Genomic DNA, 57,190 nt, shown 5'->3' with positions numbered 1-57,190 from the left:
CGCCCAGCTTCATTGAAGACGATTCTCGTCCGCTGTCAGCCTCCCAGTGTCTCTGACTACTGGCATTTCGTTGTATGTGGCTCGAATCTGATTTAAGACCTCAGATGAGGCCACCGTTGACATGGAGTGATTGACCCGTGATGTAGCTCGCATCGCGAGACAGGAGGAATTCGATAGCCGCGGCAATGTCAGTCGGCTGACCCAGCCGCCGTAGCGGAATCCGTGCAGCGGTCTCGGCCATCTGCTCCTCTGTGAGCCTGTGATCCGTGCCAGCATCCTTGTGCACAAACCCCGGCACGACACAGTTGACAGTGATACCCTTGCCGCCAAAATACAGGGCGAGACTGCGCACAGCCGTTTCAAGGGCACCTTTTGATGCTGCCGACAAAGGAGCCTGGAAAAGATCGGTACGAAAGACGTGTGCATTGATGCTTCCAACTGCAACCATGCGGCCGGCCGGTGATTCCGCAAGCAGCGGTGCGGCGGTTCGCGCCAGGGCGAAGAAGCTGTACACATTTCCCTTGAATGCGTAGTCGAGGTCAGCAAAGCTCCCCTCGTCGAAGCTCTTCATCACTGGAAATCCCGCGTTAGCAACGATCGCGTCGAGCCGGCCGAATTCCTTCCGTGCGGCACCGATCAACCTGCCGGGAAGTTCTTCGTCAGTCAGATCACCCAGAACTGTAACAACCCTGGTTCCCTTCGAAGCCAGGACAGCCGCGACTTTCTCCAACTGATCACGCGATTTCCGAGCGTGCAGCACAAGGCCCTGGTATGCGCCCGCAAGTCGTATTGCAGTAGCAGCACCTATGCCGGTCGACGCGCCGGTGATTAACACAGTTCTTTCGTCCATTCATCCCGCCCTAAGCAAGGTTTATCCATTGCCTGCGACAAAAAAGTGGACGCCCAGGCGGACGAGCCATTCTGGCGCGAACTCGTAGAAATCATTCAAGTCGACTAACGGCGCTCAATGAGGGTGAAAGTGCCAATCTGAAGCCTTGGCCATTCAACATGTTGCTTTCGTCTCACGATTTCCAATCGCCGGAGCTGATGACGCCAACTCTGTTGTTATTGGGCGCGCCGCCGCCTTATCCGCGCGCTCGCGGCATTGGCGTTAGAACGGGCGTCGCGCCGGCGCAGCGTTACCGCTGCTTCCCACGAGAAAGTCAAAGTCGAGTCCCTTGTCCGCCTGCAGAACGTGCTCAACGAAAAGCCTCTCGTAACCGCGGGTACTGGATGCCTGCGATAGTCGGAGTTCGCTGCGGCGGCGCTCGAGTTCCCCATGAGGCACCTGCAGCTCCAGAACACCTTGTTCGACGTCGAGGGAAATCGTGTCGCCTTCCTGGACGAGCGCAAGCGGTCCGCCGACAGACGATTCTGGTGAAACGTGCAGCACCACGGTCCCATAAGCGGTCCCACTCATTCGCCCGTCCGAAATACGAACCATATCCGTGACACCCGCAGCCAGCAATTTCGCGGGAAGACGGATGTTGCCCAGTTCGGGCATGCCGGGATAGCCACGCGGTCCGATGCCCTTCAGCACGAGGACGCTGTCGGCGTCGACATCGAGATTCGGATCATCGATCCGCGCATCGAGGTCCTCGACGCTATCGAAGACAACCGCCCGGCCAGTGTGCCTGAGTAGCCGCGGGCTGGCCGCGGACGGTTTGATCACCGCGCCGTTCGGCGCGAGATTGCCACGCAGAATGCGCAAGGCATTTTGCGGCTTGACGGGCTCATCGATGCGCGAGATCACCGCCGTATCCGTGGACTGGATGCCTTCAAGGTTTTCGCCAACGGTCGTTCCTGAGACGGTTAGCGCGTCAAGGTGCAGTTTGCTTCGCAGTTCACCCATCAGCGCACGCACGCCACCGGCGCCGTAGAATTCCTCGGCTAGAAACTTTCCGTTGGGCAGCACGTTTGCCATCAAATGAATGCCGTCGCAGTTCTTTTCAAAATCGTCGAGCGTCAGTTCGATGTCGAGGCGTCCGGCGAGCGCGATCAGGTGGATGATCGCGTTTGTGCTCCCGCCAAGCGCGGCGTTAACGCGGATCGCGTTTTCGAGTGCGCGACGGTCGACAACCTTCGAAAAGGTCAAATCCTCGCGGACCATCTCGACAATCCGGCGGCCAGCCAGCTGCGAAGAGCTATAGCGCCGACCATCTACAGCCGGAATAGCTGCGGTACCGGTCAGACTGAGACCAAGGGCTTCGGCAATCGAACCCATCGTCGACGCCGTACCCATCGTGTTGCAGTGGCCATTGCTGCGCGACATGCCGTATTCGGCGTCGAGAAACGCTGCCTTCGACATTCTGCCGCCGCGATAGTCGGCGTGCATTCTGAAGATATCGGTACCGGAACCCACAGTCCGGTCTCCGACGCGACCGCTAATCATCGCGCCGCCATGGACGAGAATCGTAGGCAGGTCGACGCTTGCCGCGCCCATCATGTAGGCGGGCGCGGTGTTGTCGCATCCGGACAGTAACACCACTGCGTCGAGCGGATTGGCGCGAAGTGTTGCCTCGAGTTCCATGCTCATCAGATTGCGGAAGAGCATGCCGCTTGGCCGCATCAGCATGTCACCGATGGACATGGTCGGAAACACCAACGGATAGCCTCCCGCCTCGAGCACGCCTTTGACGATTGCATCGGCGATACCCGTGAGATGTGCGTTGCACGGAACGAGGTCCGACGCAGAATTGGCGATCCCAATCACGGGACGCCCCTCGAACATGTCGGGGAGTGCGCCGCGGGCCTTCAAATGAGTCCTGTGTTCGAAGCCCGTGTTATCGATGCGTTTGAACCATGCTTCACTGCGGAGCGACCGCTCTACGTTAGCCATGCTGACCTCATTAAATATCGAAAACGACGGGACGATCAGCCCCAGCGCTAAAGAGGATTTCGACCCTGCGATTCTCTCCAGGTAACCTGACCTCTGTCGTCGAGAAATTCGAGGTCCGTGAAGGTGCCGCCGATATCGACGCGATGCGTGCGCTTGCCATAGTTTCATCCGTCCGATACCGAATTGATGCCTGTGGTGACCGGTGCCGGCGCCCGGAGGGCCGAGATGATATGCCCCTGAACGCGTCTTCGACCACCTCCGCGTTTCGCTACTACCTTGCGTAAGTCACTGCCACGTACGTCTGCGCGATACGAGACCGCGGTGCCTTGCCGTGTGTCGTCATGACAAACCGGTAGCCGGGCGTGTAGGGCGGGGCGAATTCGTCTGGGTGGCCCTCATCAGCAAGCGCTGCGGCAAGTGAGGTAAGAATCCACTTAAGAACCTTCACGACGGTCCTCCATGCGTTAGTCATCCTGTGAGCATATTGTCGATCAAAGGACGACAATGTCAACATGGAAAAGTTGGAGAGCTTGACTTCGTGGGCCGAAAAGCCCGTGTGACAATGGATTCAAGGCGTAATAGTGGAAAACACCAAGGCCTGTTGTGCGCTAATTCACCATATCGTTACCTGGCACTCTATGGTCGAGGTGAAAGTATTGTCGACATGTAGTCGACGAAAAATCGTCGAGGATTTTTAGACAGAAACGGCCGTTACGCTCTGGATCAGAGGCGTCGATGGCGGCCTTCAATGCGGCCGTTCGACAGGGGCGGCAACCACTAGCGGAGGTTCAAGATATGGCAACCACTTCAAAGCTGGTCGTTGTAACGGGTGGGGCGAGTGGGATCGGTGAGGCTACGGCGCGCCGCTTTACAGGTTCGGGTGCGATGGTCGTCATAGGCGATCTGAACCCGGAGCGCGGAAAGAAGGTCGTCGCAGATCTGTGCGAGTCGGGCCTGAAGACCTGTCTTTTACCCATTGGATCTCGGCTTGGACAAATCGATCGAGTTGTTTGCTGAGAACGTTCTCAGAACACATGGCGTTCCTGATGTGCTGTTTAACTCGGGCGGCATTCTTCAAAACGCGGTGCGTCGTGCTCCGCGACGAACAAACGACGTCGAAGTCGCGTAAGTACACTCACTCACGTTTCCTGGCGACGTCGCGGGTTCAGATTCTTCAGGCGCCCCGTCGATCCAGGGTGTTCCGTATCAGGCAGTTGAGATTCAAGGGACAGCAGATGCGCTGTCAGCTTCTTTCCTTCAATCAGGTTGTGCTCCTCGGACAGCCTTCCCGCCTTGTCGACGTCCTTGGCGAGCAGTGCCTGAACGATGGGTCGATGCTGTTCGATCAGATCCTGCCCGTCACTCGCGAGTTCGTCGCTCGACCGGATGAAGATACGGATTTGCCGCTCGACGATCTCGTATTGCATTCGAAGCCGCTCGTGATCTGACAGGTCGATGATCGTCTTGTGGAGCGCGAAATCCGCTTCGGCAATCGCCTCTGCATCGGCGCGTGCGCAACACTTTTCGAGTATCGCGAAACGGGAGCTGATCGTCTTGTGCTTGTGTCGATCGAGTTTCGATGCAACCAGTTGGGCCGCGAGCCTCTCCAGGCTCGACCTCAACGTGTACAGTTCCCACGCGTCCCTGGAAGTCAGCGCCACAACCGTCCAGCCGGTGTACGGCACCAGCTTCGTCAATCCCTCCCGGGCCAGTTGATGCAACGCCGCTCTTACAGTGGCGCGAGAGAGACCCAGATGCTCGGATAGCTGCAATTCGGTGATGCGGGAGCCTGCGGGTATGTCGCCGCAGGTGATGGCTTGTCGAAGTACATCGACCGCCTGCGCTCCCATTGATTGCTTGATGATTTTCGGAATGGCAAGGGCAGACGACATTATCTGGGCGGACCGGAAAGGATGAGGTTGGGCTGTGCCCGAAAGTGCGAAAGCCGCCGCATTCAGGACACAAATAATTGTAGCTAATAAACTTTCTGGGGCGAAGCGAGCGTCGCCTTCGGGTCAACCATACCCCGTCAAGTGCACATGAATGTGCGGGAAAGTAGTAGAATTGTCGGCAAGATGTCGACAATGTTTCGGCCCCGGAGTCACTTCGACCCGCAACCAGGATTTGTTATGGCAAAGTCAGCAGAGCAACCCGTCGACGCAGCAAAAGAGACGGGCACGTCACGCGTCTATCTGACGCTGCGCAACGAAATTTTGACCATGAAGATCGCCCCAGGCACCCATCTCGATGAGTTGGGCGTGGGGGAGCGGTTTTCTGTGTCCCGCTCGCCGGTTCGTGAGGCGCTCGTTCGACTCTCGGCCGAAGGTCTGGTGACGATTCTCCCGAATCGGGGAAACGTCGTCACGCCCATCGATTTCCAGCGAGTCCCCGAGTTCCTCGATGCACTGGACCTTCTTCAGCGCGTCACGCATCGCCTGGCTGCCGTACATCGGACGGCAGACGACATACGCGCCATCAATGCTGCACACAAGGCGTATCTGAAGGGGGTTGCTGAGAGCATCAAGACCGGCGACAGCCTGCCAATGATCGAGCGCAATTACGAGTTCCACATGGCAATCGCGAAAGCGGGGCGCAACGCTTATTTCGCGGATCTGTACCGGCGCTTGCTCGACGAAGGGCGGCGAATGCTGCATTTGCATTTGAAGTACAAGGCGCTGGATCCGACCATCACGCCCGAAGGGATGGCTGCGCACCATACCGAGATGCTGCAGGCTATCGAGGAAGGTGACGCCGATCGCGCAGAGGCCTGGGCCCATGAGCACGCGACCCAGTTCAAGGGACGCTTCATGGAGTATCTGGATCGCAATCTCACCGCACAGATTCCGGTCAAGTTCGCCTCCAAAAGCTCGTCGCGCAGAGCTACGTCGACCGATGAGCGGCAGGAAAAGAGACGTTCCAGTCAGACCAAGGCGGAGAAGGAAACGAGCTCGTCACCCAACTGAGCGTCACTCAACTGAGCTCTGGCGCAATGCGCCAGAGCGTTGCGGCAAATTCATCGGTTTGACCGGTCGCAAGCTCAGTCGACCGGCATTCACCCTCTAGCTCTCGCTGCCGGGAGCTTCTTTCCTCGACGCCAGCTTGCCGCCTACCGCCCAACTGGAGCGCGGCACTTCGCTGAAGACGATCTGCACATCCTGAAGCGCGCATTTTGCGATGCGAGCTGTTTCGCGGGTGAGTACGTCTGCGAGTTCGATCTTCTGTTCTTCCGTCCTGCCGGACAGCATTTCCAATGTGAGGATGGGCATTTCAGATCCTTTCTGAGGGTTATGCGGGTTGTGATGCATACGCCTGATACGCCGTGCTGACGAGCCAGCCGCAGTCAATAGGCAGGGTGACGCCCGTGATGGCCGCCGCCTCAGGCGAGCAGAGGAAATAGATGGCGTCCGCCACCTCGGAAGGCTTGACGAATCGACGCAGCGCCGACTTGCTGATGACCGCATCGGGATCGCGTTGACCCGCGTCGATGCGTGCCTGCATCGCCTGAGTCAGCGTGTAGCCCGGTGCCACGGCATTCACGCGGATACCCTTGGGGCCCCATTCCGCCGCGATGGTTTCGGTCAGCAGCTTGAGGCCCGATTTGCCAACCGCGTATCCAATCTGCGCCGAAGGGCGAAACGTCGTCATCGAACAAAGATTGACGATAGACCCTTGCCCCGCTTCGCACATGAACTTCCCAAACGCGCGTGACGCGACGAGCGTGCCTCGCACATTGATCTGAAACAGTCGATCGAATTCCGCCAGTTCGAGGTCGAGCAGGCGGACCGCGTTCTGCAGGATCCCGCCTGCGTTCACCAGTGCGGCCGGGACGCCTTGTTCGCGAACGACTGCATCAGCGAAGCGCGTGACGGAGACCTCATCGGCCAGATCCACCTGATAGAACCGGGCATCGGCGCCCGCCTTGCGCAGCGATGCGACCACCTTTTCCCCACCTTCTGCGTTGACGTCCGCCACCGCCAGACGCCAGCCGGCTCGTGCGAAGCGCTGCACGGTTGCTTCGCCAATCCCACTCGCGCCACCGGTCACAACGATCAGGTTGGATTCGTCTTTCATAAGTGCCTCTCTATCTAGATGTAAAACGACTGCACCGAGCAGGTTTGTCGGTTTTAAGTCGATCTTATGTCGACAATATTTTCATGGTCATCGACCGATGTCAAGGCCACGTTGTTCGGGTTTCTTCCGATTAGGTTAACCACCTATTAGGCGCTCTAATCCATACCCAGTATGTGTTTGCCGCGACAGAGCCAGCGCGATATTTTTTTTATCTTTGACTTTGTCGTCATTTGATCGACAATGCAGCACATGGAACGGCGACGAATTTTTACCGCGAAGCAGCACTTTTCGCGAACCAGATAATTGGCGCCAATGATCCATAACTCCCTGAAGTTCGATTCGTATGTGACGAGCTGTCGTGGGATTCGCTGTGGTCTTTCAACTAGGTAACGAGCGCCTCGTCCGGAACCCGGCACGAGGACTCGAGAACATCGGGAATCGATATGGCAAGCGCGAGAATCGGCGTCGACATCGGCGGTACTTTCACGGACCTTGTTTTGCTCGACGATAAGGGCAACGTTCACTTCACCAAGGTCTCGTCCACACCCAAGGCGCCGGAAGAGGCGGTGCTGACAGGTGTCGAGCGCATCCTTGAGCAGTCCGGTCTGGCAACGGCCGACGTGAAGGAAGTGCTTCACGGCACGACGGTCGGATCCAACACGATGTTGCAGAAGGTGGGCGCGAAGTGCGGTCTGATCACGACTAAGGGCTTCCGTGACGTGCTTGAGATCGGTCGCGTGCGTACGCCCACGATGTTCGATCTGTCCTGGGACAAACCCGTGCCGCTCGCGGAGCGCCGCTACCGCCTGGAGATCAACGAGCGTGTTCTGGCATCGGGTGAGGTCCTGCGCCCGACACCCGTCGATGAGGTCATCAAGGCGGGCGAATTCTTCCAGAAGGAAGGTATCGAGTCCGTCGCGATCTGCTTCATCAACTCGTACAAGAACGGTGCGAACGAAGCTGCCGCGCTCGAAGCGTTTCAGCGTGCCTTCCCGGACATCAGCGTGACCGCTTCGATTTCCGTGCTGCCGGAACTTCGCGAGTACGAGCGCACGTCGACGACGGTCGTGAACGCCTATGTCCTGCCTGCTCTTCGCACCTATCTCCAACGTCTGGAGTCGGGCCTCAAACAAATCGGCGTGAAGGCGCCTTTGCTCGTGAGCAATTCGAACGGCGGTCTGTCCAGCGCCCGGGTCGCGCAGGACACGCCGGTGTTCTTTATTTCGTCGGGACGTTCCGCAGGCGTGGTCGGCGCGGGCCGTCTCGGCGATGCACGCAAGGACAAGGATCTCGTCGTGTTCGACATGGGTGGCACGACTGCGTCGGCATCGCTCATTCACGACGGACAACTGGCACGCACCAACGAGTATGAGTTCCGCGCCGGCATCTCGACGCCGAGCCGCTTCATCAAGGCGGGCGGCTACATGATGCGGGTGCCGACGATTGACGTCGCTGAAGTGGGAAGCGGAGCGGGTTCGATCGCCTGGATCGATGCGGGTGGTCTCCTGAACGTAGGTCCTGTGTCCGCAGGCGCCTTTCCCGGGCCGGTCTGCTACGGCATCGGCGGCGAGAAGCCGACCGTGACCGACGCCAACGCCATCCTCGGCTTCCTCCCGCAGCGTCTGGCAGGCGGCACGATGGAACTCAAGATCGCCGCCGCGCGCGACGCCGTCGATACGCTGCTCGCCAAACCGCTCGGCATCAAGGTCGAAGAGGCAGCCGTCGGCATTCGCGAAGTGGTGAACGTCAACATGGCGCGCACGATCAAGGCCGTGACGGTTGAACGCGGCGTCGATCCGCGTGACTTCACGCTCGTCGCCTTCGGTGGCTCAGGGCCGGTTCACGCCTGCGATCTGGCGCGCGCGCTCGACATGAAGAAGGTGGTCTTTCCGGCAGCTCCTGGCGTCTTCACTGCGATGGGCATGCTCGCGGGCGCGGTCGAACGCTACTTCGTGAGGCCATCGCTCAATCTGCTGGATTCGCTCGACATCGATGCGCTGGCAGAAAGCATCGCGCAAATGCGCGAAGACGCTCGCCGCGCGCTGGCTGACGAAGGCTATTCGGCGGACCGGATTCAATACGTTTTCGATCTGGACATGCGCTTCAAAGGCCAGGACTACGAGATTCCGGTCCCATTGCCGGAGCAACTGAACGGATCGACACGCGAGACATTGCGCAAGGCGTTCCGCGATGCTTATACAGGCATCTACGGATACGCATCGAACGACGCGATCGAGTGCGCGAACGTGCGTCTGCTCGCACGCGGCATCGCGGCCAGCACGCTCGATTTCAACGATATCCGCAGCTCGAAAGCGGCCAATGTCGAGCAATCGGCGTCCACGCGACGCGTCTACTTTGACCGCCAGACCGGCTGGATCGATACACCGATCCTGCCGCGCTCGAAGCTCGACAAGACCATCACTGGTCCGGTCATCCTCGAAAGTTCCGACACCACCATCGTCATTCCGCCGGGCTGGCGCGTGAGCACCGACAAGGTGGGCAGTGTCATCGCGTCGATCGAATGAATTGAATGGAGCCATCATGACCCAACGAAACGTTGACCCTATTACCTTTGCCGTCGTCAAGAACGCACTGGACACGATCGTGGACGACATGGCATTCGCCGTGATGCGCACGGCGCGTTCGCCCATCATCCGCGACGTGCTCGACTACTCGGTCACGATGTGTGACGCGGCCGGCCGCATTCTCGCGCAGGCGAAGACCGTCGCGCTGCATCTCGGCGCAGTGCCGGACGCAGTGGACGTGATCATCAAGAAGTTCGCCGCCACGGTGGAGCCGGGTGATGTGATCGTCCTGAACGATCCGTACGAGGGTGGGATGCATCTGCCGGACATCTTCATGTTCAAGCCGATCTTCCACGAGAAGCGCTTACAGGGCTTTTCCGTCGTCATCGCGCATCACTGCGACGTGGGTGGACGCGTGCCGGGTTCGAACGCGGCGGACTCGACCGAGATCTTCCAGGAAGGCCTGCGCATTCCGCCGATGAAGCTGTACACCCGTGGCGAGCCGAACGAAACGCTCATCGACATCATCAGGAAGAACGTGCGTCTTCCGGACCTCGTGCTGGGTGACCTCGACGCACAACTCGCGACCTGCAACATCGGCGAGCGAGAACTGCTTCGTCTGATCAATCGTTATGGCGAAGAAAACCTTCGGGCCTATTTCGATGAACTGCTCGACTACGGCGAAAGGCTGACGCGTCGTGCGATCGAAGCGTGGCCGGACGGCGTCTATGAGTTCACCGATTACATCGACAACGACGGTTTCACGGACGACGCCATTCCCATCAAATGCGCGATCACGGTGGAGGGCTCGAAAGTGAAGGTCGACTTCGCGGGCTCCTCCCCACAGGTGCGCGGTGCGATCAATTCGACCCTGTCGTTCGTGAAGTCGGCCACCTACCTGAGCGTGCGATGCGCGCTCGATGCGGACGTTCCCAACAACGCTGGCGTCTATCGTTGCATCGACATCACCGCGCCTGAGGGATCGATCCTGAATCCGCGCATGCCGGCGCCTGTTGCTGCGCGCGCGCTGACAGGCTATCGCGTGGTCGACTGCGTGTTCGGTGCGCTCGCAAAGATTGCGCCGAAGAAAGTGATGGCGGCGGGCGAGGGTGGCAACACGGTCATCGCGCTGAGTGGTTACGACAAGGAAGCAAGCGAGCCGTTCATCCTCGTCGACATGATCAACGGTGCGTGGGGCGGCCGCTTCAACAAGGACGGCATCGAAGGCGTGACGAACCCGTCGCAGAACATGTCGAACATGCCGATCGAAACGCTTGAGGCGCGCTATCCGATCGTCATGGAAGAGTACGGATTCGCGGCCGACTCGGGCGGCGCGGGCGAGTATCGCGGCGGCCTTGGCCTCGTTCGCGAGTACCGGATCGAAGCGGAGGAAGTGGTCGCACAGATTCGTTCCGACCGTGCATCGCATGCACCGTACGGCTTGTTCGGCGGTGCGCCGGGCGCGCACTCGGCCAACTATCTGCGCTCAGACGAAGGGTTGTCACCGTTGCCCAGCAAGTTCACGCGAACGCTTCATCGCGGCGCGATCATTCGCCACGAGCAGGCCGGCGGCGGCGGTTATGGGGACCCCGCGGCGAGAACGCTTGATCGTATCGAAGCTGATCTCGCCAACGGAAAGATCACGCGCGAGTACGCGGAACGTCACCACAAGGTCGTGTTCGATGGTGAGCGCATCGATCACGACCGCTCGAAAGCCGGCCGTCGCGCGGATTAACCGGGAGAAGCCAGATGAGTCAAAGCCTGAAAGAGCGCCTGGGCGAGTTGGGCATCGATCTGCCTCAAGCCGCACCCAAGCCCGGCGCGAATTTCCTGCCGGCCAAGCGGGTTGGAAATCTTCTTTACGTGTCAGGGCAGGTGCCGGTGCGTGATGGCGTGGATCAATACGTCGGCAAGCTCGGGCGAGACGTATCGATCGAGGACGGGCAGGCGGCCGCCCGTCTTTGCGCGGTGAACCTGCTCGCTCAGGTCGATAGGGCGCTGGAGGGAGACCTGAGCCGACTGGCCGGATGCGTGCGGCTGGGAGGCTTCGTCAATGCAACCGAGGATTTCACGGAGCATCCCAAAGTGATCAACGGAGCGTCTGATCTTGTCGTCGCCGTGCTAGGTGATAGCGGCCGACATACCCGCGCCGCAGTCGGCTGCATCTCGCTGCCGAGAAACGTCGCCGTCGAGCTCGAAGGAGTCTTCGAGATTAAATAAGCCGCAAACAGCCAATGGTTTGAATGTCCGCTTCATCTTCTTTTCTTCTCTGTCAGAGGTCGATCATGTTCCAGATGTCCCGCTTGTTTGGTCGCGCATTGGTCTGTGCGACTGCATTGGGTGCTATTGCAATGAGTCCGGTCGCTCACGCACAGGACGCTGCGACGTGGCAAAACGTTCGTAAGGCCGGAGTACTTCGTTGCGGTGCAGCGACGTCGCCCCCGTACACGATGAAGGATCCGAAGACGGGGACGTATAGCGGGGTTTTTTCGGATCTGTGTCGCGACTTCGGGGAAAAAGTCCTGAAGGTCAAGGTGGAGTATGTGGACACTACCTGGGACAATATCGTCGCGGGTCTGCAGTCCGAGAAGTGGGACGTTTCGCTCTCGCTAAACGATACGCCCGAACGTAGAAAGGCGATTTCGTTTACTGAGCCGGTGATCGATTACAGCGTGGATTTCACCTACAACAAGAACAACCCGAAAGTCCCGAAGCCGGTCAAATCCATCGCCGATATCGACAAGCCCGGCGTGACTGTCACCGTGATGTCGGGTACGGCTCAGGACAAGGCCATCTCGGCCGTGCTCAAGCAGGCGACCATCATGCGCCTGCCGGGATTCGACGAAACCCGCCTCGCGCTGATGTCCAAACGCGCCGATCTGCTGGCGGACGACAGCATGACGAACCTGTTGCTCGCGCGTGCCCATCCGGACTGGGCTGAGACGTTCAAACCGAATCCGGTCCTCGCACCGCAGGGGATCTGCTTCGGCATTCCCAAGGACACCCCGGCGGCGGATATTGCCGTGTTCAACCAGTTCATCGAGCAGCAGAAGAAAAACGGGACCGTGAACGCCTACGTCGACAAGTCTGTAAAAGAGACGATAGCCGATACGAAGTAAGCCACGTTCAGTCGACGGAGCGGCGAATCCGTAGCTCCGTCAGCGGATTCGCAGGGCGATGCGTGGAGTAACGGCACGGTCGGCCATTTGAATGAAGTCGCGAGCGCCAGCGTTGCGCTCTGCTGGAGAAAGTCCTCATGTTCCTATCTCAGACACAAGCACCCAGGGTGGCGCACCCGACCGGCCCTGCGAACGTCTCGTCCCTGTCGGCGGTGTCGGGCGACTTCGTACAGTTGAAGGATGTGTACAAGTCCTATGGCGAGAACCTCGTCGTCATGGACCGCATGAGCCTCGATATGCGCGCCGACGACCGGCTCGTCGTGATCGGGCCAAGTGGTAGTGGTAAAAGCTCGCTACTCCGTGTGCTCATGGGACTCGAAGGCATTCAGGGCGGCGAGATTTCGTTTCAGGGCAAACCGTACATTCGCGGTGCCGACATGGGTGGCTCGAAGCGAATCGATCCGAAGTTGCAAAAGCAGATCGGCATGGTGTTCCAGCACTACACACTGTTCCCGCACCTGTCGGTCCTAGGGAATCTGATACTGGCACCCGTCAGGGTGTGCGGTCTGTCGAAGGCGGAGGCATCGGAACGCGCGCGCCTGTATCTCGCGCGGCTCGGCCTCGAAAGCAAGCTCAACGCCTATCCGAGCCAGCTCTCTGGCGGCCAGAAGCAGCGCGTCGCGATTGCGCGTGCGCTGATGCTGGAGCCGAAGCTCATGCTTTTCGACGAAGTCACTTCCGCGCTCGATCCCGAAATGGTGATCGAAGTCCAGAACGTGATGCTGCAGCTTGCGGAACAGAAAATGGCGATGATCATCGTGACGCACGACATGCACTTCGCGCGCGACATCGCAACGAGAGTGGTGTTCTGCGCGAGTGGCAAGGTGGTCGAGCAGGGCGCACCGTCAGAGATCTTCAAATGCCCGAAGGAACCTCGCACGCGCGAATTCCTCGAGAAAGTGCTTCATCTGGATTGAGAGGTCGACATGGGCTATCAGTTTGATTTCGGGTTTCTTCACGGAAGCTTCGGCGCGTTGTTCAAGGGCCTCGAGGTCACCATCGAGCTTGCGTTGGCGGCGAACATCATGGGGCTCGTGCTGGGCTTCTTCCTCTGTCTGATGGTGATGAGCCGTTGGCAGATCATCCGCTGGCCGGCCCAGCTCTTCATCGAATTCTTCCGGTGCACGCCTGCGCTGCTGCAGATCGTATGGTTCTTCTACTGCATTCCCATGATGGTCGACGTCTTCATCGATCCGGTTGCGATGGGAGTTCTCGCGCTGGGGCTGAATTTGACCGCATTCAACGCCGAGGCGTATCGCGCGGGCGTCCAGGCCGTTCCAAAGGAACATCTCGATGCCTGTGTCGCTCTTGGCCTCAGGCCATGGCAGCGCACCTTCTTCGTCGTGTTGCCGCAGGCACTGCGTAGTGCCCTGCCGGTGCTCATGACCAACGGGATCGGCACCTTGCAGCAGAGCGCGCTGGTTGCGATCGTCGCGGTGGCTGACCTGATGTACGTTGCGAAGAGCCTCGCGACAGAGGCGTACCGTCCGCTCGAAACTTATTCAGTCGTGGCGCTCATCTACTTCGCGCTGTCCTTGCCGATCTCGCGTCTGGTCCATGTGATCGAGCGCCGGCAAGATGCGGCGGTCCAGCGTTGAGGAGAATGGAATGACCATCGATCTCTCTATTGTCGCGTCGTACTGGCTGGTGCTGCTCAAAGGCCTCGCGCTCACGGTCGCTTTTACGAGTGGTTGCGCGTTGCTGGGAAGTCTGCTCGGCTTCGTGCTGAGTCTGCTCAGGATGTCGCCCTCCCGCGTGGTCAAGACGTTGACGACCCTGTACGTGGAGTTCTTCCGGGGTACGCCTCTGCTGATTCAGCTATTCTGGGTTTTCTTCTGCTTTCCGGTGGTGTTTCGGTTGCCGATTCCGCCGTACATCTCGGTGATCATCTCGTTGACGCTCTACATGACGGCGATCACCAGCGAGACGTTTCGCGGCGCACTCAAATCGATCTCGTCGGAGCAGCATGACGCGTGCATCGCGCTGGGGCTGACGCCCAAGGTGAAAATCGTGCACGTGATTTTTCCACAAGCTTTGCTGCGCGCGATACCGCCGCTTCTCTCGAACATCATCAGCCTGTTCAAGGAGAGTGCGCTCATCTCGTCCGTGGGTGTGGCCGATCTGATGTTCGTCGGTCAGAGCGCTTCCAATGCCACGGCACGACCGCTCGAATTCTTGACTACAGTGGGAATCATCTACTTCGTAGTCGCTTTTCCCTTGACCCGGCTGGTTGGAGTCGTGGAATCGCGATTCCTGCGGCGTTTCGCGTATTGAGTATGTACAGAAATGAGTTCTACCTGAATCACGGACGACAACAAAGATGAATTCGGTACCTCGCGAGCAATACTTCACCCCGAATGCCGCTGTTGGCCTTTCGCAGCGAGCGGTGGTCATCGGCGGCGGCATCGTTGGCATCTGCTGCGCGCTGTATCTTCAGCGAAGCGGCTTCAAGGTCACGCTCGTCGATCCCGCACCGCCGGGCGACAGCACCGCGAAGTGGAGTTGCGGCCAGATCTCCGTTGGCGAAATCATTCCCCTTTCCAAACCAGGCATTCTCCTCAAGGTGCCGGGATGGCTGCTCGACCAGACAGGGCCGCTCGCGCTGCGGCCCAGCGCGCTGCCGGGAATCGTGCCGTGGTTCCTGCGGTTCCTGTCTTGTGCGCGACATTCGAAGATCGTGGACATCGCAACGGCAATGGCTTCACTCACGAGCAATGTATTCGAGGACTACGCGAGCCTGCTGGACCCCATCGATGACGATGCGCTGATCGGCCAGCGCCCGATTCTCGAAGTGTTTGATAGCGCGGCAGGAATCGAACACGAACGCCCACACATCGAACTGAGGAAGTCATTGGGGTTTGACACCCAGATCATCGGCCGCGCGGAAATCGACGATCTGGAACCCGCGCTGAAGGGGCGCTTCTCACATGGTCTGCTGCTTCCGCAATGGCGGTTCGTCAGCGATACGGAGAGATTTCTGAAGGCGCTCACCGATCACTTCCTGGCTAACGGCGGCCGTCGCGTACAGAGCGCCGCGGCGCGTATCAACGAAGACGCGGGCCGGGCGACCGGCGTGACGCTCGAGAGCGGCGAGAGCCTGCAGGCGGAACATGTCGTCGTTGCGGCGGGGGCGGGCTCCCGGCGCTTCTTTTCCCAACTCGGCGTGAGCGCGCCGCTGGAAGGCGTCGCCGGATATCAGGTCCTGCTGCCGGAGCCGGAGGTCGAGTTCAAGCATTCCGTCATCTACGCGGACGGCGGGTTCTGCTTCACGCCGATGCTCCGTGGACTTCAGATCGGCGGAACCATCGAATTTGCAGGACGCAACGCACAGCCGAATTTCAAGCGTGCGGAAATCATCCTGGCCAAGGCAAAGAAAGTCCTGCCTGAACTGAACAGGACCAGACACGAGTTCGGTGTGGGCTATCGGCCGTTCCTTCCGGACACCAAACCGATTATCGACCGCTCGAAACGTCTTCCGAATGTGCTGCTCGCGCTCGGTCACGGGCAGCTTGGTCTGACGCTGGGTGCGACCACCGGGCGGCTCATTGCGGATCTCGCATCCGGGCGAACACCGAAACAGGACCTGGCTCCCTTCAGCGCGCAACGATTCGGATGAGCGAGCGGCGCATTGCTGCGGAATTCTCGTGGTCAGGCAATCAACAGGAATGGGAAGCTAAATCATGCGTTGGAAGAAAAGTCTGCAACTGGTCGGTGTCCATTGCGAGGGCGAAATCGGCAAGGTCATTTCGGGAGGTGTGGTCGACATTCCCGGCAAAACCATGCTGGACAAGATGAACTACATCAACGAGGTCGACGACAGCATTCGAAGGCTGGTCGTGTTCGAACCGCGCGGATGTCTGCAGATGTCGGTGAACCTGCTTCTGCCGCCGACGCGTCCGGAGGCGCATGCGGGCTTCATCGTCCTTCAGTCGGACAAGGCGCATCCGATGTCGGGGAGCAATTCCATCTGCGTGGTGACGGCATTGCTCGAACTGGGCATGGTTGAAATGCAGGAGCCGGAGACGAAGGTCGTGCTGGACACGCCAGCGGGACTCGTCACCGCACGCGCGACGTGCAAGGACGGCCGATGCATCGGTGTATCACTGGACATGGTTCCCGCGTTCGTGGAACACCTTGACCTGCCGGTCGAGACGGAAGCGTTCGGAACGATTTCCGTCGACGTGGCCTTCGGTGGTGTGTACTACGCGCTCGTCGATGTCGAACAGGTCGGCCTCACGATTGCGCCGCAGAATGCGCGTCAGCTCGCCGATCTCGGAGTCAGACTCCGCGCGGTCATCAACGAGCAGGTGAAGCTTCAACATCCCCTGTATCCGCAGATCAACCAGCTCGCCTACGTGATGTTCCGCAACCGTGTGTCGGACACGGATTATCAGACGTGCACGACCTTGCCACCGGGACGTATCGACCGGTCGCCGTGCGGAACGGGAAGCTCCGCCAACCTTGCGACGCTCGCGGCGCGCGGCAAGGTCGACGTTGGCTCGCAATTGAAGTCGATATCGACCATCGGCAGCGAGTTCAAAGTCGAGATGCTCGGACGCACCGAGGTAGGAGGGCGGCCTGCCGTTCTGCCGCGTATTCAGGGGCGCGCCTGGATCTACAGCATCGAACAGATTGGTGTGGATCCGGACGATCCGCTGAGCGCAGGCTTCATGTTGAGCGACACGTGGGGCGAAGGATTCTGAAACTTCAGCGCGTGGTCCACGAGACCTCGTATTCAGGGAATGGACTCGTCTTGAACTTCCCGACAAGCAGATCAGGAGTGGGAATTGAAGCAGAACTTGATTACTGGAAAGACGAATGTTCTTTTCATGGTAGCGGATCCGATCGAGCAGGTCAGAACCCCGGAAATCTTCAACAAGGTGTTTCCCTTGTGCGACCTCGATGCGGTGATGGTTCCGCTGCACGTCGAGCCGGCCAACCTTGAAAGCACCATCCGGTCGCTGTTCAAGTCGAAGACGACGCGCGGCATGGTGCTGTCGATTCCGCACAAAAATGCTGCAGCGGGCATCGTCGACCGTCGCTCGAACGGAGCGATGACCTCCAATGCCGTGAATGCGATCAGAAGGGGTGACGACGGCCAACTGGAAGGTGACATATTCGACGGCACCGGCTTCGCGAAGTCGATGGACCGTTACGCCATGGAATACCGTGGCAAATCGGTGCTGTTGATCGGCGCAGGCGGCGCGGCCAGCGCGATAGCCGCGGCGCTCGCGGAGGGCAACGCGGCGCGCATCGCGATTTACGATGTCGACGAGGCGAAAGCGCAAAGCCTGGCGCGCTCGGTCGGCGAGCGCTATGGCATTTCGACTTCGGCGCAGCGGACGAACGATGCGGCTGGTTTCGAAGTCGTCATCAACGCAACGCCGCTCGGTCTGAAGGCCGATGATCCGCTGCCCACGGCGCCGGAGCGGATCGAAAGCTCCGCGATCGTGTGCGACATCCTCATGAAGAATCAGCCCACTCCGTTCCTGCGGGCGGCCATGTCGAAGGGAAACACCGTGCTTCCGGGCTTCGACATGCTGATCCTGCAATCGCCGTTGTTTCTCGAGTTTTTCGGCTTGCACAAGGCGGCGGAATTCTTGCGACGCGATGATTCGATTGCTCGCGATATGCTTTTTCCGCCCGAATTACGGGACCTGGTCCCGCGTTATGCCTGAGCCAGGTCACAGAATGTGATCCAGGGAGGTATTCGCCCGTGCTTCTGCACGGGTTCTTTTTTAGCAGTGAATCCTGGGCGGGTAACGACGAGAAGGTCGATCGTAGTGAATCCGCGGATTCACGGTTCCACTGTTTGGTTTTCCAGGAAACGTCAATGACAAAGCATACCTTTTCATGCATTGAAGGCCATACCGAAGGCATGCCGGTGCGCATGGTGGTGAGCGGCGGGCCGGAGTTGCAGGGCGCAACGATGAATCATCGTCGACTGTATTTCGTCGAGAAGTACGACTGGATCCGCCGTGCGTTGATGCTGGAGCCGCGCGGACATGGGCAAATGTCGGGCACCATTTTCTATCCGCCATTGAGCGCCAATGCCGATTTCAGTCTTCTGTACATCGAGACGTCGGGCTGCTTGCCGATGTGTGGCCATGCGACGATCGGGTCGGTCACGTTCGCGCTCGAAACAGGTCTGATCAAACCGAAGACGCCGGGTCAGGTGGTGGTCGACGTTCCCGCCGGTCAGGTGATAGCAAAGTATGTGATGAACGGCGACAAGGTCGAATCGGTCCGCTTCACGAATGTGCCGAGCTTCCTGCTTCACAAGGACGTCGAGATCGAAGTGTCGAAGCTCGGCAAACTTAAGGTCGATATCGCGTACGGCGGCAACTTCTATCCCATCGTCGAGGTGCAGGAGAATTTCCCCGGTTGCGAACACTTCACGCCCGAGCAACTACTGGAAATGGGTCGGGAGGTTCAGCAACGCGTAAACCAGGCACTCGACGTGGTTCATCCGGACAATCCACAGATTCGTGGCGTCAAGCACTGCATGTGGACGGGGCAGCCCGTCGCGAGCGACTCACATGCACGCGCAGTGGTGATCGCGGGTAACCTGATCATCGACCGATCGCCGTGCGGCACGGGCACCTCCGCGCGAGTCGCACAGCGGTTCGCACGTGGGCTGCTGTCGGAAGGCGAGGAATACCGTCATGAGAGCCTGATCCTCAGTCGCTTCATCGGTCGTGTGGAGTCGCAGACGCGACTGGAGAGCGGTCTCGATGCGGTGTATCCGAGCGTGGAAGGGCGCGCGTATATTACCGGCCGTGGCGAGCATTATGTCGATGACACGCAGCCGTATGCGCAGGGTTTTGAACTGTCTGAGTTTGCCCGAGCTGGCTTGTGATCCACCCGTCACCCGATACGTCGGGTGACTTCGGGCAAAAGAAAACGTGTCGCCCCATGACCGAATCGTTTAGTCATGGGGCGATAGCTTTTAGACCCCGGCGGCGCCGAGATTGAGAGCGACTCAGATATCGAAGTCCAGCTGACTTCTCCCACGGATTCAAGGATTGACCAATACCTCGATTGCTCGCATTTCAACCATCTCGAAGCCACAACTGATGTCCCATCTCAACTGAGGCAATGGTGTCCGCGCATATGCTTCTGGCAAAGCGTCTCATGCAGACAATCTTGCAGTGTGCTATGCCAACAGCTTGAACGCATTTTCCCATAGAGGCTCTCCGGTAAAAGCTAAAGCGCTGACAACGTGCTGGCCTAAGCGATGTATCGCGTGAGTGCAACTAGACGCGTTTAGGGAATTTCGCCTTCGAAAATAAGAAGCGCTCGATTGGACGCCTTGAGCGCGTACTGCTTCGCTTCCTCGTACAATGGGTCCGTGTAGCAAGCTTTCGCCTGCTGCAGGGACGGGAACTCCACGACTGATACTCGCTTTGCCGAACCGGCTTCGGGCAGGATGGTCGCGACGTCCACCGACCTCAGCCTTGCCTCATATTTCTCAGCAATGGGCGCCCAAAGCTTACCGTACTGAGCTTGCGAGTCGGGCTCAGTGATGTCCGAACCTAAAACAATCCAGTATCCCTTCACTTGTTGCTTGCTCCCTTGTGGTCAATGTTAGTTTAGAAAAAGGTTTGCTTAAGGCACCCGTCCTCGCCAACAGTTGCTGTGAACCTCGGAACAAGAGTCACTCATGCCTACCCCCGCACGCGAGCTAATACCCGATCAAGCGCTCTACCGTAGTGATCGTAGGCCCCAGCAGACGCAAGTTCAGCATGAAGCTGCTGATTCAGCCCTCCGGGCGTCATCAGATAGTCGATCATCTCCGTGAACGAATGAGATGTTCCGGTCGTTTCGAGTGCCAGGCCAACCGAATATCCCGAGAGGAATGTGCGAGCCGCGTCGTACGAGAGACCTTGCTTCATCAGCCAGGCGGCCTGTGCTTCCAGGACGGCGTAGAAACTCGCCATGGTCGCGGTAACTGCGTGTAACGCGTCGAACTGGTTCTCGCTCGTGACTTCGATGGCTTCTCCCAGCGCAGAAAATATGGAACGGGCGATACCGTCAGGCGGAAATATCGCGGTTCCTCCTCTCCGATCCGCGACCGCAGGCAAAGGGATTGCGCGAGCAAGCGTGGCTGCAGGGTGAACGAGCCGACGCAGCTTTTCAATCGACGTTCCGGGAACGAACGTAATCACGTTATGCCGCACTTCGAAGCGCAGTGCCCGGAGAACGTCTTCGACAATCTCCGGAACAACGGCCACGCATATCACGTCGCTAGTATCAAGGACATCCTGATTGGAAACGCAAACTCTGATGCGCGCGTCGAGCGTAGCAAGTTCCGCCGCAACGGCCGCATTGCGCGGTGACAACGCGATGCTCTCAAAATTTATTTGAGAGCGGACAAGTCCGATCACGATGGCTCTTGTGATCACGCCGGTTCCAACAAAACCGATGCGCATCTCTATCCTCTCGTAAAGGTAGCTACTTATCCCACCTTAGTCGCAACGGGCGGATCATCGATCAACATCACTAGTCTCGATGCTAAAAACAATGCGCCGTTTAGTTCTCTGCGTTACGGACGGAACAATTTATCCTGTCCTGTCCCTCGTCTCACGCTCGCAGATGAACGTCCTACGCGCCCAAAGCTAGATGGCGTGGACGTGGAAATGTCAACCCCGTCTCGCCAGCCCTTCAAAGCCCGTTTTCTCGGATGTGCGCCTATGATCGGCTTCGACGTTAATGATGAGGTGACGCACATCCATTACACCGCAATGAGCGAAGGCTTCGCCTGGCAGGGCCTACTGTGTCCACTTTGGCACCATGGGTCTCGACGGTGAGGGGGCAACGAATATCCCCTCCCGCGGGAAGCTGGTGAATGATGCGTCACAACACAAGATGAAAAGCCTCCAAACATCCTGGAGGCTTCGGTCAGAGCGGATCACGCCTGGCTCGGCTTCTCCCACAAATTCAGCGACTGTCCAATGCCTTTGTCGAGCGCATTCTTGTACAGCTCGAAGCCCCAGCTGATATCGAACACCGCCATGCCGCAGGCGATGAAGATGACTCGGTCTTTCGCGCTTTCCCGGCCCGGCTTCACGCCGTTGACGACATCGCCGAGACCGGTCGAATCAGCGAGCGACGGCAGCTTGCCGGCGTCGATGAGTCGATAGAACGGACCGCCGATCACGCCGCTGTAATACGCATCCTTATTGCCCGATGCGAGCGCATCTTCGACATAGGCCTCCTGCAACGGCGTGTGATCGAAGACGATCTTGCAGTTCGTGAGGAACGATTCGTCAGTATTGAACGGGCCGGAGACAAGCAGCGCCGCGCCATCCTTGATCCACTCGTCCTTGAAATACAGTGGCTTCAGGCGCGAGGCAGCGACCGTGATGACATCGGCATCGCGGAAGCCTCTCTCGGCTTCATCCACGCCGATCGCGTTGACGTGATACGTCGCCTCGACCCAACTCGCGAACTCATTTGCCTTGTCGAGAAACACGTCGAAACAGATGACTCTTTCGATACCGGAGAGCTGCGTCATGATCGCAGCAAAACACGCCTTGTTGATCGGCCCGCAACCGATCACCGACGCGGTCTTCGCATCCTTGTTCACGAGATACTTCGCCGCCACGCCTGGCACGGCGCCGGTGCGCGCCGCGCTCAACAGGTTGGCCGACATGAGGGACAGCGGCGCACCGGTGTCCTTGTCGTTGAGCATCATCGTGAGGATCGAGCGCGGCAGGCCTTTTTGCGCATTGGCGTGATTGGAGCCGTACCACTTGTTGCCGCACACGTCGAAGCGGCCGCCGAGATAACCGGGCATCGCGGCGAAACGGCGGTCCGGGCCTGCAACGGGCATGTTCGGGAACTTAGTCTCCTTTGGGAAAACGATGTTCATGCCGTGGTTGTTGTGATTGGCGCCACCCATCAGGTAGTCGCCCTTGCCTAGCAGGCTGAACGTCTCTTCGCAGACGGACACGCAACGTGCGGCATCGAGAACGCCGGCCTCGATCATGTCGGGTTCGGAAAGATAAAGGAAATCGATCTTCGGATACATGGGAATACCTTTGTTGGCAGGAAACGTTCTTGTGGACGGGGCGTATCAGAACCGCAGCAGCGGAGCGATGTCGTAGAGACGGCAAGCGGAGCTTCGGGCATTGGCGCGCATCAGGAAGTTCAGCTTCTCGATGCGTTCGCCTGAGCGCGGTGCGCCGTTCTTCTGGAACGGGACCTCGAGGCCGACGGAGAAATCCATGACCACGTCGTCGACGACGCCACCGGAGCGGCCCGACGGCACCGCGATCATCCCGTGCTCGTGAGCGAAGCGGTAGGCGTCCATTGCTTCGGTGATGGTGCCGACCTGATTGGGCTTGAGGACGAAGCCATCCACGGCATGCGTGTCATGCGCTTTGCGCAGCAGTTCGAGATTGGTCACCGTGAGGTCGTCGCCGAGTACGATGGTCCGCTTGAGTTCGCGCACCGCCTTGCTGTAGCCGGTCCAGTCGTTCTCGTCTAGCAGGTCTTCGATAAAGACCAGATTGAAGCGCTCAGTCAGGTACTTTGCGTAGGCAATCAGCTCGTCGGCAGACACGCGCTCGCCCTTGAGAAGATAGCGGCCCGTCTGCTTGTCGTACATTTCGCTCGATGCACAATCCAGCGCGAACGCGATGCGACCCGTGTAACCGCATTCGTCGATGGCTTTTTGCATCAGCGTGAGGATCACTTCAGGATCATCGGATGGCGCCGCATAGCCATAGGAACTTGCGACCTGAGGCTTATGCCGGAGATATCCGGTCAATACATCCGCAAGTTTCTGGAAGACCGCGACCGCCATTTCGATCGAATAGTCGATGCTGTCCGTGCCATAGGGCACGATGAGGAACTCGTTGAACGCCTGAGTGAATCCTTCGTAGCGGCCGCCGTTGATCACGTTGAAGCACGGCACGGGAACGGTCCGGATGTCACGTCCTGCAATGTGCTCATAGAGCGGAATGGAGCGAGCAGCAGCGGCCGCGCGGAACGCCGCGATGGAAACCGAATAGATCGTATTGCCGCCGAGGCGATGTTTGTCCGGCGTGCCGTCGAGCGCGATCATTTTCTCGTCGATGGCGCGTTGGTCGAATACGTTCATGCCCATCAGCGCCGGGCCAATGATGTTCACCGCATGATCAACGGCCTTGTGCACACTGAGCCCTCTGTAAGTCGAGGGATCACCGTCGCGCAGGACGAACGATTCATGCATGCCGACCGACGTGCCGGTCGGCGCCGCGCCTTGCCCGCTGGCGCCGCTTTCGGTTCGAATTTCCACTTCGACGGCGGGGCGGCATTTGCAGTCGATGATCTGTTGCGCGCGAACGGAGGTGATCTTGTCTTCCATCACACCCCCTCCTTCAGAGCCGGGACGTAGAGAATGTTCAGGTCACACAGATTGGTCCCTGTGTTGCCCGTAAAGACGGCTGAATCGATCGAGGAGAGCGCTTCAAAGCAGCTGTGCTCGCGCAAGGCCTGATAAAGGCTGATGCCCTTTTGCGCGGCCGCCTTGAAACTGCTTGAATCCGTGATGCCGCCGGCGACCTTCGCGGTGCCGTCGGTGCCTTCGCTGTCGATCGAGAGCAGGCACGCGCCCTGAGTCTTTTCCGCCGTGATGGCGAAGCTGACCGTCATCTCCTGGCCAGGGCCGCCGTGTCCTTTGATGACGCTGTTATCGCCGATATGCGTCGTGACTTCGCCGGAGCTGAGCAGCACGCAAGGCGGCTTGACCGGATTGCCGTAGGTCTGGATTTCGCGCGCCATCGAGGCGAAGAACGTTCCGGCATCGCGGCTTTCGCCTTCCAGGAAGGACGAGACGATCATCGCCGGGAGGCCCATTTCCTCGCACACTTCCTTGGCATAGATGCAGGAATCCGGCAGCGTATTGAGCAGGAAATACGTGTTGTCGGGAAACGCCTTGGGAGTCTCGGCTTCGGGGCCGGCGTTCATCAGATAGTCGACGACGCTCTTCGGCAGACGCTCTGCGACGTTGCGATTGACGATGGTCGCTCGCGCATCGTCGAGCGTGGTCATGTCGGGGCCAATCGGCGTGCTTTTGTACGCGGCATACGGGACGGCAATGTCGCCTGTCGCGGGTGAACCGACCGCATCGCTGATGCCGAAACCGATCAGCTCGGCGCCGACCGCCTGAATGCGTTTGGCGAGCATGCCGCCGTTCAACGCTGAGATATGACGGCGCACGGCATTGATCTCGTAGATGCCCGCGCCGGACTTGAGCAGTACGTCGGTGGTGTCGATCTCGTCCTGGAGTGTGATGCCGTCGATCGGACACGACATCAGCGCCGAGCTGCCGCCGCTGATAACGGCGATGAAGAGGTCATCCGGGCCGGCCTGATCGACGAGCTCGATGATCGCTCTGGACGCACGATGCCCTTCTTCGTTCGGCAACGGATGACCGCCGACGAACACTTCGGTCCTGTTGAAGCGGTCCGATTCCTCGCGAATCTTGACGATGGCGATGCCCCGCGTCAGCCGGTCGCCCAGCACGTGGTCGACTGCCATTGCCATGTGATTGCAGGCCTTGCCCGCGCCGATCAGGTAGACGTTGCGTTTCTTCGACAAGTCCCACGTGCGGGTACCTATATGGAGCGTATCGCCTTCGAGACGCATGATGCTCTGAATGCGCCGGTAGCTGTCCAGACGAGCGAGCGTGCGGTCGGCGATCTCCAGCACCACGCGCCGTGAAGTCACATCACCCCTTGAAAGGAGCGCTTCGGAATTGCGTATCTTCTTCATGCGAGGAATCCATGAGGGTGGCCACGCCACCGGCAAGAGCCAGCGACGAACTAGCTTGAAATTTAGGCAAACACCCTGCACAGATACATGTACACTTGGTTAGGTCGCCGGATCGCTGTACAGGTGTTCTGGCCTGCACACATCGCACTGTGTTTTCTGTCATCGCGCCCCGTTATGAAACCCGTTCTCTCGCTAGATGCCGGTTCGGAGACATCGCTCACCATGCAGATCGTGGCGGGCGTCATTCAGGAAGTCGAAGAGAAACGCTGGCGGGCTGGGGCGCGCGTGCCGAGCATCCGCGCATTTGCTGGCGCGCACGACGTGTCCACCTTCACGGTGGTGGAGGCCTACGACCGGCTGGTTGCGCAAGGCGTGCTGGTCGCGCGGCGTGGATCGGGCTTTTATGTGTCGGACCGGCGAACAGGATCGCCACAGAGGGCCGCAGAAAAACTCGACGAAAAGGTCACGAACGGCTGGCTAGTTCGCAACTTTCTGGGCGCCAACGAAGGCGCGATACACGCTGGGGCAGGGTGGTTGCCTGAAACGTGGCTCGACAGCGAAGGTATTGCACGCTCGCTGAGACAACTGGCCTTACACCCGGAACACCTTCTGGGTTACGGGCAGGCGAGCGGCTTCGACCCGCTGCGCGTGCAGATCGTGCGGCAACTGGCCGAATACGAAATCGAAACTGACGTCGCCGGTGTCATGACGACTCTGGGCGCGAATCAGGCACTCGACCTGGTGATCCGGCACTTCACCCAGCCGGGCGACATCGTGATGGTCGATGAGCCTTGCTACAGCGATCTCCTGGTCGCGCTTCGCATGCGTGATGTCGAAACCATCGGCATACCGATGACGCCCACCGGCCCGGACATCGCCGCGATGGAGGCCGCGCTCGAAGCGAACCGTCCGAAGCTCTACTTCACGAACAGCCGCCTGCACAATCCGACGGGAGCCAGTTACAGTTCGGCGGCGGCCTATAAGGTGCTGAAGGTAGCCGAACGCTACGAGTGCCTGATCGTTGAAGATGACGTTTCCGCTGATCTGGTGCAAGGCTCGCACTTCACCTTGGCATCCATGGATCAGCTTCGGAATGTCATCTACGTAGGCAGTTTTTCGAAGACGATCGGCGCCGGATTGCGTGTCGGATATGTCGTAGCCGATCGCAACGTCATCGAAGGACTGCTTTATCAGAAACTCGTATCGGGCATGTCGACGCCGACTGTCACCGAGCGGCTGGTCAGCACGATCCTGGCCGAAGGGCATTACCGCAAGCACACCGAGCAACTGAGGGACAAACTCGCGGCCGCACAGGAGAAGACGTGTCGCCGGCTGGAGGCGATCGGCTTTGAGATCTTTTGCGAGCCTCAATCCGGCATGTTCGTTTGGGCGAAGGCCGCCGGCATCGACGGTGATTCGTCACAATTGGCCGCGTTGGGTTTGAAAGAAAAGATTCTGCTTGCGCCTGGCCATCTCTTCTTCGCAGGCCGAATCAGGACAGGATGGCTTCGATTCAACGTAGCGCATTGCAATTTCGACCGCCTCTTTAACTTTCTCGAAGACTTCATCGGCCGCTAAAGCCTTCGATGCGCGCTCTTTCCAAGTGTGCAGTTCTGCCCGCCTGTACAGGTATCGTGTCGTGTATATGTCGCGCGCTATTTCGGCGGGTGAGCATGGCCTGACACGACGATGCCGCAAGCGCCTTCGCACGATAGGCTGAATACAAGGAGAGACGCAGAATGAGTCACGACCTTTCCAGGTTCGCGATCAATCAGATCACCACGCCCAAGTGGACCATGCCTGAAGCACTCGACGGCTACAGGCGGCAGGGAGTTAGCGGCATTGCGGTCTGGAGGAATTTTCTCGAGGAATACGGCGTTGCGCGAACGCGGAAGCATCTTGCAGAACTGGAGATGTGGGTGCCGTCGCTGTGCACAAGCGAATGGCTCAACGTCAGCGTTGACAGGAGCATGGAGGCGGCGATCGACACGAATCGACGTTTGCTCGATGCTGCCGCAGAGATTGGCGCTGCCTGTCTGATGATGGTGGTCGGCGGCATGCCGCCAGACAGCAAGGACATTCAAGGTCAGCGAGCGCGTGTGCGCGATGCGCTGTTTGCGCTGCTTCCTCATGCGCGAGAAGTCGGCGTCAAACTGGGTCTGGAGCCTTTGCATCCGATGTATGCGGGAGACCGCAGTGTGCTGAATTCGATCAAGGTCGCGAATGATCTTTGCGATGAGCTCGGAGAGGGCGCGGGTCTGGTTCCCGATGTGTACCACTGCTGGTGGGACCCGGCCTTCGAAACGGAGCTTCGTCGCGCGGGCCCGGACCGCATCATCACCTTCCACTACTGCGACTGGCTCGTGCCGACGCGCAACCTGCGCGACCGTGGGATGGTCGGCGACGGCGTCATCGATATACCCCGCATCAAGGATTGGCTCGATGAAATCGGCTACGCAGGGCCATTCGAGCTGGAAATCTTCTCTGAGCTGGACTGGTGGGAACGACCGCCGGAAGAGACCGTGCGCGTGGCCATCGAGCGGTGTGGTCCCCATGTCGGCACGGCTGTATCATCCACCCGTGAATAGGGCCCGCTTTATTTGATGGAACACGATGAATCGCTTGCCGATCGCGGAGGGCGATCCGCCCTTTCGCCTGGCTCGGCCTAACCCTTCACACAAACCACCTGCCGTAGCGTATGTACGACCTCGACCAGGCTCCGCTGCGCGGCCATTACCGCGTCGATGTCCTTATAGGCCATCGGAATTTCATCAATGACCCCGGCATCCTTGCGGCATTCGACATGCGCCGTCGCACAGATTTGATCCTTGACCGTGAAGCGCCGTTTGGCCTCCGTGCGGCTCATCGCGCGCCCGGCGCCGTGGCTGCATGAGCAGAAGCTCTCTTCATTGCCGAGGCCGCGAACGATAAAGCTCTTCGCGCCCATCGAACCGGGAATGATGCCGAACTCGCCCGCTCGCGCCGACAACGCCCCTTTACGCGTGACGAACAGCTCGGCGCCAAAGTGCCGTTCCTTCTGCACGTAATTGTGGTGACAGTTCACCGCGTGCTCGTCGATGGTGAAGGGTTTGCCGATAGTCGCGCGCACCGCGTCGATCACGGCATTCATCATGACCTCACGGTTGCAGCGCGCGTACCGCTGGGCCCAGCCGACCGCCTCCACGTAGTCATCGAAGTGCCGGCTGCCTTCCTTGAAGTAGGCGAGATCCTTGTCTGGAAGATTTGCGAGGTGTTGACGCATGTCGGCCTGAGCCAGCGAGATGAAGAGGCTCCCGATCGCGTTGCCTACGCCACGCGATCCGCTGTGCAGCATGAACCAGACGCGGTCATGTTCGTCGAGACATACCTCGATGAAGTGATTGCCGCTGCCGAGCGTTCCCACGTGGGCATGGTTGTTCGTGCGCACGAGGGAAGGATACTTGTCGACGATGCGCTGAAAACTGGGCGCCAGCAGCTTCCAGGCGTCGTCGACGAGCGGCGGCGGACGCGACCATGCACCCGCGTCGCGTCGCCCCGACACACCGCCGTGCGGCACCGCGCGTTCGATCGCGCTGCGTAAGCGGGAAAGCGAATCTGGCAGGTCCGCGGCCGTCAGCGTTGCGCGAACCGCCATCATCCCGCAGCCGATGTCGACGCCTACCGCGGCCGGGATGATCGCCCCTTGTGTCGGAATCACGCTGCCGATCGTCGAGCCTTTACCTGGGTGCGCGTCCGGCATGACGGCAACGTGGCTGTACACGAACGGCATTCGGGCCGTGTTTCCCAGTTGCCGGCGAGCCGCCTCTTCAATCGCCACACCCTGTGTCCACATCTTCACGGCCTTGCCGCCTGCCACTTCCATCAGTTGATAATCGACCGGGCTCATGTCGGCGTCCCTTCGTCAGCGTCGCTCATCAGCACGAGGCGGTGCGCGGCGTATGACGTTAGCGTGAGCCGGTTTTCATGTTTCGACAACCTCGTCACGCATCATCGTTTCCGAAGTCCTGCATAATGGGGACCCCTTAACTCCCGAGCTCAGGAACGAGCGTACATCAACATGTCAAACAACATGCTTGAAGAGCGCGTTGGCGCGCATGAAATCCTTTTTGCCAACTTGCTGACCTTAATGCCGCTCGGCGATCTTCAAAATCTTCATTTCAGAATTCGAAATCAGGCTACGTTGCATGACGAAAGCCCGCTGCCTACGGGAGTCAACCAAACCAGGCCGAAAAGCGGATCTGCTTATCGGTGAGTTCGACCTCGACTTGCCAACCGCAGGGCGCCAATGCAGCGCCGCGATGGAGTTAGTCACGTGGCGCCGCGCGCGCTGGGGAGCGGCATGGGACGAAGTCCAGCTACGGTGGGTGTTGGGATGCCTGCTAATCGCAGTGAGCCCGCCGAATTGCAGAGACTGCGGCCGCCCGGGGTATCCTTTGTTGCATGGTCGAACCGTTCTAATTGCCAGTCCACGTGCCCTTCGTCCGCATTGGCAAAATGGCTCATCAGAGAAATGCGGCCGATGCCCGACGATGCAGACGCGCGCTCCCATGCCTCGCGATACGCTTCCGGTACGAATCCGAGTCGGTTCATACCGGCATTCATTTTCAGATAAACGTCAATGGGTCTCTTCGGCTTTGCCGCGACAATAAGCTCGCGCTGCTCGTCGGAATGCACGGCCACTGTCAGGCGCAATCCGTCTGCTGTCCTTACGTCTTCAAAGGAAAAAACGCCCTCTAGCAGAAGAACGGGCTTCTTCCATCCGAGCCGGCGAACTCGGACCGCCTCATCGAGGTTAAGCAGTGCGATGCCGTCCGCCGATTCGAGACCTAGGTAGATCCGTTCAATACCGTGACCATAGGCATTGGCTTTCACCACCGCCCACACACGTCAGTTCGGCGCTCGCTGCCTGACGACGTTCAGATTATGTTGGACGGCATTCGGATAGACGCACGCGTGGATGCGGCGTGGCATTAACTTTCTCTTCAGGGCAAGGTCCGAACGAAACTTCCAAACGTCGCTGTCCGGATTATTGGGGTGGCGAGAGGTGCTTTCCGCGCCTCGACCCCTAGCTCAGGTCAAAATCGGCCGGGACTTGCGCATCTTTTTCATAACGAAAGACGTTGAGGTCGTCGTACCGGATGGCCGGCTGTTTTCCGGAGATCAGGTCGGCGAGAAGCTGAGCTGAACCGCACGACATGGTCCAGCCGAGCGTGCCGTGACCCGTGTTCAGGAAGAGGTTGGGCAACGACGTACGACCTACGATTGGCGTGCCATCGGGTGTCATTGGGCGAAGCCCCGTCCAGAAAGTCGCGTGCGAGGTATCGCCACCACCCGGGAAAAGGTCGTTCACACACATTTCCAAGGTCTCGCGGCGGGCTTCACGCAGGCGTTTATCGAAGCCGACGATTTCGGCCATCCCGCCGACGCGGATGCGCTTGTCAAACCTCGTGATGGCAATCTTGTAGGTCTCGTCGAGAACCGTTGAGACCGGCGCACGTGACTCGTCGGCAATGGGTGCAGTGATCGAGTATCCCTTGAGCGGATACACCGGGATTTTCAGGACACCCGAGAGAAAGCTCGTGGAATACGACCCGAATGCCACGACGAACAGATCGGCGTGAATGAGCTTCGCACCATGCCGGACGCCGGAGACACGCCCACTCTCGACAACGAGGCCATCGACTGGTGTGTCGTAGCGGAACGTGACGCCGGCCTTTTCAGCCAGAGCGGCAAGCCGGCTCGTGAACAGCTGGCAGTCACCGGTTTCGTCGCCGGGCAGGCGCAGGCCGCCCGTTAGCTTGTGCGAGGTCGCAGCGAGGGCGGGTTCAACCCGGGAGAGTTCTGCCGCTGTCAGCAGTTCGTAGCGGACCTGGGCTTCCTTGAGGACCGCAATATCCTTGGCCGCGCCGTCGAACTGCTGCTGAGTCCGAAAAACCTGGAGTGTGCCGCCGGTTCGTCCCTCGTACTGGATGCCGGTCTCGGCCCGCAGAGATTTCAGGCAGTCACGACTGTATTCCGCCAGTCTCACCATGCGGTTCTTGTTGATCGCGTAGCGTTCGGCCGTGCAGTTTTGCAGCATCTGCCACATCCACTGAAGCTGAAACTGCTTGTCTTCGTCGTCCGGCCTGATGGCGAGCGGCGCGTGCTTCTGGAACATCCACTTGACGGCTTTCAACGGTACTCCGGGCGCCGCCCAGGGCGCGGCATAGCCTGGGGAAATCTGGCCCGCGTTTGCGAAGCTCGTTTCCAGAGCGGGACCCTTCTCCCGGTCGATGACCGTGACCTCGTGACCCGCCCGCGCGAGATAGAACGCGCTCGTCACGCCCACAACGCCGCTGCCCAGCACAACGATTCGCATTTGACGGACTCCGAAGGGAAAAGGCCGAAGACAGTTGATAGAAACGTCAGACGTGGATAATCGCAGTCGCATTTCGCATCATATCCACACATATATGGTTTTTTTAATGTTTGATATGAAGTTTTTGGTCGAATCGCCTGCATCGGTTGCTGCCTGGCGAGGAGGCCTGTCCTTGAAAAGAACACTCTGTTATTCGCCCGATCTCGACCTTCAAAAACCGGTGTCCCAGGGCAATCGCCTAGTGACAAGCAAGATCTTGAGTTCCTACACTGCATACATCGATGCATACATGTAAGCACGCATAATTGTGTGGTGAATCTGGATTGTTCTTCGGACTAACCCTGTCCCAGTGAGGTCATGATGATTCGAGTGTTTCGCGCTTCCCGTCAGGCTGTCGTGTGTTTCGTCGCAGCGCTTTCCGTGCTTGCCACCGTACCTGCCAAGGCCGAAGACGCCTGGCAAAACGTGAAAAAAGCTGGCGTACTTCGTTGCGGTGCGGCTGTGGCGCCGCCTTACGTGATGCGGGACCCGAAGACGGGTGACTACAGTGGGTTCTTTTCGGATCTGTGCCGCAATTTCGGAGAGAAGGTGTTGAAGGTGAAGGTCGAGTTTGTCGACACGTCTTGGGACAACATCGTCGCGGGCCTCCAGTCGGACAAATGGGACCTCTCGCTCGCGCTGAACGACACGCCGGAGCGTGAAAAGGCCGTCTCTTTCTCGGTCGGCGCGATTCCGTACAACGTTTCGATGGTCTACAACAAAAACAACCCGAAAATCAAGGGTGCCAAAGCCCTCGCCGACATCGACAAACCCGGTGTAACCATTGCCGTCATGTCGGGCACGGCGCAGGACAAGGCGATCACCGCCGTCGTCAAACAGGCGCAGATCATGCGGCTCCCCGGTAACGACGAGACCCGCCTCGCGCTCATGTCCAAGCGTGCGGACCTGCTTGCGGATGCGAATATCACCAACATGTTGCTGACGCAGGCCCACCCCGAATGGGCGGTGACGATCGAGCCCAACCCGCCGCTTGCGCAACAGGAAGTTGCGTTTGGTGTCAGAAAGGAGACGTCAGCGTCTGACGTTGCCTTCCTGAACAACTACGTGAACGAGCAGAAGAAGTCCGGAGCGCTCGACAAGCTCATCAAGTCGTCGGTCCAGACCATGCTCGTGACGACCAAATAAACAACCGCCGACGCGCCGCACGCTTGCTGTGCGTTAAATCCGTGGAGGCCACGGCGCGCTCTCGAATCATGAGGGCGCGCGGTCGGAACTTCACGATCGGCTTTCGCTGGATAGCAGCCTTCACTGTCCCGTTTGGATTCCCGTGAACTGCCGCTTTGCACTCCAACCGCGAACTACCGTCATGTGCCGCCGCATGACGCAGCCTCGACGGCAGCCGCGTTGCCGTCTGCATTCCCTGAAAACGTTCCGCCGCCTGCCTCGTTAGTAATTTCCCTGGAAACGTAGCAAACGTCATTGACAGCCCAAATTTCCACCACCTAATATGTGTGCAACGTTGCACACAATGATGGACGCAAGAATGCGTGGCAGAAATCTAGATGGCCGTCATGGCGTCAGCCGAAGGGCGGACCTCGACCGAATCGAGCACGGCAGATTCCCAAATCGACGCGCTAATGCAGCGCAGCCCGTTGGAGACTTACATGTTGTCATCGCAAACTATGGTTGCTGATTCCCTTCCGCCGACAGTCTTCGATGTTTCGCCCACGACCCACGGCGAATTCGTCCAATTCAAGGGCGTCTACAAGTCCTACGGCGAAAACCTCGTGGTCATGGATCATATGGACCTCGAAATGCGCGCCGACGACCGCCTCGTCATCATCGGCCCAAGTGGAAGCGGAAAGAGCTCGTTGCTGCGCGTGATGATGGGCCTCGAAGGGATTCAGGGCGGGCAGATTGGCTTCCAGGGCAAGCCGTACATTTACGGCGCCGACTCGGGCCGTTCCAAACGGATCGATGCCAAGCTGCAAAAGCAGATTGGCATGGTGTTTCAGCACTACACGCTGTTCCCGCACCTGTCAGTTCTGGGCAACCTCATCCTTGCGCCTGTCAAGGTTGGCGGCCTCACGAAGGCGGCGGCCACCGAGCGTGCGCGGATGTATCTGGCCCGGCTCGGGCTGGAAAGCAAGCTCCACGCGTATCCCAGCCAGCTCTCGGGCGGCCAGAAGCAACGCGTCGCGATTGCGCGGGCATTGATGCTCGAACCGAAACTGATGTTGTTCGACGAAGTGACCTCTGCGCTGGACCCGGAGATGGTCGTCGAGGTGCAGAACGTGATGTTGCAGTTGGCCGAGCAGAAGATGGCCATGATCATCGTGACGCACGACATGCACTTTGCACGCGATATCGCGACCCGTGTGGTCTTCTGTGCGTCCGGAAAGATCGTCGAGCAGGGCGCGCCGGTCGAAATGTTCAAGTGTCCGAAGGAAGCACGCACGCGTGAGTTCCTTGAAAAAGTACTTCATCTCGACTGAGGTCAGACATGAACTATCACTTTGACTTCGCGTTTCTGCAGGGAAGCGTCGGTGCTCTGCTGGCAGGCTTGAAGGTCACCGTCGAACTGGCGCTCGCAGCGAACCTGATGGGTCTCGTCCTCGGATTCTTCCTTTGTCTGCTCGCGATGAGCCGCTGGGTGGTGGTGCGCTGGCCGGCGCAACTGTTTATCGAGTTTTTCCGCTGCACGCCGGCCCTTCTTCAGATTGTCTGGTTTTTCTACTGCATCCCGATGATGGTCGATGTGTTTATCGACCCGATTTTGATGGGCATCCTCGCGCTCGGCCTCAACCTGACGGCGTTCAATGCAGAGGCATACCGCGCCGGGGTGCAGGCGGTGCCGAAGGAGCATCTCGACGCGAGCGTGGCGCTCGGCCTGAAACCGTGGCAGCGGACGTTCTATGTGGTACTTCCGCAAGCGTTGCGTAGCGCCATGCCGGTGCTCATGACCAACGGCATTTCGAGTCTTCAGCAGAGCGCGCTGGTCGCGATCGTCGCCGTGGCGGACCTCATGTACGTCGGCAAGAGCCTTGCGACCGAAGCCTATCGTCCGCTCGAGACCTATACGGTGGTCGCGCTGATCTATTTCGCTCTGTCGCTGCCCATCGCCCGGCTGGTGCATGTGATCGAGCGTCGTCAGGACCTCGCGGTCCAGCGCTGAGGAGAAAGCCATGCAACTCGATTTTTCGGCCGTATTTCCTTATTGGCTGGTTCTGCTCAAGGGCCTGGGTCTCACCATCGCGATGACAAGCACCTGTGCGGTGATCGGCAGCCTCGGCGGGTTCGTTCTCAGCCTGCTGCGCATGTCTCCGTCAAAGCCGTTGAAGGCGATTACGACGCTGTATGTGGAGTTTTTCCGTGGCACGCCGTTGCTGATTCAGCTGTTCTGGGTGTTCTTCTGCTTTCCGGTGGTGTTCCGGATTCCGATCCCGCCGTACCTGTCGGTCGTGATTTCGCTGACGCTCTACATGATTGCCATCACGAGCGAGACGTTCAGAGGGGCATTGAAGTCGATTTCGGGGGAGCAACACGATGCATGCATCGCGTTGAGCCTTACGCCGCAGGCAAAGATACTCTACGTGATCTTCCCGCAAGCGCTGTTGCGAGCCATTCCGCCGCTTCTTTCAAACGTCGTCAGCCTGTTCAAGGAGAGCGCGTTGATTTCGTCGGTTGGCGTCGCGGATCTGATGTTCGTCGGGCAGAACATCTCGAATAGCACGGCCAAGCCGGTTGAGTTTCTGACCGCGGTCGCATTGATTTACTTCTTCGTCGCTTTCCCGCTGACGCGTCTGGTCGGCGTGGTTGAGACGCGCATGCTTAGGCGCTACGCCTACTAACTCACCTGTACTTGCCAAGTCGGAGATTACCCATGGAAATGAAAGGCATCCTGCCCGCACTCGTTACGCCGTTCGACTCGAAGGGCGCGGTCGACCACGACACGTTGGCGTCCATCATCGAGTTCCAATTGAAGGCCGGCGTCAAGGGCTTCGTGCCGCTCGGCTCGACGGGCGAATACTATGCGCTCAACAACGAAGAGCGTCGGGCGATTCTGAAGACCGTTCGTGAAGTGGTCGGCAATCGCGGCGTCCTGATTGCGGGTGCGAATGGTTCGTCCACGCGCGAGGTCATCGAGCAGGTGAAGCAGACCCGTGACGCGGGCTACACGAACCTGCTGATCGCGCCTCCTTACTATGCGCTGCCGTCGCAAGAAGAGCTGATCGGCCACTACGAGGCTATTCTCGCGGCGGTGCCGGATGTCGACCTGATCCTCTACAACTACCCGGTTCGCACCAACGTTGAGGTCGGTTTCGGGGTGCTCGACGCGTTCAAGGACAATCCGCGCGTCGTCGGCATCAAGGAAAGCAGCGGCAATCTGCTGCGTGCAATCGAAATCGGCTCCAAATACAAGGACCACTATCAGCTGTCATGCGGCTCGGACGACCAGGCACTCGACTTTTTCCTCTGGGGCGCGAGCAGCTGGATTTGCGGACCCGCGAATTGCTTCGCGAAGAAGACTGTGGACATCTACGACAAGTTTGCCGCGGGTGACATCTTCGGCGCGCAGGCGGTGATGCGCACGCTGTTCCCGGTGATGGCAAGCATGGAAGCAGGCAAGTTCGTGCAGAAGGTGAAGTACGGCTGCGAGCTCGCGGGCTTCAAGGTCGGTAACGCGCGCATGCCGCTCAAGCCGCTGACCGACGAAGAAAAGGCTGACTTCCGCAAGGTCTTCGAAGCGTCGCAGGCGTAGTCTCGAAGGGAGCGTCGCCCCGAGCATTGGGGCGGCGCAATTGCAAAGAGAAGAGGAACATGTCCAGACACACGTTTGCCTGTATCGAGGGTCATACCGAAGGCATGCCAGTACGGATGGTGGTCAACGGCGGCCCAGAGCTTCAAGGGGCGACGATGAACGAGCGCCGCCAATACTTCGTCGAGAACCATGACTGGGTTCGTCGCGCGTTGATGCTCGAGCCGCGCGGCCATTCCCACATGTCCGGAACCATCTTCTATCCGCCGTTGAGCGACAACGCGGACTTCAGCCTGCTTTTCATCGAGACCTCCGGCTGCCTGCCTATGTGCGGGCACGCGACGATCGGCTCGATTTCCTTTGCGCTCGAAGCGGGCCTCATCTCGCCGAAACAACCGGGCCTCGTCGTCGTCGACGTGCCGGCCGGTCAGGTGAGCGCGCGCTACGAAATGGATGGCGACCGCGTCGCTTCGGTTCGATTCACCAACGTCCCGAGCTTTCTGTTGCATCGTGACGTCGAAATCTCGCATCCGCAATTCGGCAAGCTGACCGTCGATATCGCCTACGGCGGCAACTTCTACCCGATCGTCGAGGTTCAGGAAAACTACCCGGGTTGCGAACACTTTTCCGCCGAGCAGTTGCTGGAGTGGGGGCGTGACATGCAGAGGCTCGTCAATCAGGTGCTCGACGTCGTGCATCCGGAGAACCCGCAGATTCGGGGCGTCAAACATTGCATGTGGACCGGGCGACCGATCGACCCTGAATCGGACGGACGCGCCGTCGTCATTGCTGGAGACAGCCTGATAGATCGTTCGCCGTGCGGCACGGGAAGCTCCGCGCGCGTCGCACAACGTTTCGCCCGCGGGCTGCTCGACCAGGGCCAGCCGTTCAAGCACGAGAGCTTGATCGGCAGTCGCTTCATCGGCCGCGCCGAACAGAGGACCAAGCTCAGGAGTGGGCTGGACGCGGTGTTGCCGAGCATCGAGGGACGTGCGTGGATCACCGGGCGGGGCGAGCATTATGTCGACGACTCGCAACCTTACGCATACGGCTTCAGCCTGCAGGAGTTCGCAAAGTGAATGCAGTTCCGAGTCAGCATCTTTCGGGATCACCAGCGGCTGTACCGCGACAGACGGCGGTCGTCATTGGTGGCGGCATCGTTGGGGTATGTTGCGCGCTCTACCTGCAGCGTGAGGGTTGTGCCGTCACTCTCGTGGACCCGGAAGTGCCCGGCAACAGCACCGCGAAATGGAGCTGCGGCCAGATGGCGGTGAGCGAGGTCATCCCGCTATCGAAACCGGGGATTCTGAAGAAGGTCCCTGGCTGGTTGATGGATCAAAAAGGACCACTCGCTCTGCGTCCGCAAGCATTGCCCGGAATTTTGCCGTGGTTCGCCCGCTTCGTTGCATCGGCACGCCATTCGAAGATCGTGGACATCGCGCAGGCACTGGCCACGCTGACTCGCGATGTCTACGACGACTACGCGCCGCTTCTCGAAGACTGCCCGGACAAGGCGCTGCTGGGACAGCGTCCGGTGCTTGAACTCTTCGATCACGCCAGCGCCATCGAGCGAGATAGAGCACATCTGGAATTGCGCGAGTCACTGGGTTTTCCTTATCAACGCCTTTCCGCACGGGACATTGCCGATCTCGAGCCAACGCTTTCCGGCCGCTTCGCACACGGCCTGCTGTTCCCCGACTGGCGTTTCGTCAGCGATACGGAAGGCTTCATAGCGGCGCTGACCGATAGCTTCATTGCCAATGGCGGTGTTCGGGTGCAGTCGGGCGCCGCGCGAATCAACGAATCGGGCGGCCAGGCCACCGGCGTGGCACTGCGCAATGGGCAACAGATTCAGGCGCAGCATGTCGTGGTTGCCGCGGGCGTCGGCTCGCGGCAATTCTTCGACCAGTTGGGCGTGAAGGTGCCGCTCGAAGGGATTGCCGGTTATCAGGCACTGATTCCGAACCCGAACGTGGATATCCGGCACTCGATCATCTATGCGGATGGCGGCTTCTGCTTTACGCCGATGACCCGTGGCTTGCAGATTGGCGGCACGATCGAATTCGCCGGTCGTGACGCGGCGCCGAATTTCAAGCGCGCGGAAATCATCCTTGAAAAAGCCCGGCGGATTTTGCCGGAGCTGCGGACCGACCAGGTCGAGTTCGGCGTCGGATATCGGCCGTTCCTGCCCGATACGAAGCCTGTGATCGACCGCTCGCGCCGGCTCGGCAATGTTCTGATGGCCTTTGGTCACGGCCAGTTGGGACTGACGCTCGGAGCGACCACGGGCAGATTGATCGGGGACATGGTCGCCGGTCGTGCAAGCAGACAAAACCTCACGCCATTCAGCGCGTATCGCTTTGCTGAGAGAACCACATGAAATCGTACGAACGTCTTTTCATCGACGGCCGATGGGTCGCACCGATCAACAACGGCAGCTTCGAGACCGTCGATCCGAGCAGTGAGGAGGTCATCGCCAGAGTCGCCGCCGCGACGGCAGAAGATGTCGACCTCGCTGTCAAAGCTGCGCGCAAGGCGTTCGATGAAGGTCCGTGGCCGCGCATGGGCGGCGCGGACCGCGCAGCCGTGCTGCGTCGCATCGGCAAGGGCATTCGCGAGCGCCTGCCTGAACTGGCGGAAATCGAAGTCCGCGACAACGGCAAGCCGCTTCCCGAAGCGCTGTGGGACCTCGGCGACGCCGCGGGCTGCTTCGAGTTTTATGCCGGTCTTGCCGAGAAGCTCGACGAGAACGCGGAGACAACGGTGGTGCTTTCCGATGACCGCTTCAGCTCGGTGGCCAGGAAGGAACCGGTTGGCGTTGCAGGGGCCATCATTCCATGGAATTTTCCGCTGTTGATGGCGGCATGGAAGGTGGCGCCGGCCTTGGCGGCCGGCTGCACCATGGTGCTGAAGCCTTCGGAGCTCACGCCGCTCACCGCGCTCGAACTCGGTCATATCGCTGCCGCAGCCGACTTGCCGCCTGGCGTGCTGAATATCGTGACTGGTCTTGGCAAAGATGCGGGCGCTCCGCTGAGCGAGCACCCCGGCATCGACAAGCTTGCTTTCACCGGCAGCGTACCAACCGGCAGCCGCATCATGCAGGCTGCGGCGCGCGACATCAAGAACGTGAGTCTGGAACTGGGCGGCAAGTCGCCGTTCATCGTGTTCGACGACAGTGACGTCGACGCGGCAGTCGAATGGATCATGTTCGGCATCTTCTGGAACCAGGGCGAGGTATGCTCCGCGACCTCGCGCGTGCTGGTTCAGCGCGGCATCTATGAGCGCCTTCTCGCGCGCCTGAAGGAAGAGACGCAGAAAATCACCATCGGCAGCGGGCTGAGTGAAGGCGTACTGCTCGGACCGCTCGTGAGCCGCGGTCAGTATGACAAAGTGCTCGAGGCGGTGGCTCGAGGCAAAGACGAAGGGGCGCGACTGGTCATCGGCGGTGGTCGCCCCGCGCATCTCGACAAGGGTTACTTCATGGAGCCTGTCGTGTTCGCGGATGTGCCGGAGGACAGCTGGGTCTGGAATGAAGAGATTTTCGGACCCGTCGTGTGCATCCGTCCGTTCGACGATGAAGCGCAGGCTGTACGTTCCGCCAACGACTCCCGTTTTGGTCTCGCTGCTGCCGTGATGTCGAAGGACGGTCAGCGCTGCGAGCGAGTGGCGCGAGCCCTGCGCGCCGGTATCGTCTGGATCAACTGTTCACAACCAACGTTCACCGAGGCGCCTTGGGGTGGCTACAAGCAAAGCGGCATTGGCCGCGAACTCGGCGAATGGGGTTTGAACAATTATCTGGAAACCAAGCAGATCACGCGGTACGACAGTGACAAGCCGTGGGGCTGGTACATCAAATAAGGTAGATCGATCATGCGATGGAAGAAGACGCTCCAACTGGTAGACGTGCATTGCGAAGGCGAGATAGGCAAGGTCATCACGGGCGGTGTGGTCGGCATCCCGGGTGCGACGATGCTCGACAAGATGAATTACATCAACGAAGTCGATGACAGTCTTCGCAGGTTAGTCGTGCTCGAGCCGCGAGGTTGTCTTCAGATGTCGGTCAATCTGCTGCTGCCGCCGACGCGGCCGGAGGCGCACGCTGGTTTCATCGTGCTGCAGGCGGATAAGGCGCATCCGATGTCGGGCAGCAACGCCATCTGTGTCGTCACGGCGCTGCTCGAACTCGGCATGGTGGAAATGCAGGAGCCTGAGAGCACGGTCGTGCTGGACACCCCGGCAGGACTCGTGACTGCCCGGGCCACCTGCAAGGATGGACGCTGTACGGCGGTTTCGCTCGACATGGTGCCGTCGTTTGTCGAACACCTGGACTTGAGCATCGAAACGGAGCGGCTCGGGAGCATCAAGGTCGACGTCGCGTTCGGTGGCGTCTACTACGCGCTCGTCGACGTGGAGCAGGTCGGCCTCGCTATCGCTCCGGAAAACGCTCGCGAACTCGCGGAACTCGGCGTGGCGTTGAGGCGTGTCATCAATGACCAGATTCAGATTCGGCATCCGCTGTATCCCGAGATCAATGAGGTTGCGTACGTGATGTTCCGGAATCGGGTCAATGATGAGCGGTATCAGACCTGCACGACGTTGCCGCCGGGCCGGGTCGACCGGTCGCCCTGTGGTACGGGAAGTTCAGCCAACCTGGCGACGCTCGCTGCGCGCGGGCTGGCCGACGTGGGCAGCCGCTTGACGTCACGCTCGATCATCGGCGGGGAGTTTGTCGTAGAAATGCTCGGAAAGTCTGAGGTTGGGGGGAGGGCGGCAGTCCTCCCGCGCGTCCAGGGGCGAGCGTGGGTGTTTGGAATCCAGCAGCTTGGAGTCGACCCGGATGACCCGCTGGCCGCCGGATTCATGCTGAGCGACACGTGGGGTTCGGGTTTCCCGCAGGCATCCGGGAAAGAGCGCGCGCGATGATAAACTTGAATGCGCGCCCGTCCTTTCGGGCCCATCACGATAGCGGTGAGACGATGAGCAAAACTACGACGGAGACCGAAACCAATGGCCGTCGCCACGGTGGACGGTACATTTACGAAGAACTGCGCAAGCAGATCTTGACGCTACAGCTCAAGCCCGGCGCCCCGCTGGACGAAGTTTCGCTGGCGGCGCAATTTGGCCTGTCGCGCTCGCCCGTGCGCGATGCGCTGGCGAGGTTGATTACCGAAGGGCTCGTGACGATTCTGCCGAATCGAACCACGCTGGTCACGCCGTTCGAGATCGAAGAGTTCCCGAAGTACGTGTCGGCGCTCGACCTCATTCAACGGGCCGTCACCCGGCTTGCCGCGTTGTATCGGACCGATGCCGACCTCAAGCGCATTCAGAAGGCGGACGACGTCTACATGGAGGCAGTCGACAGCGGTGACTTCAATGCGATGTCGGAGACGAACAAGGCCTTGCATATGGCGATTGCGCAGGCAGCCAACAATCCGTATTTCGTCGGCTACTATGAGCGACTGCTGGGAGAAGGGCAACGCTTGCTGCACCTGCATTTCGATTACACGACGACGTCACCGAGCGCGACCAAGCTGGGGCGTGACCATGCGGAGATTATCGATGCGATAGCGCGCAAGGATGCAGATGCCGCTGAGAAGTTGGCGCACGAACACACCATGTTGTTTCAGAAGCGCTTCCTGGACTACATGCGCCAGAACATGACGGAATCGATGGCGCTTCTCTGATTTCAGGCAGGCAGCTTTGGTCTCTCCGAGGCTGCCTTTTTCACATCAGGGTTCAGGCCGCGCTGCGAGCCAGTCCTTTCAGGAATGTCCATAGCTCGGGAACGTCGGACGTTGCGGCGTTGAACCTGAACCACGCTGACGCTGGTTCACCGGGTCGGAAGTATGAACCGGGGGCGAGCCAGATGCCCTTGCTCAGCGCGTCGTTCGCAACTGCAATGCTCTCTTCCGGGCGGATCGGTAACTTTGCCCATAGGAACAGGCCAGCATTCGGCGTATGGAAAACTTCGAGCCCCGCATCGGCCATCGACTGGATCACGTTGACGTGTGCAACGAAGAGCCTCTCGCGAACGTGTGCGGTGTGCCGGTCGTAGTGCCCTTCGATCAGAACGTTCGCGACTGCACGCTCGGTCACCTCGGAAGACGTCAAACCGACGGCCATCTTCGTTAGTGCAAACTTCGAAATCAGATCGCGGTTAGCAGCGATGTAGCCGACGCGCATGGCGGGTGTAATGGTTTTGGAAAAACCCGACAGGTAGATGACCCGCTGGAGTCCCTCCGTCGCAGCGAGGCAGGGTGCCCCGGGCGGCGCGAGTTCTCGCGAAATGTCGTCTTCGACAATCCAGATTCCTTCACGATCTGCAATCTGCAGCACGCGGAACGCCGACGCTGCGCTCAGCGAGGTACCCGAAGGGTTCTGCAGCACCGTGTTGATGAACATGACCTTTGGTCGATGTTCCTTCACCACTTCTTCCAACTGCGCACTGTCGATACCGTCCGGCGTCCGCGGAACGCTGACGACGTTGATAAACGCGACTTTCAGAATCTGCAACAGATTGCAGTAGCAGGGATCCTCGACAACGACGGTGTCACCGGGGCGCAGCAGCGTTCGAACGACGAGGTCCAGTGCCTGTGTGACGCCTTGCGTCAGAAGAATGTCGGCGGTACCTACGGAAAGTGAATACCTGCGCAGCGAGTGCGCGATGTGCTCCCGCAATGTTGCCAGTCCGTATGGATGACCATAGCCACCGACACGCGGTCCCGGTACCCGGCTAACCACACGCAACGCGTGCTGGATGCCACTTTCATTCACCCAGTCGTTTGGAATCCAGCCGCAGCCTGCCTTGATTGGCACGGACTGGTCAGCGAACACGTCGGAAAGAAGCCATGCCGCGTTCAGACTGGGGGCACTCCACCCAGGCGCGGCCGGAGCCTTTGCGTGAGGTGTTGCGATTCGATATCCAGCGCCGGCGCGTGCGACCACGAGGCCAAGCGATACCAGTCGCTGATAAGCCTCCGAGACCGTATAGGTACTGAGATTGTGTGATTTCGCGAAGACTCGCACCGACGGGAGCGCTGTGCCGGCAGCATACGTGCCCGTCCTCAGCTCCTGTTCGATGGTCGAAACAATCTGGTCGACCAGCGTACCCTCACTCTTTCTGGAACGGGTCAGATTCAGCTTGAACATATCAGTACAGTCGCGGCTAGAAAATCAATACGGTCTGCTTGCTGCCTTTTTGCTGTCCAGTGATTGTAGCGTGCGGACTCGCTAAAGTTGGCTCCATCTTCACGGAGCGATTTCATGAGCACACCGCAAAACAGCACCGATCTTTCGAATTTCTGGATGCCCTTCACGGCGAACCGGCAGTTCAAGGCAGCCCCGCGACTGTTCAAGTCTGCCAAGGGCATGTACTACACGACAGTCGATGACCGAACCGTGCTGGACGCGACGGCGGGGCTGTGGTGCGTGAACGCCGGCCACGGTCGCGCGGAGATTACGCAAGCCGTGTCCGAACAACTTGCCACGATGGATTACGCGCCGACCTTCCAGATGGGTCACCCGCTCGCCTTCGAGGCAGCGACGAAGGTCGCGCAGTTCATGCCGGCGGGGCTCGACCGTATCTTCTTCACGAACTCGGGTTCGGAGTCGGTCGATACGGCGTTGAAGATTGCGCTGGCCTATCACCGCGCGCGTGGGGAAGGTCAACGTACTCGATTCATCGGTCGCGAGCGTGGCTATCACGGCGTTGGGTTCGGCGGAATTTCGGTCGGTGGGATTCTCGCCAACCGCAAGACGTTCTCTGGCAATCTGATGCCTCATGTGGACCACCTGCCGCATACGCTCAATATCGCCGAAGCGGCGTTCACGCGAGGCCAACCGACGTGGGGTGCACATCTAGCCGACGATCTGGAGCGACTCGTAGCATTGCACGACGCATCGACCATCGCGGCCGTCATCGTCGAACCCCTCGCCGGTTCGACGGGTGTGATCGTTCCGCCGAAGGGCTACCTGGAACGACTGCGTGAGCTGTGCACGAAGCACGGCATCCTGCTGATCTTCGACGAAGTCATCACCGGCTTCGGCCGTCTCGGCGCACCGACCGCAAGCGAGTATTTCGGCGTTGTCCCTGACATCCTCACGATGGCCAAGGCAATCAACAACGCAGCCATTCCGATGGGTGCTGTCGCCGCAAGTCGAGCTGTGCATGACACGGTCGTCAATGCCGGGGCGGAAAACGCGATCGAATTCTTCCATGGCTATACCTACACCGCGCATCCCGCGGCGGCAGCCGCAGCCATCGCGACGCTCGACATCTACAAGCGCGACCGTCTTTTCGAGCGCGCGAAAGAGCTGTCCGGCGTGTTCGAAGATGCGGTGCACGAACTGCACGGCTCTCCGCACGTGAAGGACATCCGTAACCTCGGACTGGTCGCGGGTGTCGCACTGGAATCGCGCCAAGGCGCGCCAGGTGCTCGCGGTTATGAGGTTTTCCTCAAATGCTTCGAGGCAGGCGTGCTGGTGCGTTACACGGGAGACATCCTCGCCTTCTCGCCACCTTTGATCGTCGACGAGCAGAAGATCGACCAGATTTTCTCGACGGTGCGGGACGCTCTGCGTCACGTTGCCTGAATTCAACTGACAGGCCGCAGCGGCCTGCGCCGTATCCGGAGTCTCCGAAATGAACGTAGCAAACGAAAAGGCGAATCTCTCTGTCAAGCAGGTGAGCCACTTCATCGATGGTCAGGTTGTCGTGCCGTCGAGCGGCCGCTTCAAAGATGTCTTCAATCCCGCGACGGGCCAGGTGAGCGGCGCAGTCGCACTCGCTTCGGTAGAAGAAGTCGACCGCGCGGTACAAGCCGCCAACGCAGCTTTCCCGAGCTGGAGCGAAATGGCGCCGCTGAAGCGGGCCCGCATCCTGTTCAAGTTCAAGGAACTGCTGAACCAGCATCACGACGAGTTGGCGATGCTAATCACACGCGAACACGGCAAAGTCTTCACCGACGCACAGGGTGAAGTGGTCCGTGGCATTGAAGTGGTCGAATTTGCATGCGGCATTCCGAATCTCCTCAAGACCGACTTCACTGACCAGATCGGCGGCGGCATTGACAACTGGAATTTGCGTCAGCCTCTGGGCGTGGTGGCCGGCATCACACCGTTCAACTTTCCCGTGATGGTGCCGATGTGGATGTTCCCGGTCGCGCTGGCTTGCGGTAATACCTTCATCCTGAAGCCTTCGGAGCGTGACCCTTCGGCATCGCTGCGCCTCGCGGAACTGCTGAAGGAAGCCGGCTTGCCCAATGGCGTTTTCAACGTGATCAACGGCGACAAGGTGGCAGTAGATGCGCTGATCGAACATCCGGACGTCGCGGCAATTTCCTTCGTTGGCTCGACACCGATCGCCGAATACATCCACGCGGAAGCGTCGAAGCGCGGCAAGCGCGTGCAGGCGCTCGGTGGGGCAAAGAATCATCTCGTCGTGATGCCGGACGCAGACCTCGACCAGGCGGTCGATGCCCTGATCGGTGCTGCCTACGGTTCGGCAGGTGAGCGATGCATGGCCATCTCGGTCGCAGTCGCGGTCGGTAACACCGGGGACCAACTGATCGAAAAGCTGATTCCGCGTGTGAAGTCGCTCGTCATCAAGAACGGCGAGAATCTGGACGCCGAGATGGGGCCGCTCGTGACGGCCGAGCACAAGGCGAAGGTCGCGGGATACATCGACGCGGGAGAGGCGGAAGGCGCGCAGCTCATCGTCGACGGGCGCGCACATCCTGTCAATTCGCAAGACGGCTTCTTCATTGGTGGCACGTTGTTCGACGATGTTCGGACAGACATGAAAATCTACAAGGAAGAGATTTTCGGGCCGGTCCTGGCAGTGGTCCGTGTGCCGGACTTCGCTGGTGCGGTAAAGCTGATCAACGCACATGAATTCGGCAACGGCGTGTCCCTTTACACCTCAGACGGCGGCGTGGCGCGTGCCTTCACGCGTCAGATTCAGGTCGGCATGGTCGGGGTCAATGTTCCTATCCCGGTGCCGATGGCCTGGCATTCGTTCGGCGGCTGGAAGCGCTCGCTGTTCGGCGACCATCATGCCTACGGTGAAGAAGGTGTGCGCTTTTACACGCGTTACAAGAGCGTGATGCAGCGTTGGCCGGATAGCATCTCCAAGGGGGCGGAATTCACGATGCCAGTCGCGAAGTGACAGTAACAGCTGTTTGGGCTGGCGGTCTCGAGCGCCGGCTGGTTCAGGCGTCGACAAGCGGCCAGGGCAGGTACTCAAAGTGGTGGTTTAATCGCGGCTTGCGCTACCCTGTACCAGCAGCAGGATGGAAAACGGCGCTGGTCAAGGATTGCCTGGCGCTCCACGTAAGAATGTGTTGAGCGGTGATGTCAAAGCCCGCCGGCCGGTCATATCAACGTCTGGAGGATAGTGAAATGGCAGATGAAAAAGTTGCGTTAGTCATAGGTGGCGGCTCCGGGATGGGAGCGGCTGCCGCGCGACGTCTGAGCGCGGATGGGTACAATATCGGCGTGCTTTCGTCGTCGGGAAAAGGTGAAGCCTTGGCGACGGAACTGGGTGGAGTCGGCGTGACTGGTTCGAACCAGTCCAATGAAGATATTAGCAAGCTCATCGAACTCGCGGTTTCCAGATGGGGGCGCATTGACGTGCTCGTCAACAGCGCGGGGCACGGCCCGCGAGCTCCCGTCCTCGAACTTTCCGATGAGCAATGGCACCAAGGGATGGATGTTTATTTTCTGAACGTGGTCCGCCCGACTCGCCTCGTCGTTCCTCACATGAAGAAGCAGGGTGCTGGCGCGATCATCAATATCTCGACCGCGTGGGCGTTTGAGCCTAGTGCAATGTTCCCGACCTCGGCGGTCTTTCGTGCAGGCCTCGCCGCGTTCACCAAGCTTTTCGCGGACTCGCACGCGAAGGACAACATTCGCATGAATAACGTACTGCCGGGCTGGATTGATAGTCTCCCCGCCACGGAAGAGCGACGCGAAAGCGTGCCGATGCAGCGGTATGGAACGAGCGAGGAGATTGCAGCCACGGTTGCCTTCCTCGCTTCTGAAGGAGCCGGATATATCACGGGTCAAAACATCCGCGTCGACGGGGGATTGATGCGTTCCGTCTGAGGGGACTGGAGCCTCTCCGCGCAGCCGCTTAATATCGGTAGCATCATGGGTAGGAGGCGGTCTGTAACGGTGGAAGTCGCACCTGGCGGCGATTTCAGGGCGGCGGTTGGCGTCTGCTGCCTTCCGCCCGGCAAGCCTTCCGGGGCATTCCGGCTTCCCGGACAAGCCGAGCTGCGGCCGGCCACACAGCCCGGCGCGATCCGCGCCGGCATAGCGATCTGGGAGCCTTTCGCCCGCAACTGCGCACAGGTATGTCCACCGTTTCTGTGCATAACACGGCAGAAAGCTCTCTGGTTATGGATAACTTCACCGGGCGACGCTGTGTACGGCGAAGGCGCTCATAACCAAAAGTACCGGTTATTTACAACAAAATATCGGTGGCGGGAGTATTGGCATTTCGATATCGTTTTTGAACTGCAGCCTCGCCTTCCCGGGGCATTGACGTGACGATATAACGGGCGGGTCGCGGCCTTGGGAACGAGTCTGAAGAAATATGTGTTTCGATGCCGAAGATACCGGCTCAAAATTGCGGCACTCCTCTGATCAAGGTGCTCTGTCATGAAAATTCTCCTTTCCCTCATCGCGGCGTCCGCACTCGGGATTACCCCACTGATCGCTGGCGCACAGCAAACCGTCAAGATCGGCATTTCGGCGCCGCTCACCGGTCTAGGCGCGGCCAATGGCAAGGATCTGGAAAACGGCGTGCGTCTGGCGATCGAAGAGGCGAACTCGCAGCACATCAACATCGGAGGGCAGTCGGTTCAGTTCGAGCTCGCATCCGTCGATGATCAAGGCGATCCGCGTATCGGTGTTCAAGTCGCGCAGAAGCTCGTCGACGATGGCGTCGTGGCCGTGGTCGGCTACTACAACTCAGGCGTGGCGCTTCCGTCCTCGCCGATCTTTGCGCGTGCGGGCATTCCGCTGATCGATCCGGCAGCGACGAATCCGGCGATCACGCGACAAGGCTTGAACAACGTGTTCCGCATCATCGCGACCGACACGCAGAATTCTGGCAACGCCGGCACCTATGCCGTGAAGGTCACGAAAGCGAAGCGGATCGCGGTGATGGACGACCGGACGGCCTTCGGACAAGGAGCGGTCGAAGAGTTCAAGAAGGCTGCGCAAGCCGCCGGTGGCCAGGTCGTATCCGAGGAATACACCAACGACAAAGCCGTTGAATTCAATGCGCAACTGACGAACATCAAGGCGGCCAACGCCGATCTTCTATACTTCGGCGGCCTCGATGGCCAGGCCGGCCTGATCGTCAAGCGTATGAAGCAACTCGGCATGCACGTGCAGTTCGTCGGAAGCGGTGGGATTGCCGATAGCGTCTTCATCGGTTCGGCGGGAAGTGCGGCCGAAGGCGCGATGGCCTGGGAATATGGCCGGCCGGTCGATTCATTGCCCGAAGGCCGCGCGTTTGCGGAAAAATTCAAGAAACGTTTCGGCGCGGATACGCTGACCTATGCGCCGTTCGCCTATGACTGCGCGTGGCTCGCCATCACCGCCATGAAGCAGGCAAATTCCGTGAAACCCGCGGTGTTTATGCAAACGCTTCGCACAATCCAATACAACGGCATCACAGGACATATTTCATTCGATAAATACGGTGATCTGAATAACCCGACGTCGACGCTTTATCAGGTCAAGTCCATGAAATGGCAACCGGTGACGACCATAGGTGCGGGGAAGTGAAGAAGATCGCCGCTTTCGGGCTGAACTGATGGGTTCGACCGTCCGGCACTCAGAAGCGCATTCCGTCCTGCGGATTGACTGAACAATTTCTGGTGGGTTCTGCGCGGGCACACCGAACGGTGCGTGTGGCGGAATTGATGCGAGAAAAGTGGACGCGATGTTGGGACTTTTCGAGGCAACCATCTAAGGGGTATTCGCGGTTACCGTGCAGAATCTGGCGGTAGCGGTGCCTGGAGCCTCTCGACGACCGTCAGAGCCGACGGCAGCGTCATAAATAAAGGCTCTGCGGAGAAGCCGCCAGATTTGGCAACAGACAGGCGATTACCCCGAGTTGGTCGTCAGTATCTTGCGTCGATAGCATTCGAGGAATCGATGGCGAGGACTTGCCTGGAAGTCCGGTCGCTTTATTGCGCACTGGGAGGGGCGGTGACACGGGCCCGGCTTTGGTGAGCATGGGACCATTGCGTTCGTCAGCTAAAGTGACCATCGGCAAATTCATAGCCTTGCCCGTCGCCGACGCCGCCCGCCGTAATCAGAAGAAATGCTGCATGCCGATGCGAACCGAAGCCTGATTGCTGCTCGACGACGGCGACAAAGAGAGCAGCGCCGCCTGCGCGCCGCCACCCGCGTGCTGGTAGGTCAACTCGGCGTAGAGCATGGTACGCACCGAAAGGTGATAAAGGTTCGAGAGACCGGCGGTCGTGTAGGTCTTGCCGTCGAACCACGTTCGATAGCCGCCGAGCAGCACGGTGTCGAACGGCGTGACGTTCCAGTCCACGCCTAGCTCGGTGGTCGTCGCGCGCGCGGAGTCCGTATTGCTGGCGATTTTCGCGGTATCGACGACCGCGTGGAACGCCCACTGACGATTGGGCATATACGTGCCGGCCGCGCCGAAGATCTCCGTATCACGTGCCTTGAATGGCGTGCCGCCCGAGAGATCCTGTCCGAGGAAGCTGGTGTAACCGAGCGACGTGTTGAAGGCGTACGACTTGTTGCGCGTGTCGCTGTACACCGCTCCCAGCTGCAGCGCCGAGGACTTGTAGAGCAACGCCGCGCCCACATAACGGCCCTGTCCCGTCGACGGATCGGTAAATCCGTACATGGCGCGCGCTGACACGCCGTGCCACGGATTGCTTGCGTACTTCACGGTGTTGTTCACCGGAGTGACCGCGTCGTTGTCGATATTGGCCGGACGGTAGAGGAAGTAGTTGTACTGGACTGCACCGTTCGCGTTCGGCAGCAGCACATCGTCGGTCAGATCCCATTGCCTGCCGAGCGTGAGTGTGCCCCAACGGTCGTCGGAAAGGCCGACGAAGGCCTTGCGGCTGAACAGAACACCCGAGGTGGCAAAGGCGCCCGTGTTCGAGAAGAAGCCGTTCTCCAGTTGAAATATGGCTTTCGTCCCGCCGCCGAGATCTTCCGCGCCCTTGAAGCCGAATTGGTCGGGCACGCTGATCGGCCCCATGACGAATTGCGAACTTCCCTTCGCATTGGTCACGTAGCCGACGCCTTCGTCGATGCTGCCGTATAGCGTGACGCTGCTCTGCGCATGAGCGCCCGAAGATGCCAGGCCCATGCACAACGCCAGACAGTTTAATGAAACGTAAGGGGTACTGATTGAAAAGGTGAAAGGACGATAATTCGATCTCATGTCGATGACAGGTAAGGGGAAAGAAGAGGGGATCAGGCCGCAGGCCGGTTTGCACCGGCGCTGCAGCGTGTCATGCGCTGCGCGGTCGGCACAGCGCGATGGCAAGCGCGGCGACGAGGCCAGAGGCAGCAAAGGCGACGAAATTCAGTCGCACGTCGAGATGCGACGCGGCAAACCAGGCGCCGAGCATCGGCCCCGCCATCGCGCCGATGCGGCCGATTCCGACAGCCCAGCCGGTCGCGCTCGCTCGTGCGAATGGCCGATAAAAGCTTGCGATGTAGCCGAGCTGAACCATCGCCACGCCGATGCTGCCCAGCCCAGCGAGTGCCACCAGCACGTAGTTCGTGACCATGCCGCCACGCACCGTGAGTCCGCAAATCGCGAGCGCCCCGATCACATAGCCTCCGACGATCGTCTTGCGCGGACCGAACCGATCGCCCACGCGGCCGATCAAAATGCCGCCGATAGCCGAGGAGAGCATGAAGACCGCGAGAAACGAGAGGCTTGAGCCGAGGTCATAGCCGAGCTTGCGCATCAGTTGCGGCAACCAGGTACCGAGCCCATAGATCACCAGTACCGCGGCGACCTGGGCGACCCAGAGGCAAAGCGTCGACCACCAGATGCCGTGGGAGAACACTTCACCGAACACGACGCGCAGCGATGGTTTGGACGCAGCTTCCACCGGAACGCTGTCGAGCGACGCGAGCGAAAGGCCGAGCCGTTGCGCGAGCTGATCGGCTTCGCGCCGCTTGCCGCTTGCCATCAGGTAGGCAAGCGACTCCGGCAGCATCTTGATCAACAGCGGCAGCGCGAGCAATGGCAACGCGCCCAGCGCGACGACGAAGCGCCAGCCATGGGAGCCCAGAAACGCCATTCCGATCACGGCCGAAACCAGCGCCCCGATCGCGTAACCCGAATACATGATCGCGAAATTAACGTTGCGCTTCGCCGCAGGCGAGTATTCGACCGTGAGCGCCGCCGCCGCGGAAATGACGCCGCCGAGACCCAGCCCGCCGATGAAGCGCATCACGCTGAAAAGGAACGGGGTGGGCGCGACGGCCGCACCTAGCATCGACAGCGAGAACAGCGTGACGCACGCAATCAGCAGACGTTTGCGGCCGATCAGGTCGGTCAGAACGCTAATGAAATATGAGCCGAACAGCGTGCCGAACAGCGCCGCGCTACTCATCGCGCCCACTTCGATCGGCGTGAGCTTCCACACCGGGTCAGCGAGCATCGAGGGAACGATCGTGCCCATGACGCCGATGTCATAGCCTTCGGTCACGATCGTGAGGAAACAAAGGGCCAGCACGCGGCGCGTCGTGTGCGCGGGCGGGTCGAGTGCGAGTGCGAGAGGACTTTCGGAGATGGCCGCCATGGGGATGACTTTTTTCGAACGAACTACCGGAACAATCAGGCAAGCGCGATGCCAGTCCCTCGCGGGTGACGTGTTGCGATGGCCCGGATCACGCGTCTATCCGAGCCTGGTGCGGCTTGCCCGCCCGGCGCAGGCAAGACTGCTGTCTGCGCTCGAATAAAGAATGGCATTCTATTTTCGATGCGTCAAAAGATTTCAAAATAAATATGTGCGTGGTTCGGGAAAGTCCTGGGTGAAGGAGGCGCAGTCAGGTCAGGTCAGGTTAGCTCGCGCGGCGCTTCGCCAAGCAATAGTGTGGCGGTGAGCGCCGTGATGCGCTGGATGTCCCGGTGATCGCCGATCCGCTGATTGATCACGAAGCCGTCGAACGCCATCCAGATCACGTGGGCGAAAAGATCGCCGCCGAGTGCTCCGATGCGCTCGGCGGGCAGGGCGTCCTTGAGCAATTGCGTGAGGTAATTCTCGACCGATACGAGCAGATTATTGGGTTTTGCAAGTCCCGCGGGCGCGCTCGCGAGCGCGTCGATCAACGAGTTCGCGAAGGCGTTGTCGGCGGCCGGGATGTCACCCCAAATGCCCGTCAAGATGCGCTCGATCTTCCTGCGGGGCCCGTTGAGCAACGCCACTTCGCTACGCAGCCGATGCAACTGCTCGATCAGCCAGGGCTCGTAGATTTCGTAAAGGATCACGAGCTTGGAGTCGAAGTAGACGTAGAGATTGGCGACCGTGGTGCCCGCGAGACGGGCGATCTCGGTCATCGTCGTGGCTGAATATCCTTTTTCGCTGAAGGCGTTGAACGCGGCCGTCAAAATGGCTTCCCGCCTGACGGCTTTTTTGATTTGCGGCACTTGAGAGCTCTCTACTGGAAGGACGGGGAATCGGTTCGGGGCATTCTATCAAGCCGCCACGCCCGCGCCGGCGCGCGGTGCACGGGAGATCGCGGGCGTATCGAGCACGAGCGCCGCGATCAGCGACGCGACAGCTTCCGCGTCGCGCACGTCGCCGAGCCGCCGGTCGATCACGAAGCCGTCGAACGCCATCCAGATCAGACGCGAGAGCATCGCGTCGTCGATGCGCGAGCCCCCGGGCCCCGCGGCGGCCGTGTCGAAACACTCTCGCAGCATCGCGCCGACCGCGAGTTCCACTTCGTTCAGAAACGCGCTCGACGGCTCGGCGCGGCCGTGCCGTTGCGCGAGGGCGTCGATCAGCGCATTGGCGAAATTCGCGTCGGCGCCCGGAATATCGCGCCAAAGGCCGACCAGCAAGCGCCGCAGCCGCTGCTCGGCGCCGTCCTGCGCGCGCACCTGCACGCTCAGCGTAGCGAGTTGCGCGCGCAGCCACGGGCGGTACACCTCATAGAGGATCGCCAGCTTCGAATCGAAGTACACGTACAGATTCGCCGCGGTCATGTCGGCTGCCGAGGCGATCTGCGCCATCTTCGTCGCTGTGAATCCTTGCTGCTGAAAGAGGGTGAGCGCGGCCTGCGCGATCAACTCCTGTTTCCCGTGCTTCATTGCATCGCTCCCGTTCGGATTGGCGTGGATTTGTGCCGCGTTTCACGAAATCGACAAAAGACACTTGACGGCCAGAATTTTCCAAAACAGAATACCATTCATTATTAAACGACGTTCGTTTTTGAGGTGAAGCTATCGTGTCCACGACCTTGCTGTCCCCCGCAGTCCCCGCGCCGGCAGGCACGCTGACCGGCCGTTACCCCGAACTCGGCTCTGGCCCGATCCCGGTCGAGCCGTATATTTCGCCGGAGTACTACGAGCGCGAGAAAGAGCACATCTTCAAGAAGACATGGCTGCACGTCGGCCGGATCGAGGAGATCCCGAAGCCGGGCGATTACTTCGTGAAGGAACTCGACGCGTGTGACACGTCGATCATCGTGGTGCGCAATCGCCAGGGCGAGATCCGCGCGATGCACAACGTCTGCGCGCATCGGATGAACGAGATCGTCTACGACAAGTGCGGCAACACCCGCAAGTTCTTCTGCAAGTTTCACGGCTGGGCCTACGACCTCGACGGCAAACTCACGGGCGTGCCCGACGAAAAGTGCTTCTTCGGCCTCGATCGCGAGCAGTTCGGACTGGCGCGCGTCGCGTGCGAAGTGTGGCAGGGATTCATCTTCGTGAACATGGACCCGGCTCCGGCCGTCTCGCTCGCGGATTACATGAAGCCGATGTTCGGCGACATCGAGGGCTATCCGTTCGACAAGCTCACCGCGGGCTTCGGCTGGCAGACGGTCGTGAACTGCAACTGGAAACTCGCGCTCGACGCGTTCCAGGAGGCGTATCACGTCGCCTATGTGCACGGCAATTCGATCGCGGACGCGATCGACAAGACCGATAACGAAAGCATGCCGCCGCTCGACGCGCTGTGCGGCGAGTTTCATCGGCGGCTCTCTCTGGCGGGCAACCAGAAGTCCGTCTACGGCAACCCGAAGGCCGTGACCGAGGGCGGCGCCGCGGCGCAGAACGCGTTGTCCGAGCAGGGCCAGAAGCGCCCGATCGCGGCCGCCGCGTTGCGCGCGGGCATCGGCAGCGCGAAGCACGCGTTTCCGCTCGACGCGCTGCCGCCCGGCGTGAACTGGACCAAAAGCCCGAACTGGCTGTTCGACATGAACATCGTGTTCCCGGACTTCTACGTATCGCTGCGCCCGAACTATTGCCAGGCGTACAACTTCCGGCCGATCTCGCACAACCAGACACTCGTCGACGCACGCGTGTACTACCCCGAAATGACCACGCCTGGCGGTCGCTTCTTCCTCGAATACATGAAGGTCGCGCTGCGCGACGTGCTGCTCGAAGACTTCAGCACGCTCGAACGCACGCAACGCGCGGCGGAAACCGGCGCGAAGAAGGTGATGGTGTTGCAGGACAACGAACTGCTGGTGCGCCACGCGTATCACGTCGTCGAACGGATGCTGGCGCAGGGCGTCGCGGCCGGTGCGACGGTTTAACGAGGAATCGAACATGAGTACCGCAATGCCTACCCAGCCGGTCAATTTCATCAGCAGGAAAGCACCCGTCTCGCGCACGTTGCCCGCCGGCTTCGAGTCGCTCGCGCCGTTCGTCGAGACCTGGGCGCTCGACACCGAAACCGCGCGCAACGCGCAACGCCACGCGGTCGGCATGGAAGCCATTCTCGCGTTTCGCGACGCGATCCTGCCGCGAGTGGACGAAGTGGTGGCGTATCTGAACGGCTTTCCGCTCGCGACGCTCGGCGAGCATCCGGACGCGATGACGCTGATGTATCTGCTGCTTTCGCTGGCCGAGATCGCACCCGCGATCGAGTTCTACAACCAGCCAGCCGTCATCGACGGATACGAGTCCGCGCGCTTTCGCGCCGACGAATCTTTTGTGATGCGTCCGCTGCCCTGAGCGTACACATGAGCGGCCGGCGCGCCCGGTCTGGATTTGAAGGAGGCTACAAATGGCGAAATGCCGCGTGTTCGGCATCGATCACGGTCTGAAGACCGTAGTCGAAAACGGCCTGTACATGAAGACGATGATCGGCAAGACGATGAGCGTCGCCGTCATCAAGTTCGTCGAGCAGGAGGGCACGAATCTGCCCGCGAAGGCACACGATCATGGCGAGGAAGCGTCGTTGCAGGTGCTCGGTTCGTGCTCGATCTTCGAGGTGCGGCCCGAGACGCCCGATGTCGAGCGCACGCTCGCGCAAGGCGACGCGATGATCATTCCCGCGGGCCTCAGCCACTACGGCAAGAACCGTTACGGCGGAGAAGGCGTGAGCATGCGCCTGAACGTGGTGTCGCCGCCGCGCGCGGAATACGGCGCGCAAGACGACACGCCGTACTACCCGCTCGCCAATCGATGATGAGGGATGCAAATGAATAACCGTGCTGAGAATCCGGCGAACGACCTCGCGCAATGTACATCCGTGCAAGCGGGTGAACGCTGGCGCGATCCGCATGCGGCGAGTCAGACAGTGCGCGCCGAAGGCGCACTGCTGACCACGGAGTTCGCGGTGTTCGAGCCGAGCGAAGTGCACGACGACGCGGCGGGAGCGTGTGGCGAGGAAGTCGTCGCTATTCTCGAAGGCGAGTTCGATATCGATGCGGCCGGCGAGCATTACCGGCTCGTCGCGGGCGAGGCGATCCTGATTCCGCTGGGTGAGCCGCGCCGCTTTACGTGTCTCGACGCAAAGGGCGTGCTGTATCGCGCCGGAACCCGTGTGTAAGGCGCGATCATGAATCACGATCCCTCTCAAGCGGACGACGTGAAGCACGTCGTGGTAGTCGGCTCGGGCCACGCGGGCGGCCGCGTCGTGCAGCACCTCGTCGCGCTGGGATTCGCGGGGCGCATCACGCTGATCGGCGACGAGCGTCACCCGCCCTACGAGCGGCCAGCGCTCTCGAAGGAATGGTTGACGAGCGATACCGAGCCGGCGCTCGCGGCGTCGCCCGTCGTCCTCGGCCCCGCGGCGTTCTGGGAGCCGTCGGCGTTGCGCGATGCGCGCGTCGAGCGGGTGTACGAACGCGCAGTCGCACTCGATGCGACCCAACGCGTGCTGAAGCTCGCAAGCGGCGCGCAGGTGTCGTTCGATCGGCTCGTCGTTGCGACCGGCGGGGCGCCGCGCGACGGCGCGATTCCAGGCGCCGAGCGGCCCGGCGTGCACCTGCTGCGCACCGTCGACGACAGTCTCGCGCTGCGCCGCGCACTGCGTGAGAGCCGGAGCCTTGCGATCGTCGGAGCGGGGGTGATCGGCATGGAGGTCGCTTCGTCGGCGCTTGAACTCGGCGTGCCCGTGACGGTGCTCGAAGCAGGTGAGCGCGTACTCGCGCGCTGCCTGCCTCCCGTGATGTCCGAGTGGCTGCTGCGCGAGCATCGTGCGCGCGGCGTGC

The 57,190-nt window shown here is 60.0% G+C and carries 53 protein-coding genes and 1 pseudogene (1 of these 54 cut by a window edge); 36 read left to right on the top strand and 18 right to left on the bottom strand.

Going from position 1 to position 57,190, the window contains the following annotated elements; all coding sequences use genetic code 11:
• Positions 1-100: 100 nt before the first annotated feature.
• Both L0U84_RS36125 and L0U84_RS36120 read right to left on the bottom strand, forming a co-directional pair.
• Complete coding sequence (locus tag L0U84_RS36125) at positions 101-850, bottom strand: SDR family NAD(P)-dependent oxidoreductase (RefSeq protein ID WP_233857626.1); 750 nt, start codon at positions 848-850, stop codon at positions 101-103.
• A gap of 261 nt (positions 851-1,111) precedes the next feature.
• The gene (locus tag L0U84_RS36120) at positions 1,112-2,839 is read right to left on the bottom strand and encodes a dihydroxy-acid dehydratase (protein WP_233857624.1); all 1,728 of its coding nucleotides are present in this window, start codon (positions 2,837-2,839) and stop codon (positions 1,112-1,114) included.
• Between the two features lie 735 nt (positions 2,840-3,574).
• Between L0U84_RS36120 and L0U84_RS43915 the strand changes: the two genes are divergently transcribed.
• Both L0U84_RS43915 and L0U84_RS36115 read left to right on the top strand, forming a co-directional pair.
• Positions 3,575-3,856, top strand: coding sequence for an SDR family NAD(P)-dependent oxidoreductase (locus tag L0U84_RS43915; RefSeq protein ID WP_326491231.1), 282 nt, complete (start codon positions 3,575-3,577; stop codon positions 3,854-3,856).
• Positions 3,828-3,968: a hypothetical protein gene (locus tag L0U84_RS36115; protein WP_233857622.1), complete on the top strand. Its 141-nt coding sequence runs from the start codon at positions 3,828-3,830 to the stop codon at positions 3,966-3,968. Before L0U84_RS43915 ends, L0U84_RS36115 begins: the two co-directional genes overlap by 29 nt.
• 10 nt (positions 3,969-3,978) lie before the next feature.
• Here L0U84_RS36115 and L0U84_RS36110 read toward each other — a convergent pair whose 3' ends face one another.
• Complete coding sequence (locus L0U84_RS36110) at positions 3,979-4,731, bottom strand: GntR family transcriptional regulator (RefSeq protein ID WP_233857620.1); 753 nt, start codon at positions 4,729-4,731, stop codon at positions 3,979-3,981.
• A gap of 237 nt (positions 4,732-4,968) precedes the next feature.
• Between L0U84_RS36110 and L0U84_RS36105 the strand changes: the two genes are divergently transcribed.
• The gene (locus L0U84_RS36105; protein ID WP_233857618.1) at positions 4,969-5,802 is read left to right on the top strand and encodes a GntR family transcriptional regulator; all 834 of its coding nucleotides are present in this window, start codon (positions 4,969-4,971) and stop codon (positions 5,800-5,802) included.
• 96 nt (positions 5,803-5,898) lie between these two features.
• Here the strand turns inward: L0U84_RS36105 and L0U84_RS36100 are convergent, their stop codons facing one another.
• Together L0U84_RS36100 and L0U84_RS36095 are read right to left on the bottom strand one after the other, a co-directional pair.
• A complete protein-coding gene (locus L0U84_RS36100; protein ID WP_233857616.1) occupies positions 5,899-6,105 on the bottom strand; it encodes a tautomerase family protein in 207 nt (68 codons plus the stop codon).
• A 19-nt stretch (positions 6,106-6,124) separates the two neighbouring features.
• Positions 6,125-6,910 (bottom strand): SDR family NAD(P)-dependent oxidoreductase, encoded by a 786-nt coding sequence (locus L0U84_RS36095; RefSeq protein WP_233857614.1) that lies wholly within the window; start codon positions 6,908-6,910, stop codon positions 6,125-6,127.
• A gap of 443 nt (positions 6,911-7,353) precedes the next feature.
• Here L0U84_RS36095 and L0U84_RS36090 point away from each other — a divergent pair, with 443 nt between their 5' ends.
• The 11 genes from L0U84_RS36090 to L0U84_RS36040 all read left to right on the top strand — a co-directional run bounded on the left by L0U84_RS36090 (position 7,354) and on the right by L0U84_RS36040 (position 19,473).
• Entirely contained in the window at positions 7,354-9,435 is a 2,082-nt protein-coding gene (locus L0U84_RS36090; RefSeq protein WP_233857612.1) for a hydantoinase/oxoprolinase family protein, read from the top strand.
• A 16-nt stretch (positions 9,436-9,451) separates the two neighbouring features.
• Positions 9,452-11,170 carry a hydantoinase B/oxoprolinase family protein gene (locus tag L0U84_RS36085; RefSeq protein ID WP_233857610.1) on the top strand — a complete coding sequence of 573 codons (1,719 nt, stop codon included), beginning with the start codon at positions 9,452-9,454 and terminating at the stop codon, positions 11,168-11,170.
• 14 nt (positions 11,171-11,184) lie between these two features.
• Positions 11,185-11,655, top strand: a complete 471-nt coding sequence (locus tag L0U84_RS36080; protein ID WP_233857608.1) for a RidA family protein — start codon at positions 11,185-11,187, stop codon at positions 11,653-11,655.
• A 65-nt stretch (positions 11,656-11,720) separates the two neighbouring features.
• The gene (locus L0U84_RS36075; RefSeq protein WP_233857606.1) at positions 11,721-12,554 is read left to right on the top strand and encodes a substrate-binding periplasmic protein; all 834 of its coding nucleotides are present in this window, start codon (positions 11,721-11,723) and stop codon (positions 12,552-12,554) included.
• Positions 12,555-12,691: 137 nt separating this feature from the next.
• Positions 12,692-13,531: an amino acid ABC transporter ATP-binding protein gene (locus L0U84_RS36070; RefSeq protein ID WP_326491230.1), complete on the top strand. Its 840-nt coding sequence runs from the start codon at positions 12,692-12,694 to the stop codon at positions 13,529-13,531.
• Between the two features lie 57 nt (positions 13,532-13,588).
• The gene (locus L0U84_RS36065) at positions 13,589-14,212 is read left to right on the top strand and encodes an amino acid ABC transporter permease (RefSeq protein ID WP_233857604.1); all 624 of its coding nucleotides are present in this window, start codon (positions 13,589-13,591) and stop codon (positions 14,210-14,212) included.
• A 10-nt stretch (positions 14,213-14,222) separates the two neighbouring features.
• Positions 14,223-14,888 carry an amino acid ABC transporter permease gene (locus L0U84_RS36060; protein WP_233857602.1) on the top strand — a complete coding sequence of 222 codons (666 nt, stop codon included), beginning with the start codon at positions 14,223-14,225 and terminating at the stop codon, positions 14,886-14,888.
• Positions 14,889-15,000: 112 nt separating this feature from the next.
• Positions 15,001-16,230 carry an NAD(P)/FAD-dependent oxidoreductase gene (locus L0U84_RS36055; protein WP_233857600.1) on the top strand — a complete coding sequence of 410 codons (1,230 nt, stop codon included), beginning with the start codon at positions 15,001-15,003 and terminating at the stop codon, positions 16,228-16,230.
• A gap of 64 nt (positions 16,231-16,294) precedes the next feature.
• Positions 16,295-17,317, top strand: coding sequence for a proline racemase family protein (locus tag L0U84_RS36050; protein WP_233857598.1), 1,023 nt, complete (start codon positions 16,295-16,297; stop codon positions 17,315-17,317).
• A gap of 84 nt (positions 17,318-17,401) precedes the next feature.
• The gene (locus L0U84_RS36045) at positions 17,402-18,292 is read left to right on the top strand and encodes a shikimate dehydrogenase family protein (protein ID WP_233857597.1); all 891 of its coding nucleotides are present in this window, start codon (positions 17,402-17,404) and stop codon (positions 18,290-18,292) included.
• A gap of 155 nt (positions 18,293-18,447) precedes the next feature.
• Positions 18,448-19,473, top strand: coding sequence for a 4-hydroxyproline epimerase (locus tag L0U84_RS36040; RefSeq protein WP_233857595.1), 1,026 nt, complete (start codon positions 18,448-18,450; stop codon positions 19,471-19,473).
• Between the two features lie 407 nt (positions 19,474-19,880).
• Here L0U84_RS36040 and L0U84_RS36035 read toward each other — a convergent pair whose 3' ends face one another.
• The 5 genes from L0U84_RS36035 to L0U84_RS36015 all read right to left on the bottom strand — a co-directional run bounded on the left by L0U84_RS36035 (position 19,881) and on the right by L0U84_RS36015 (position 25,376).
• Entirely contained in the window at positions 19,881-20,174 is a 294-nt protein-coding gene (locus L0U84_RS36035) for a DUF1330 domain-containing protein (protein ID WP_233857593.1), read from the bottom strand.
• A gap of 107 nt (positions 20,175-20,281) precedes the next feature.
• Positions 20,282-21,046: a pyrroline-5-carboxylate reductase gene (locus L0U84_RS36030; protein WP_233857591.1), complete on the bottom strand. Its 765-nt coding sequence runs from the start codon at positions 21,044-21,046 to the stop codon at positions 20,282-20,284.
• Between the two features lie 479 nt (positions 21,047-21,525).
• Complete coding sequence (locus L0U84_RS36025) at positions 21,526-22,647, bottom strand: tyramine oxidase subunit B (RefSeq protein ID WP_233857589.1); 1,122 nt, start codon at positions 22,645-22,647, stop codon at positions 21,526-21,528.
• 45 nt (positions 22,648-22,692) lie between these two features.
• Complete coding sequence (eno, locus tag L0U84_RS36020; protein WP_233857587.1) at positions 22,693-23,967, bottom strand: phosphopyruvate hydratase; 1,275 nt, start codon at positions 23,965-23,967, stop codon at positions 22,693-22,695.
• On the bottom strand, positions 23,967-25,376 hold the full coding sequence (locus L0U84_RS36015) for a glycerate kinase type-2 family protein (RefSeq protein WP_233857586.1): 1,410 nt from the start codon (positions 25,374-25,376) through the stop codon (positions 23,967-23,969). The genes eno and L0U84_RS36015 overlap by 1 nt, the downstream gene beginning before the upstream one ends.
• A 174-nt stretch (positions 25,377-25,550) precedes the next feature.
• Between L0U84_RS36015 and L0U84_RS36010 the strand changes: the two genes are divergently transcribed.
• Together L0U84_RS36010 and L0U84_RS36005 are read left to right on the top strand one after the other, a co-directional pair.
• On the top strand, positions 25,551-26,954 hold the full coding sequence (locus L0U84_RS36010; protein ID WP_233857584.1) for an aminotransferase-like domain-containing protein: 1,404 nt from the start codon (positions 25,551-25,553) through the stop codon (positions 26,952-26,954).
• A gap of 161 nt (positions 26,955-27,115) precedes the next feature.
• On the top strand, positions 27,116-27,964 hold the full coding sequence (locus tag L0U84_RS36005) for a sugar phosphate isomerase/epimerase family protein (protein WP_233857582.1): 849 nt from the start codon (positions 27,116-27,118) through the stop codon (positions 27,962-27,964).
• 77 nt (positions 27,965-28,041) lie between these two features.
• On the opposite strand, the gene L0U84_RS36000 is transcribed toward L0U84_RS36005, so the two are convergent.
• Positions 28,042-29,262: an RtcB family protein gene (locus tag L0U84_RS36000; protein ID WP_233857580.1), complete on the bottom strand. Its 1,221-nt coding sequence runs from the start codon at positions 29,260-29,262 to the stop codon at positions 28,042-28,044.
• Between the two features lie 171 nt (positions 29,263-29,433).
• On the opposite strand from L0U84_RS36000, the gene L0U84_RS35995 reads away from it, so the two are divergent.
• Positions 29,434-29,628 (top strand): hypothetical protein, encoded by a 195-nt coding sequence (locus L0U84_RS35995; protein WP_233859940.1) that lies wholly within the window; start codon positions 29,434-29,436, stop codon positions 29,626-29,628.
• Positions 29,629-29,676: 48 nt separating this feature from the next.
• Here L0U84_RS35995 and L0U84_RS35990 read toward each other — a convergent pair.
• Together L0U84_RS35990 and L0U84_RS35985 are read right to left on the bottom strand one after the other, a co-directional pair.
• Positions 29,677-30,347, bottom strand: a pseudogene (locus L0U84_RS35990) (alanine racemase); the annotation flags it as partial.
• A gap of 94 nt (positions 30,348-30,441) precedes the next feature.
• Positions 30,442-31,734, bottom strand: coding sequence for a D-amino acid dehydrogenase (locus L0U84_RS35985; RefSeq protein ID WP_233857578.1), 1,293 nt, complete (start codon positions 31,732-31,734; stop codon positions 30,442-30,444).
• A 357-nt stretch (positions 31,735-32,091) separates the two neighbouring features.
• On the opposite strand from L0U84_RS35985, the gene L0U84_RS35980 reads away from it, so the two are divergent.
• From L0U84_RS35980 to L0U84_RS35935, 10 genes are all read left to right on the top strand, one after another.
• Positions 32,092-32,919: a transporter substrate-binding domain-containing protein gene (locus tag L0U84_RS35980; protein WP_233857576.1), complete on the top strand. Its 828-nt coding sequence runs from the start codon at positions 32,092-32,094 to the stop codon at positions 32,917-32,919.
• Between the two features lie 479 nt (positions 32,920-33,398).
• On the top strand, positions 33,399-34,229 hold the full coding sequence (locus tag L0U84_RS35975) for an amino acid ABC transporter ATP-binding protein (protein ID WP_442794127.1): 831 nt from the start codon (positions 33,399-33,401) through the stop codon (positions 34,227-34,229).
• A gap of 8 nt (positions 34,230-34,237) precedes the next feature.
• Positions 34,238-34,909, top strand: a complete 672-nt coding sequence (locus tag L0U84_RS35970; protein WP_233857567.1) for an amino acid ABC transporter permease — start codon at positions 34,238-34,240, stop codon at positions 34,907-34,909.
• A gap of 10 nt (positions 34,910-34,919) precedes the next feature.
• Positions 34,920-35,585 (top strand): amino acid ABC transporter permease, encoded by a 666-nt coding sequence (locus L0U84_RS35965; RefSeq protein WP_233857565.1) that lies wholly within the window; start codon positions 34,920-34,922, stop codon positions 35,583-35,585.
• Positions 35,586-35,617: 32 nt separating this feature from the next.
• Positions 35,618-36,496, top strand: a complete 879-nt coding sequence (locus L0U84_RS35960; protein ID WP_233857557.1) for a dihydrodipicolinate synthase family protein — start codon at positions 35,618-35,620, stop codon at positions 36,494-36,496.
• A 59-nt stretch (positions 36,497-36,555) separates the two neighbouring features.
• Positions 36,556-37,572, top strand: a complete 1,017-nt coding sequence (locus L0U84_RS35955) for a 4-hydroxyproline epimerase (protein ID WP_233857555.1) — start codon at positions 36,556-36,558, stop codon at positions 37,570-37,572.
• Complete coding sequence (locus L0U84_RS35950) at positions 37,569-38,873, top strand: NAD(P)/FAD-dependent oxidoreductase (protein ID WP_233857553.1); 1,305 nt, start codon at positions 37,569-37,571, stop codon at positions 38,871-38,873. The genes L0U84_RS35955 and L0U84_RS35950 overlap by 4 nt, the downstream gene beginning before the upstream one ends.
• On the top strand, positions 38,870-40,351 hold the full coding sequence (locus L0U84_RS35945; RefSeq protein ID WP_233857546.1) for an aldehyde dehydrogenase family protein: 1,482 nt from the start codon (positions 38,870-38,872) through the stop codon (positions 40,349-40,351). Before L0U84_RS35950 ends, L0U84_RS35945 begins: the two co-directional genes overlap by 4 nt.
• A gap of 12 nt (positions 40,352-40,363) precedes the next feature.
• Complete coding sequence (locus tag L0U84_RS35940; RefSeq protein ID WP_233857544.1) at positions 40,364-41,416, top strand: proline racemase family protein; 1,053 nt, start codon at positions 40,364-40,366, stop codon at positions 41,414-41,416.
• Positions 41,413-42,177 carry a GntR family transcriptional regulator gene (locus L0U84_RS35935; protein ID WP_233857542.1) on the top strand — a complete coding sequence of 255 codons (765 nt, stop codon included), beginning with the start codon at positions 41,413-41,415 and terminating at the stop codon, positions 42,175-42,177. Before L0U84_RS35940 ends, L0U84_RS35935 begins: the two co-directional genes overlap by 4 nt.
• 52 nt (positions 42,178-42,229) lie before the next feature.
• Here L0U84_RS35935 and L0U84_RS35930 read toward each other — a convergent pair whose 3' ends face one another.
• Positions 42,230-43,642 (bottom strand): aminotransferase-like domain-containing protein, encoded by a 1,413-nt coding sequence (locus L0U84_RS35930; protein ID WP_233857540.1) that lies wholly within the window; start codon positions 43,640-43,642, stop codon positions 42,230-42,232.
• A gap of 114 nt (positions 43,643-43,756) precedes the next feature.
• On the opposite strand from L0U84_RS35930, the gene L0U84_RS35925 reads away from it, so the two are divergent.
• From L0U84_RS35925 to L0U84_RS35910, 4 genes are all read left to right on the top strand, one after another.
• On the top strand, positions 43,757-45,085 hold the full coding sequence (locus L0U84_RS35925; protein WP_233857538.1) for an aspartate aminotransferase family protein: 1,329 nt from the start codon (positions 43,757-43,759) through the stop codon (positions 45,083-45,085).
• A 49-nt stretch (positions 45,086-45,134) separates the two neighbouring features.
• Positions 45,135-46,658 (top strand): CoA-acylating methylmalonate-semialdehyde dehydrogenase, encoded by a 1,524-nt coding sequence (locus tag L0U84_RS35920; protein WP_233857536.1) that lies wholly within the window; start codon positions 45,135-45,137, stop codon positions 46,656-46,658.
• A 233-nt stretch (positions 46,659-46,891) separates the two neighbouring features.
• The gene (locus L0U84_RS35915; RefSeq protein ID WP_233857534.1) at positions 46,892-47,596 is read left to right on the top strand and encodes an SDR family oxidoreductase; all 705 of its coding nucleotides are present in this window, start codon (positions 46,892-46,894) and stop codon (positions 47,594-47,596) included.
• A 558-nt stretch (positions 47,597-48,154) separates the two neighbouring features.
• Positions 48,155-49,291, top strand: a complete 1,137-nt coding sequence (locus L0U84_RS35910; RefSeq protein WP_233857532.1) for a branched-chain amino acid ABC transporter substrate-binding protein — start codon at positions 48,155-48,157, stop codon at positions 49,289-49,291.
• A 532-nt stretch (positions 49,292-49,823) separates the two neighbouring features.
• On the opposite strand, the gene L0U84_RS35905 is transcribed toward L0U84_RS35910, so the two are convergent.
• The 4 genes from L0U84_RS35905 to L0U84_RS35890 all read right to left on the bottom strand — a co-directional run bounded on the left by L0U84_RS35905 (position 49,824) and on the right by L0U84_RS35890 (position 53,834).
• Positions 49,824-50,867 carry a porin gene (locus L0U84_RS35905; protein WP_233857531.1) on the bottom strand — a complete coding sequence of 348 codons (1,044 nt, stop codon included), beginning with the start codon at positions 50,865-50,867 and terminating at the stop codon, positions 49,824-49,826.
• A 145-nt stretch (positions 50,868-51,012) separates the two neighbouring features.
• Positions 51,013-52,320 carry an MFS transporter gene (locus L0U84_RS35900; protein ID WP_233857529.1) on the bottom strand — a complete coding sequence of 436 codons (1,308 nt, stop codon included), beginning with the start codon at positions 52,318-52,320 and terminating at the stop codon, positions 51,013-51,015.
• 257 nt (positions 52,321-52,577) lie between these two features.
• On the bottom strand, positions 52,578-53,168 hold the full coding sequence (locus tag L0U84_RS35895; protein WP_326491229.1) for a TetR/AcrR family transcriptional regulator: 591 nt from the start codon (positions 53,166-53,168) through the stop codon (positions 52,578-52,580).
• Between the two features lie 48 nt (positions 53,169-53,216).
• A complete protein-coding gene (locus L0U84_RS35890) occupies positions 53,217-53,834 on the bottom strand; it encodes a TetR/AcrR family transcriptional regulator (protein ID WP_233857525.1) in 618 nt (205 codons plus the stop codon).
• Positions 53,835-53,971: 137 nt separating this feature from the next.
• Between L0U84_RS35890 and L0U84_RS35885 the strand changes: the two genes are divergently transcribed.
• The 5 genes in view from L0U84_RS35885 to L0U84_RS35865 are tightly spaced (at most 52 nt apart) and all read left to right on the top strand, a layout consistent with a single transcriptional unit that may run on beyond the window.
• Positions 53,972-55,285, top strand: coding sequence for an aromatic ring-hydroxylating oxygenase subunit alpha (locus tag L0U84_RS35885; RefSeq protein WP_233857523.1), 1,314 nt, complete (start codon positions 53,972-53,974; stop codon positions 55,283-55,285).
• Between the two features lie 13 nt (positions 55,286-55,298).
• Complete coding sequence (locus L0U84_RS35880; RefSeq protein WP_233857521.1) at positions 55,299-55,706, top strand: hypothetical protein; 408 nt, start codon at positions 55,299-55,301, stop codon at positions 55,704-55,706.
• A gap of 52 nt (positions 55,707-55,758) precedes the next feature.
• The gene (locus L0U84_RS35875) at positions 55,759-56,163 is read left to right on the top strand and encodes a cupin domain-containing protein (protein WP_233857519.1); all 405 of its coding nucleotides are present in this window, start codon (positions 55,759-55,761) and stop codon (positions 56,161-56,163) included.
• Positions 56,164-56,175: 12 nt separating this feature from the next.
• Positions 56,176-56,526 (top strand): hypothetical protein, encoded by a 351-nt coding sequence (locus tag L0U84_RS35870; RefSeq protein ID WP_233857510.1) that lies wholly within the window; start codon positions 56,176-56,178, stop codon positions 56,524-56,526.
• Between the two features lie 9 nt (positions 56,527-56,535).
• Positions 56,536-57,190 carry the beginning of an NAD(P)/FAD-dependent oxidoreductase gene (locus L0U84_RS35865; RefSeq protein ID WP_233857508.1) on the top strand. The gene runs 668 nt beyond the window's last position, so the window shows 655 of its 1,323 coding nt (coding positions 1-655); the start codon lies at positions 56,536-56,538; its stop codon lies off the right edge, out of view.

The organism is Paraburkholderia sp. HD33-4, from assembly GCF_021390635.1.
GTDB lineage: Bacteria > Pseudomonadota > Gammaproteobacteria > Burkholderiales > Burkholderiaceae > Paraburkholderia.
This window is presented reverse-complemented; position numbering and strand designations above follow the sequence as displayed.

Coding starts and splice junctions, on each gene's coding strand:
- L0U84_RS35940 (WP_233857544.1), top strand. CDS start 40,364: ATGCGATGGAAGAAGACGCTCCAACTGGTAGACGTGCATTGCGAAGGC.
- L0U84_RS35985 (WP_233857578.1), bottom strand. CDS start 31,734: ATGCGAATCGTTGTGCTGGGCAGCGGCGTTGTGGGCGTGACGAGCGCG.
- L0U84_RS36040 (WP_233857595.1), top strand. CDS start 18,448: ATGACAAAGCATACCTTTTCATGCATTGAAGGCCATACCGAAGGCATG.
- L0U84_RS35945 (WP_233857546.1), top strand. CDS start 38,870: ATGAAATCGTACGAACGTCTTTTCATCGACGGCCGATGGGTCGCACCG.
- L0U84_RS36030 (WP_233857591.1), bottom strand. CDS start 21,046: ATGCGCATCGGTTTTGTTGGAACCGGCGTGATCACAAGAGCCATCGTG.
- L0U84_RS43915 (WP_326491231.1), top strand. CDS start 3,575: ATGGCGGCCTTCAATGCGGCCGTTCGACAGGGGCGGCAACCACTAGCG.
- L0U84_RS35900 (WP_233857529.1), bottom strand. CDS start 52,320: ATGGCGGCCATCTCCGAAAGTCCTCTCGCACTCGCACTCGACCCGCCC.
- L0U84_RS35875 (WP_233857519.1), top strand. CDS start 55,759: ATGGCGAAATGCCGCGTGTTCGGCATCGATCACGGTCTGAAGACCGTA.
- L0U84_RS35890 (WP_233857525.1), bottom strand. CDS start 53,834: ATGAAGCACGGGAAACAGGAGTTGATCGCGCAGGCCGCGCTCACCCTC.
- L0U84_RS35965 (WP_233857565.1), top strand. CDS start 34,920: ATGCAACTCGATTTTTCGGCCGTATTTCCTTATTGGCTGGTTCTGCTC.
- L0U84_RS36110 (WP_233857620.1), bottom strand. CDS start 4,731: ATGTCGTCTGCCCTTGCCATTCCGAAAATCATCAAGCAATCAATGGGA.
- L0U84_RS35920 (WP_233857536.1), top strand. CDS start 45,135: ATGAACGTAGCAAACGAAAAGGCGAATCTCTCTGTCAAGCAGGTGAGC.
- L0U84_RS36120 (WP_233857624.1), bottom strand. CDS start 2,839: ATGGCTAACGTAGAGCGGTCGCTCCGCAGTGAAGCATGGTTCAAACGC.
- L0U84_RS35880 (WP_233857521.1), top strand. CDS start 55,299: ATGAGTACCGCAATGCCTACCCAGCCGGTCAATTTCATCAGCAGGAAA.
- L0U84_RS35930 (WP_233857540.1), bottom strand. CDS start 43,642: ATGTTCAAGCTGAATCTGACCCGTTCCAGAAAGAGTGAGGGTACGCTG.
- L0U84_RS36015 (WP_233857586.1), bottom strand. CDS start 25,376: ATGAAGAAGATACGCAATTCCGAAGCGCTCCTTTCAAGGGGTGATGTG.
- L0U84_RS35975 (WP_442794127.1), top strand. CDS start 33,399: ATGTTGTCATCGCAAACTATGGTTGCTGATTCCCTTCCGCCGACAGTC.
- L0U84_RS36085 (WP_233857610.1), top strand. CDS start 9,452: ATGACCCAACGAAACGTTGACCCTATTACCTTTGCCGTCGTCAAGAAC.
- L0U84_RS36025 (WP_233857589.1), bottom strand. CDS start 22,647: ATGTATCCGAAGATCGATTTCCTTTATCTTTCCGAACCCGACATGATC.
- L0U84_RS36090 (WP_233857612.1), top strand. CDS start 7,354: ATGGCAAGCGCGAGAATCGGCGTCGACATCGGCGGTACTTTCACGGAC.
- L0U84_RS36070 (WP_326491230.1), top strand. CDS start 12,692: ATGTTCCTATCTCAGACACAAGCACCCAGGGTGGCGCACCCGACCGGC.
- L0U84_RS36100 (WP_233857616.1), bottom strand. CDS start 6,105: ATGCCCATCCTCACATTGGAAATGCTGTCCGGCAGGACGGAAGAACAG.
- L0U84_RS35910 (WP_233857532.1), top strand. CDS start 48,155: ATGAAAATTCTCCTTTCCCTCATCGCGGCGTCCGCACTCGGGATTACC.
- L0U84_RS36060 (WP_233857602.1), top strand. CDS start 14,223: ATGACCATCGATCTCTCTATTGTCGCGTCGTACTGGCTGGTGCTGCTC.
- L0U84_RS36080 (WP_233857608.1), top strand. CDS start 11,185: ATGAGTCAAAGCCTGAAAGAGCGCCTGGGCGAGTTGGGCATCGATCTG.
- L0U84_RS36005 (WP_233857582.1), top strand. CDS start 27,116: ATGAGTCACGACCTTTCCAGGTTCGCGATCAATCAGATCACCACGCCC.
- L0U84_RS36050 (WP_233857598.1), top strand. CDS start 16,295: ATGCGTTGGAAGAAAAGTCTGCAACTGGTCGGTGTCCATTGCGAGGGC.
- L0U84_RS36075 (WP_233857606.1), top strand. CDS start 11,721: ATGTTCCAGATGTCCCGCTTGTTTGGTCGCGCATTGGTCTGTGCGACT.
- L0U84_RS35935 (WP_233857542.1), top strand. CDS start 41,413: ATGATAAACTTGAATGCGCGCCCGTCCTTTCGGGCCCATCACGATAGC.
- L0U84_RS36095 (WP_233857614.1), bottom strand. CDS start 6,910: ATGAAAGACGAATCCAACCTGATCGTTGTGACCGGTGGCGCGAGTGGG.
- L0U84_RS36000 (WP_233857580.1), bottom strand. CDS start 29,262: ATGAGCCCGGTCGATTATCAACTGATGGAAGTGGCAGGCGGCAAGGCC.
- L0U84_RS35915 (WP_233857534.1), top strand. CDS start 46,892: ATGGCAGATGAAAAAGTTGCGTTAGTCATAGGTGGCGGCTCCGGGATG.
- L0U84_RS35980 (WP_233857576.1), top strand. CDS start 32,092: ATGATGATTCGAGTGTTTCGCGCTTCCCGTCAGGCTGTCGTGTGTTTC.
- L0U84_RS35970 (WP_233857567.1), top strand. CDS start 34,238: ATGAACTATCACTTTGACTTCGCGTTTCTGCAGGGAAGCGTCGGTGCT.
- L0U84_RS36010 (WP_233857584.1), top strand. CDS start 25,551: ATGAAACCCGTTCTCTCGCTAGATGCCGGTTCGGAGACATCGCTCACC.
- L0U84_RS36125 (WP_233857626.1), bottom strand. CDS start 850: ATGGACGAAAGAACTGTGTTAATCACCGGCGCGTCGACCGGCATAGGT.
- L0U84_RS35905 (WP_233857531.1), bottom strand. CDS start 50,867: ATGGGCCTGGCATCTTCGGGCGCTCATGCGCAGAGCAGCGTCACGCTA.
- L0U84_RS35995 (WP_233859940.1), top strand. CDS start 29,434: ATGTCAAACAACATGCTTGAAGAGCGCGTTGGCGCGCATGAAATCCTT.
- L0U84_RS36105 (WP_233857618.1), top strand. CDS start 4,969: ATGGCAAAGTCAGCAGAGCAACCCGTCGACGCAGCAAAAGAGACGGGC.
- L0U84_RS35870 (WP_233857510.1), top strand. CDS start 56,176: ATGAATAACCGTGCTGAGAATCCGGCGAACGACCTCGCGCAATGTACA.
- L0U84_RS35925 (WP_233857538.1), top strand. CDS start 43,757: ATGAGCACACCGCAAAACAGCACCGATCTTTCGAATTTCTGGATGCCC.
- L0U84_RS35960 (WP_233857557.1), top strand. CDS start 35,618: ATGGAAATGAAAGGCATCCTGCCCGCACTCGTTACGCCGTTCGACTCG.
- eno (WP_233857587.1), bottom strand. CDS start 23,967: ATGGAAGACAAGATCACCTCCGTTCGCGCGCAACAGATCATCGACTGC.
- L0U84_RS35955 (WP_233857555.1), top strand. CDS start 36,556: ATGTCCAGACACACGTTTGCCTGTATCGAGGGTCATACCGAAGGCATG.